Annotated in this window: 54 protein-coding genes (1 of these 54 cut by a window edge); 35 read left to right on the forward strand and 19 right to left on the reverse strand. The window is 67.5% G+C overall.

The window, feature by feature from the left end:
• The 6 genes from F3J15_RS20590 to F3J15_RS20625 form a co-directional block, all read left to right on the forward strand.
• Window positions 1–141: PP0621 family protein (locus F3J15_RS20590; RefSeq protein WP_275692403.1), on the forward strand; the 141-nt coding region annotated here is incomplete at its 5' end.
• Entirely contained in the window at window positions 138–728 is a 591-nt protein-coding gene (gene ampD / locus F3J15_RS20595) for a 1,6-anhydro-N-acetylmuramyl-L-alanine amidase AmpD (protein WP_089483400.1), read from the forward strand. The genes F3J15_RS20590 and ampD, both read left to right, overlap by 4 nt.
• 451 nt (window positions 729–1,179) lie before the next feature.
• Window positions 1,180–4,173, forward strand: coding sequence for a ribonucleoside-diphosphate reductase subunit alpha (locus F3J15_RS20605; protein ID WP_166893711.1), 2,994 nt, complete (start codon window positions 1,180–1,182; stop codon window positions 4,171–4,173).
• 365 nt (window positions 4,174–4,538) lie between these two features.
• Window positions 4,539–5,750, forward strand: a complete 1,212-nt coding sequence (locus tag F3J15_RS20615; RefSeq protein WP_039353057.1) for a ribonucleotide-diphosphate reductase subunit beta — start codon at window positions 4,539–4,541, stop codon at window positions 5,748–5,750.
• Between the two features lie 82 nt (window positions 5,751–5,832).
• The gene (locus tag F3J15_RS20620; RefSeq protein ID WP_166893713.1) at window positions 5,833–6,159 is read left to right on the forward strand and encodes a hypothetical protein; all 327 of its coding nucleotides are present in this window, start codon (window positions 5,833–5,835) and stop codon (window positions 6,157–6,159) included.
• Between the two features lie 28 nt (window positions 6,160–6,187).
• Window positions 6,188–6,883: a histone H1-like DNA-binding protein gene (locus F3J15_RS20625; RefSeq protein ID WP_166893715.1), complete on the forward strand. Its 696-nt coding sequence runs from the start codon at window positions 6,188–6,190 to the stop codon at window positions 6,881–6,883.
• A gap of 289 nt (window positions 6,884–7,172) precedes the next feature.
• Here F3J15_RS20625 and F3J15_RS20630 read toward each other — a convergent pair whose 3' ends face one another.
• The 10 genes from F3J15_RS20630 to F3J15_RS20675 form a co-directional block, all read right to left on the reverse strand.
• Entirely contained in the window at window positions 7,173–7,646 is a 474-nt protein-coding gene (locus F3J15_RS20630) for a glycine zipper 2TM domain-containing protein (RefSeq protein WP_021161893.1), read from the reverse strand.
• Window positions 7,647–7,665: 19 nt separating this feature from the next.
• Window positions 7,666–8,604 carry a carbohydrate kinase family protein gene (locus F3J15_RS20635; RefSeq protein WP_166893717.1) on the reverse strand — a complete coding sequence of 313 codons (939 nt, stop codon included), beginning with the start codon at window positions 8,602–8,604 and terminating at the stop codon, window positions 7,666–7,668.
• An 85-nt stretch (window positions 8,605–8,689) separates the two neighbouring features.
• Window positions 8,690–9,193, reverse strand: a complete 504-nt coding sequence (tpx, locus tag F3J15_RS20640) for a thiol peroxidase (RefSeq protein WP_069247080.1) — start codon at window positions 9,191–9,193, stop codon at window positions 8,690–8,692.
• A gap of 73 nt (window positions 9,194–9,266) precedes the next feature.
• Window positions 9,267–10,610: a DUF3426 domain-containing protein gene (locus F3J15_RS20645; protein ID WP_166893719.1), complete on the reverse strand. Its 1,344-nt coding sequence runs from the start codon at window positions 10,608–10,610 to the stop codon at window positions 9,267–9,269.
• Between the two features lie 45 nt (window positions 10,611–10,655).
• Window positions 10,656–11,558 (reverse strand): 50S ribosomal protein L11 methyltransferase, encoded by a 903-nt coding sequence (prmA, locus tag F3J15_RS20650; RefSeq protein WP_166893721.1) that lies wholly within the window; start codon window positions 11,556–11,558, stop codon window positions 10,656–10,658.
• A 2-nt stretch (window positions 11,559–11,560) separates the two neighbouring features.
• On the reverse strand, window positions 11,561–12,928 hold the full coding sequence (accC, locus tag F3J15_RS20655) for an acetyl-CoA carboxylase biotin carboxylase subunit (RefSeq protein WP_034182676.1): 1,368 nt from the start codon (window positions 12,926–12,928) through the stop codon (window positions 11,561–11,563).
• An 84-nt stretch (window positions 12,929–13,012) separates the two neighbouring features.
• On the reverse strand, window positions 13,013–13,486 hold the full coding sequence (accB, locus tag F3J15_RS20660; RefSeq protein ID WP_039353042.1) for an acetyl-CoA carboxylase biotin carboxyl carrier protein: 474 nt from the start codon (window positions 13,484–13,486) through the stop codon (window positions 13,013–13,015).
• Between the two features lie 66 nt (window positions 13,487–13,552).
• Entirely contained in the window at window positions 13,553–14,005 is a 453-nt protein-coding gene (gene aroQ / locus F3J15_RS20665) for a type II 3-dehydroquinate dehydratase (RefSeq protein ID WP_011350880.1), read from the reverse strand.
• 194 nt (window positions 14,006–14,199) lie between these two features.
• Complete coding sequence (locus F3J15_RS20670; protein ID WP_166893723.1) at window positions 14,200–14,751, reverse strand: TlpA disulfide reductase family protein; 552 nt, start codon at window positions 14,749–14,751, stop codon at window positions 14,200–14,202.
• A 7-nt stretch (window positions 14,752–14,758) separates the two neighbouring features.
• Complete coding sequence (locus F3J15_RS20675; RefSeq protein WP_069247084.1) at window positions 14,759–15,403, reverse strand: UDP-N-acetylmuramate--alanine ligase; 645 nt, start codon at window positions 15,401–15,403, stop codon at window positions 14,759–14,761.
• A gap of 246 nt (window positions 15,404–15,649) precedes the next feature.
• Here F3J15_RS20675 and mpl point away from each other — a divergent pair, with 246 nt between their 5' ends.
• The 18 genes from mpl to F3J15_RS20765 all read left to right on the forward strand — a co-directional run bounded on the left by mpl (window position 15,650) and on the right by F3J15_RS20765 (window position 35,532).
• A complete protein-coding gene (mpl, locus tag F3J15_RS20680) occupies window positions 15,650–17,035 on the forward strand; it encodes a UDP-N-acetylmuramate:L-alanyl-gamma-D-glutamyl-meso-diaminopimelate ligase (RefSeq protein ID WP_166893725.1) in 1,386 nt (461 codons plus the stop codon).
• Window positions 17,032–17,601 carry a YqiA/YcfP family alpha/beta fold hydrolase gene (locus F3J15_RS20685; RefSeq protein WP_071333903.1) on the forward strand — a complete coding sequence of 190 codons (570 nt, stop codon included), beginning with the start codon at window positions 17,032–17,034 and terminating at the stop codon, window positions 17,599–17,601. Before mpl ends, F3J15_RS20685 begins: the two co-directional genes overlap by 4 nt.
• A gap of 80 nt (window positions 17,602–17,681) precedes the next feature.
• A complete protein-coding gene (locus F3J15_RS20690) occupies window positions 17,682–19,769 on the forward strand; it encodes an RNB domain-containing ribonuclease (protein WP_069247087.1) in 2,088 nt (695 codons plus the stop codon).
• Complete coding sequence (aroE, locus tag F3J15_RS20695) at window positions 19,766–20,632, forward strand: shikimate dehydrogenase (protein ID WP_089483406.1); 867 nt, start codon at window positions 19,766–19,768, stop codon at window positions 20,630–20,632. The genes F3J15_RS20690 and aroE overlap by 4 nt, the downstream gene beginning before the upstream one ends.
• A 14-nt stretch (window positions 20,633–20,646) precedes the next feature.
• Window positions 20,647–21,384: a monofunctional biosynthetic peptidoglycan transglycosylase gene (gene mtgA / locus F3J15_RS20700; protein WP_166893727.1), complete on the forward strand. Its 738-nt coding sequence runs from the start codon at window positions 20,647–20,649 to the stop codon at window positions 21,382–21,384.
• A 437-nt stretch (window positions 21,385–21,821) separates the two neighbouring features.
• Window positions 21,822–23,432 carry a peptidase S10 gene (locus F3J15_RS20705; protein ID WP_166893729.1) on the forward strand — a complete coding sequence of 537 codons (1,611 nt, stop codon included), beginning with the start codon at window positions 21,822–21,824 and terminating at the stop codon, window positions 23,430–23,432.
• An 80-nt stretch (window positions 23,433–23,512) separates the two neighbouring features.
• Window positions 23,513–23,914, forward strand: a complete 402-nt coding sequence (locus F3J15_RS20710; RefSeq protein ID WP_166893731.1) for an EF-hand domain-containing protein — start codon at window positions 23,513–23,515, stop codon at window positions 23,912–23,914.
• 348 nt (window positions 23,915–24,262) lie between these two features.
• Complete coding sequence (locus F3J15_RS20715; RefSeq protein WP_166893733.1) at window positions 24,263–25,162, forward strand: IclR family transcriptional regulator; 900 nt, start codon at window positions 24,263–24,265, stop codon at window positions 25,160–25,162.
• On the forward strand, window positions 25,159–26,184 hold the full coding sequence (locus F3J15_RS20720) for a 2-dehydro-3-deoxygalactonokinase (RefSeq protein WP_166893735.1): 1,026 nt from the start codon (window positions 25,159–25,161) through the stop codon (window positions 26,182–26,184). The genes F3J15_RS20715 and F3J15_RS20720 overlap by 4 nt, the downstream gene beginning before the upstream one ends.
• A gap of 22 nt (window positions 26,185–26,206) precedes the next feature.
• A complete protein-coding gene (locus F3J15_RS20725) occupies window positions 26,207–26,884 on the forward strand; it encodes a 2-dehydro-3-deoxy-6-phosphogalactonate aldolase (RefSeq protein WP_089444920.1) in 678 nt (225 codons plus the stop codon).
• A complete protein-coding gene (locus F3J15_RS20730) occupies window positions 26,884–27,663 on the forward strand; it encodes an SDR family oxidoreductase (protein ID WP_166893775.1) in 780 nt (259 codons plus the stop codon). Before F3J15_RS20725 ends, F3J15_RS20730 begins: the two co-directional genes overlap by 1 nt.
• A 102-nt stretch (window positions 27,664–27,765) precedes the next feature.
• Window positions 27,766–28,761 carry an arabinose ABC transporter substrate-binding protein gene (locus F3J15_RS20735; RefSeq protein ID WP_166893738.1) on the forward strand — a complete coding sequence of 332 codons (996 nt, stop codon included), beginning with the start codon at window positions 27,766–27,768 and terminating at the stop codon, window positions 28,759–28,761.
• A 69-nt stretch (window positions 28,762–28,830) separates the two neighbouring features.
• The gene (gene araG / locus F3J15_RS20740) at window positions 28,831–30,342 is read left to right on the forward strand and encodes an L-arabinose ABC transporter ATP-binding protein AraG (RefSeq protein WP_166893740.1); all 1,512 of its coding nucleotides are present in this window, start codon (window positions 28,831–28,833) and stop codon (window positions 30,340–30,342) included.
• Window positions 30,343–30,420: 78 nt separating this feature from the next.
• On the forward strand, window positions 30,421–31,437 hold the full coding sequence (araH, locus tag F3J15_RS20745) for an L-arabinose ABC transporter permease AraH (RefSeq protein WP_043191339.1): 1,017 nt from the start codon (window positions 30,421–30,423) through the stop codon (window positions 31,435–31,437).
• 29 nt (window positions 31,438–31,466) lie between these two features.
• Window positions 31,467–32,273 (forward strand): SDR family oxidoreductase, encoded by an 807-nt coding sequence (locus tag F3J15_RS20750; protein WP_166893742.1) that lies wholly within the window; start codon window positions 31,467–31,469, stop codon window positions 32,271–32,273.
• Between the two features lie 49 nt (window positions 32,274–32,322).
• Complete coding sequence (locus tag F3J15_RS20755; RefSeq protein ID WP_166893744.1) at window positions 32,323–33,384, forward strand: aldose 1-epimerase; 1,062 nt, start codon at window positions 32,323–32,325, stop codon at window positions 33,382–33,384.
• Window positions 33,385–33,423: 39 nt separating this feature from the next.
• A complete protein-coding gene (pyrF, locus tag F3J15_RS20760) occupies window positions 33,424–34,251 on the forward strand; it encodes an orotidine-5'-phosphate decarboxylase (protein ID WP_166893746.1) in 828 nt (275 codons plus the stop codon).
• Window positions 34,252–34,473: 222 nt separating this feature from the next.
• Window positions 34,474–35,532, forward strand: coding sequence for a haloacid dehalogenase-like hydrolase (locus F3J15_RS20765; RefSeq protein ID WP_166893748.1), 1,059 nt, complete (start codon window positions 34,474–34,476; stop codon window positions 35,530–35,532).
• A 38-nt stretch (window positions 35,533–35,570) separates the two neighbouring features.
• Here F3J15_RS20765 and F3J15_RS20770 read toward each other — a convergent pair whose 3' ends face one another.
• The 3 genes from F3J15_RS20770 to thiL are packed head-to-tail and all read right to left on the reverse strand — an operon-like array spanning window position 35,571 to window position 37,642.
• The gene (locus F3J15_RS20770) at window positions 35,571–36,071 is read right to left on the reverse strand and encodes a CinA family protein (RefSeq protein ID WP_166893750.1); all 501 of its coding nucleotides are present in this window, start codon (window positions 36,069–36,071) and stop codon (window positions 35,571–35,573) included.
• Window positions 36,072–36,102: 31 nt separating this feature from the next.
• Window positions 36,103–36,654, reverse strand: coding sequence for a phosphatidylglycerophosphatase A (locus tag F3J15_RS20775; protein ID WP_166893752.1), 552 nt, complete (start codon window positions 36,652–36,654; stop codon window positions 36,103–36,105).
• A complete protein-coding gene (thiL, locus tag F3J15_RS20780; protein ID WP_166893754.1) occupies window positions 36,644–37,642 on the reverse strand; it encodes a thiamine-phosphate kinase in 999 nt (332 codons plus the stop codon). The genes F3J15_RS20775 and thiL overlap by 11 nt, the downstream gene beginning before the upstream one ends.
• Window positions 37,643–37,777: 135 nt before the next feature.
• On the opposite strand from thiL, the gene F3J15_RS20785 reads away from it, so the two are divergent.
• The 4 genes from F3J15_RS20785 (at window position 37,778) to F3J15_RS20800 (ending at window position 42,440) form a co-directional block, all read left to right on the forward strand.
• Window positions 37,778–40,120, forward strand: a complete 2,343-nt coding sequence (locus F3J15_RS20785; protein WP_269466151.1) for an NADP-dependent malic enzyme — start codon at window positions 37,778–37,780, stop codon at window positions 40,118–40,120.
• A 377-nt stretch (window positions 40,121–40,497) separates the two neighbouring features.
• The gene (locus tag F3J15_RS20790; RefSeq protein WP_031398890.1) at window positions 40,498–40,929 is read left to right on the forward strand and encodes a ribonuclease; all 432 of its coding nucleotides are present in this window, start codon (window positions 40,498–40,500) and stop codon (window positions 40,927–40,929) included.
• A gap of 16 nt (window positions 40,930–40,945) precedes the next feature.
• The gene (locus F3J15_RS20795; protein WP_069247103.1) at window positions 40,946–41,509 is read left to right on the forward strand and encodes a barstar family protein; all 564 of its coding nucleotides are present in this window, start codon (window positions 40,946–40,948) and stop codon (window positions 41,507–41,509) included.
• A gap of 223 nt (window positions 41,510–41,732) precedes the next feature.
• Window positions 41,733–42,440 (forward strand): hypothetical protein, encoded by a 708-nt coding sequence (locus tag F3J15_RS20800; RefSeq protein WP_166893756.1) that lies wholly within the window; start codon window positions 41,733–41,735, stop codon window positions 42,438–42,440.
• Window positions 42,441–42,566: 126 nt separating this feature from the next.
• Here F3J15_RS20800 and F3J15_RS20805 read toward each other — a convergent pair whose 3' ends face one another.
• The 3 genes from F3J15_RS20805 to speE all read right to left on the reverse strand — a co-directional run bounded on the left by F3J15_RS20805 (window position 42,567) and on the right by speE (window position 44,788).
• Window positions 42,567–43,334: a 16S rRNA (uracil(1498)-N(3))-methyltransferase gene (locus tag F3J15_RS20805; RefSeq protein WP_089483416.1), complete on the reverse strand. Its 768-nt coding sequence runs from the start codon at window positions 43,332–43,334 to the stop codon at window positions 42,567–42,569.
• Between the two features lie 17 nt (window positions 43,335–43,351).
• Window positions 43,352–43,768, reverse strand: a complete 417-nt coding sequence (locus F3J15_RS20810; protein WP_069247106.1) for a VOC family protein — start codon at window positions 43,766–43,768, stop codon at window positions 43,352–43,354.
• A 162-nt stretch (window positions 43,769–43,930) separates the two neighbouring features.
• The gene (gene speE / locus F3J15_RS20815) at window positions 43,931–44,788 is read right to left on the reverse strand and encodes a polyamine aminopropyltransferase (protein ID WP_069247107.1); all 858 of its coding nucleotides are present in this window, start codon (window positions 44,786–44,788) and stop codon (window positions 43,931–43,933) included.
• 216 nt (window positions 44,789–45,004) lie between these two features.
• On the opposite strand from speE, the gene tkt reads away from it, so the two are divergent.
• Together tkt and gap are read left to right on the forward strand one after the other, a co-directional pair.
• Entirely contained in the window at window positions 45,005–47,077 is a 2,073-nt protein-coding gene (tkt, locus tag F3J15_RS20820) for a transketolase (protein WP_089483417.1), read from the forward strand.
• Between the two features lie 89 nt (window positions 47,078–47,166).
• Window positions 47,167–48,177 carry a type I glyceraldehyde-3-phosphate dehydrogenase gene (gap, locus tag F3J15_RS20825; RefSeq protein ID WP_059500962.1) on the forward strand — a complete coding sequence of 337 codons (1,011 nt, stop codon included), beginning with the start codon at window positions 47,167–47,169 and terminating at the stop codon, window positions 48,175–48,177.
• 76 nt (window positions 48,178–48,253) lie between these two features.
• On the opposite strand, the gene F3J15_RS20830 is transcribed toward gap, so the two are convergent.
• Complete coding sequence (locus tag F3J15_RS20830; RefSeq protein ID WP_166893758.1) at window positions 48,254–49,156, reverse strand: LysR substrate-binding domain-containing protein; 903 nt, start codon at window positions 49,154–49,156, stop codon at window positions 48,254–48,256.
• A 150-nt stretch (window positions 49,157–49,306) separates the two neighbouring features.
• Between F3J15_RS20830 and F3J15_RS20835 the strand changes: the two genes are divergently transcribed.
• From F3J15_RS20835 to F3J15_RS20850, 4 genes are all read left to right on the forward strand, one after another.
• On the forward strand, window positions 49,307–50,080 hold the full coding sequence (locus F3J15_RS20835; protein WP_060194647.1) for an SDR family NAD(P)-dependent oxidoreductase: 774 nt from the start codon (window positions 49,307–49,309) through the stop codon (window positions 50,078–50,080).
• A 165-nt stretch (window positions 50,081–50,245) separates the two neighbouring features.
• Complete coding sequence (locus F3J15_RS20840) at window positions 50,246–51,694, forward strand: MFS transporter (RefSeq protein WP_166893760.1); 1,449 nt, start codon at window positions 50,246–50,248, stop codon at window positions 51,692–51,694.
• Between the two features lie 69 nt (window positions 51,695–51,763).
• Entirely contained in the window at window positions 51,764–52,720 is a 957-nt protein-coding gene (locus F3J15_RS20845; protein WP_089483420.1) for a 2-hydroxyacid dehydrogenase, read from the forward strand.
• A gap of 10 nt (window positions 52,721–52,730) precedes the next feature.
• Complete coding sequence (locus F3J15_RS20850; protein WP_166893762.1) at window positions 52,731–53,789, forward strand: L-idonate 5-dehydrogenase; 1,059 nt, start codon at window positions 52,731–52,733, stop codon at window positions 53,787–53,789.
• Between the two features lie 102 nt (window positions 53,790–53,891).
• Here F3J15_RS20850 and F3J15_RS20855 read toward each other — a convergent pair whose 3' ends face one another.
• Window positions 53,892–55,091, reverse strand: a complete 1,200-nt coding sequence (locus tag F3J15_RS20855) for an MFS transporter (RefSeq protein ID WP_166893764.1) — start codon at window positions 55,089–55,091, stop codon at window positions 53,892–53,894.
• A gap of 313 nt (window positions 55,092–55,404) precedes the next feature.
• Between F3J15_RS20855 and cynR the strand changes: the two genes are divergently transcribed.
• On the forward strand, window positions 55,405–56,265 hold the full coding sequence (gene cynR, locus F3J15_RS20860) for a transcriptional regulator CynR (protein ID WP_166893766.1): 861 nt from the start codon (window positions 55,405–55,407) through the stop codon (window positions 56,263–56,265).
• Between the two features lie 45 nt (window positions 56,266–56,310).
• Here the strand turns inward: cynR and F3J15_RS20865 are convergent, their stop codons facing one another.
• A protein-coding gene (locus tag F3J15_RS20865) for an FCD domain-containing protein (RefSeq protein WP_166893768.1) crosses the window boundary here: on the reverse strand, window positions 56,311–56,944 show its 3' portion. It continues 89 nt past the right edge of the window; 634 of the gene's 723 nt are visible here — the last part of the coding sequence; its start codon lies off the right edge, out of view; it ends in the stop codon at window positions 56,311–56,313.

Consider the following 56,944-nt stretch of genomic DNA (forward strand, 5'->3'; position numbering starts at 1 on the left):
CCCGAGCCGATGGTGCGCTGCGCAGAGTGCGGCGTGCATGCGCCGAAGGGCGACGCCGTCACCGCGGGCGGTGAATACTTCTGCAGTGCCGAGCACGCGCAGCGCCACGCCGCACGGTCGAGCGGTCGCGACGCACGATGAGCGACGCGCGGTTGCTGTCGGTCGATGCGAACGGCTGGGTGCGCGAAGCGCGCCATGCGCCGTCGCCGAACTTCGAGGTGCGGCCCGCAGGCGCGGTGCCGACGCTCGTGGTCGTCCACAACATCAGCCTGCCTCCCGGCGAATTCGGCGGTGACGCGATCGAGGCGCTGTTCCTGAATCGTCTCGACTGCGATGCGCACCCCTATTACCAGAGCCACCTGCGCGACGTGCGCGTGTCCGCGCACTTCCTGATCCGCCGCAGCGGCGAACTCGTGCAGTTCGTGTCGTGCGACGAGCGTGCATGGCACGCGGGCTCCTCTGAATTCTTCGGCCGGCCGCGCTGCAACGACTTCTCGATCGGCATCGAGCTCGAAGGCGCGGACGACGTGCCGTTCGACGACGCGCAGTACGCCATGCTCGCCGCGCTCTCCCGCACGCTCGCGGCACGCTACCCGGTCGACGCATTCGCGGGGCACTCGGACGTCGCGCCGGGCCGGAAGACCGACCCGGGCCCGCATTTCGATTGGCAACGCTTCGCGAGCGATGCCGGTTTTTCCGCCGAATACTTTCCTTTCCGTCAGCACTGATCGCGGGGTTTTTTGAGCGGAGAAAGTTTTTTCTCCGACCAATGCCTTGCCGTGTCTGCACGTGAGCGATGTCAAGACCTCTATCGCAAATTCTCCGTTTTGATGTCCTCCGAATGTCCACTATACTTGGTGGCAGTTGAGCAGTTCCGCACTAGATATAGTGTGTGTCGCAGGGGAAACCCGAGCGGCACCGGCCGGCGGGCAACGCCGGCGGACAGGGTTCTCAGGGCGGCGCGTCAGGCCGGGCGGTCCGGGCGTCGCGATCAGCGCAGCGAACATCGACGGGGCAGGGTACACATGACGAAGCACACGACCGGATCGGTTGTCGCGCATCGACCGAACCGGCTTCCCCGGCGCATCGCTCGCCTCTTACCGCTCGCGCACCGCGTTGCGCAGCGTTCGTTTTAATCCGCGGTTCTCTCCGCACCATCCAACACCAGGAGCTTTGCACATGCAAACCACCGACAACGCGACGTCCCAGTACGAGAGCGCCTCGAGCCGTCCGCTCGGCGGGACCGAACAGGGCGCGAAGGCGCTCGCGCCGCAGGCCACGTTCGCCGACTACAAGGTGATCCGCCGCAACGGCAGCGTCGTATCGTTCGAACCCTCGAAGATCGCGATCGCGGTGACCAAGGCTTTCCTGGCCGTCAATGGCGGGCAGGGCGCGGCATCGGCGCGCGTACGCGAGCAGGTCGAGCAACTGACGCACAACGTCGTGCGCGCGCTCGTGCGCAGCCGCCCGAACGGCGGTACGTTCCATATCGAAGATATCCAGGACCAGGTCGAACTCGCGCTGATGCGCGGCGGCGAGCACAACGTCGCGCGTGCGTACGTGCTGTATCGCGAGAAGCGCCACCTCGAGCGCCAGCATGCGGGCGAGGAAGCAGCGGCAGCAGGCGGCGAGGCGAGCACCGGCATCAACGTCATCGACAACGGCGTCACGCGCCCGCTCGACCTGAACGCGCTGCGCGCGCTGATCGCGTCGGCATGCGACGGCCTCGGCGCTGCGGTTAACCCTGACCCGATCGTCGCGGAGACGGTGAAGAACCTGTACGACGGCGTGCCGATGAGCCAGGTCTACGACTCGGCGATCCTGGCTGCGCGCACGATGATCGAGAAGGATCCGGCGTACAGCCAGGTCACGGCCCGCATCCTGCTGCACACGATCCGCCGCGAGATCCTCGGCGAGGAAGTGGTGCAGGCCGAGATGTCGACCCGTTACGCGGAATACTTCCCGCAGTTCCTGAAGCGCGGCGTCGACGCCGGCCTGCTCGACGACAAGCTGCTGCAGTTCGACCTGAAGCGCCTCGGCGAAGCGCTCGACGCGAACCGCGACCTGCAGTTCGGCTACCTCGGCCTGCAGACGCTGTACGACCGCTACTTCCTGCACGTCGAGGGCACCCGCATCGAAATGCCGCAGGCATTCTTCATGCGCGTCGCGATGGGCCTGTCGCTGAACGAGATCGACCGCGAAACGCGCGCGATCGAGTTCTACAACGTGCTGTCCAGCTTCGACTTCATGAGCTCGACGCCGACGCTGTTCAACTCGGGCACGCACCGTTCGCAGCTGTCGTCGTGCTACCTGACGACCGTCGCGGACGATCTCGACGGCATCTATGAAGCGCTGAAGGAAAACGCGCTGCTGTCGAAGTTCGCCGGCGGCCTGGGCAACGACTGGACGCGCGTGCGTGCACTCGGCTCGCATATCAAGGGCACGAACGGCAAGTCGCAAGGCGTGGTCCCGTTCCTGAAGGTGGTCAACGACACGGCCGTCGCGGTCAACCAGGGCGGCAAGCGCAAGGGCGCGGTCTGCGCGTACCTCGAATCGTGGCACCTCGACATCGAGGAGTTCCTGGAGCTGCGCAAGAACACCGGTGACGACCGCCGCCGTACGCACGACATGAACACGGCGAACTGGATTCCCGACCTGTTCATGAAGCGCGTGATGGAAGGCGGCGACTGGACGCTGTTCTCGCCGTCGACCTGCCCGGACCTGCACGACAAGTTCGGCGCCGATTTCGAGAAGGCTTACACGGCTTACGAAGACAAGGTCGCCCGCGGCGAGATCAAGCTGTTCAAGAAGATCCCGGCGGCGCAGCTCTGGCGCAAGATGCTCGGCATGCTGTTCGAGACGGGCCACCCGTGGATCACGTTCAAGGATCCGTGCAACGTGCGCTCGCCGCAGCAGCACGTCGGCGTCGTCCACTCGTCGAACCTGTGCACGGAAATCACGCTGAACACGAGCGACACCGAAATCGCGGTGTGCAACCTCGGCTCGGTGAACCTCGTCGCCCACCTGGTGAAGCAGGCCGACGGCAGCTACGCGCTCGACCACGAGAAGCTGAAGCGCACGATCAGCGTTGCGATGCGCATGCTCGACAACGTGATCGACATCAACTACTACGCGGTGGCGAAGGCGCGTAACTCGAACCTGAAGCATCGCCCGGTCGGCATGGGCATCATGGGCTTCCAGGACTGCCTGCACCTGCTGCGCACGCCGTACGCGTCGGAAGCGGCGGTCGAGTTCGCCGACCGTTCGATGGAAGCGGTCTGCTACTACGCGTACCACGCGTCGACCGAGCTGGCCGAAGAGCGCGGCCGCTACTCGAGCTACCGCGGCTCGCTGTGGGATCGCGGCATCCTCCCGCAGGACACGCTGAAGCTGCTCGCCGAAGCGCGCGGCGGCTACGTCGAGGTCGACACCTCCGAATCGCTCGATTGGACGTCGCTGCGTTCGCGGATCGCCACGCACGGCATGCGCAACTCGAACTGCGTCGCGATCGCGCCGACGGCGACGATCTCGAACATCATCGGCGTGTCGGCCTGTATCGAGCCGACCTTCCAGAACCTGTACGTGAAGTCGAACCTGTCGGGCGAATTCACGGTGGTGAACGAGTACCTGGTGCGCGACCTGAAGGAACGCGGCCTGTGGGACGAAGTGATGGTCGCCGACCTGAAGTACTTCGACGGCATGCTGTCGCGCATCGACCGCATCCCGGCCGACCTCCGCGCGATCTACGCGACCGCGTTCGAAGTCGACCCGACGTGGCTGGTCGAAGCGGCATCGCGTCGCCAGAAGTGGATCGACCAGGCGCAGTCGCTGAACATCTACATGGGCGGCGCATCGGGCAAGAAGCTCGACGAGGTCTACAAGCTCGCATGGCTGCGCGGCCTGAAGACGACCTACTACCTCCGCACGATGGCGGCGACGCACGTCGAGAAGTCGACGGTCGCACACGGTGCGCTGAACGCCGTGCCGACGGGCGGCGGTTCGAGCAGCGGCGGCGCGCAAGGCGCGGCTGGCGGCTTCGGTGCGGCAGGCGGCGATGCGTCGTCGGGTGCGGTCAACGCGGCACCGGCACTCGCACCGGTCGAGGCGGATGGTCCGGTGTGCACGATGCGTCCGGGCGATCCCGGCTTCGACGAATGCGAAGCGTGCCAGTAACGCAGTGCGCCTGACCTGAGAAGAAGGTCAGCGCGGCGCACACGACGACCGATCGAGGTTGAAGTGTGCGCCGCTCTCAACTAAAAAAATGATAAGGAATCTGTAACGCGGCACCTGCGTTGCAGGCAGTGACAAGCGATCGAAACATCCCCGACGACGTCGCGTTTCGATCAGCGTTCGATGCGTCGAGCGCACCTCGCGATACACGCGCGACACACATCGCGCGCTGCATGAACGACGATGCGTTGCTCAAAGTGTTGTATCGAGGTCGCAACGCGAATCGAAAAAAGGATTTTTCGTGAGCGAACCCTTTTATCGCTCAGGAAAAGATGGTACAAACCGTTCTAAATTGATGGTGAGAATTTATGCTCAACTGGGATGAAGAGAAGACTGCCGTAACTCCCGCGAGCGGAGCGCAGCAAAACGCGATGCGCACCTCCGCAGGAACGGCTGTCGGACTGCAGGCTGCAACGCCTGCCGCCCATCAGGTCCGCGACATTTTCGAAGGCGATCTTGCGGTGCCCCCGCAAGCATCGGCTGTTCCCGCCGGCGGTTCGGAAGCGCGGGTCAATGTCGCCGACAAGCGCATCATCAACGGCCAGACTGACGTCAATCAGCTGGTGCCGTTCAAGTACAAGTGGGCGTGGGAAAAGTATCTGGCCGGTTGCGCGAACCACTGGATGCCGCAGGAAATCAACATGTCCCGCGACATCGCTCTGTGGAAGGACCCGAACGGTCTGACCGAGGACGAGCGCCGCATCGTGAAGCGCAACCTCGGCTTCTTCGTGACGGCCGATTCGCTCGCGGCGAACAACATCGTGCTCGGCACGTACCGCCACATCACGGCGCCCGAGTGCCGGCAGTTCCTGCTGCGCCAGGCGTTCGAAGAGGCGATCCACACGCACGCGTACCAATACATTGTCGAATCGCTCGGTCTCGACGAAGGCGAGATCTTCAACGCGTACCACGAGGTCACGTCGATCCGCGCGAAGGACGAATTCCTGATCCCGTTCATCCACACGCTGACGGATCCGGCCTTCAAGACCGGCACGCTCGAAGCGGATCAGAAGCTGCTGAAGTCGCTGATCGTGTTCGCCTGCATCATGGAAGGCCTGTTCTTCTATGTCGGGTTTACGCAGATCCTCGCGCTCGGCCGCCAGAACAAGATGACGGGTGCTGCAGAGCAATATCAGTACATCCTGCGCGACGAGTCGATGCACTGCAACTTCGGCATCGACCTGATCAACCAGATCAAGCTCGAGAATCCGCATCTCTGGACCGCCGAATTCCGCGCCGAGATCCGCGAGCTGTTCAAGCAGGCTGTCGAACTCGAATACCGCTACGCCGAGGACACGATGCCGCGCGGCGTGCTGGGTTTGAACGCGTCGATGTTCAAGAGCTATCTGCGCTTCATCAGCAACCGTCGTTGCCAGCAGATCGGCCTCGATCCGCTGTACCCGAACGAGGAAAACCCGTTCCCGTGGATGAGCGAGATGATCGACCTGAAGAAGGAACGCAACTTCTTCGAGACGCGTGTGATCGAGTATCAGACGGGCGGCGCGCTGTCCTGGGAATAACCCGCAGCAGCGAACCCGTCACATGATGGAACAGCCGGCGGCCTCTCGGCCCCGGCTCAAGGTTTAGGAGCAAGAACGCCTGATGCAAAGCATGCCCGGTGCCTTAACGGCACGACGACACGACAGGCACTTTGCGAACCCTTCAGTGGGATGGGCAAACTTCCCTCCGGAAAAAGCGGACGGCCGTGTGGTGGTCCGCTTGATCAAGCGATTAGGGGTAGCGGCGCGAGGTGCGCCGGCTACCGACTTGATTTGGCGCGCGAGGCCGGGTGGCCACGCGCGCCATACCGTATTCATTAGCGTAAGCGCGTGGTATCCGCGTACGCCGATGAATAGCCCGCTTCGAAGCGCACGTCCTGAACAGCGTCCGCGGGAAGCGGGTTTTGACGAAGGGTGTAGTTTGAACTGACTCTCATCTGAACCTGAAGGAGAACAACATGGCACTTGCCAAGAAGAAACCGGCTGCAAAGAAGGCCGCAGTGAAGAAGGTCGCTGCGAAGAAGGCTGCTGCTCCGGCGAAGAAGGCCGTTGCAGTGAAGAAGGTTGCTGCGAAGAAGGTCGCGGTGAAGAAGGTTGCCGCGAAGAAGGCAGCACCGGCGAAGAAGGCCGCAGTGAAGAAGGTTGCTGCGAAGAAGGTCGCAACGAAGAAGGTTGCAGCCAAGAAGGTCGCGGTGAAGAAGGTTGCCGCGAAGAAGGCAGCACCGGCGAAGAAGGCCGCAGCGAAGAAGGTTGCCGCCAAGAAAGTCGCAGTGAAGAAGGTTGCTGCGAAGAAGGCCGCACCGGCTAAGAAGGCTGCTGCGAAGAAGGCCGCGCCGGCGAAGAAGGCTGCTGCGAAGAAGGCTGCGCCTGCGAAGAAGGCCGCTGCGAAGAAGGCTGCGCCTGCTGCGAAGAAGGCTGCCCCTGCGAAGAAGGCCGCTGCTCCGGCGAAGAAGGCTGCCGCTGCTGCTCCGGCTTCCGCTCCGGCGAAGAAGGCCGCGGCTCCGAAGAAGGCTGCTGCGCCGAAGAAGGCCGTCGTGAAGAAGGCTGCGCCGGCAACGACCGCGTCGACCGCATCGGTTGCGCCGGCATCGGGCGTGAAGACCGCGCTCAACCCGGCAGCGGCATGGCCGTTCCCGACCGGCAGCCGTCCGTAATCGAGGCTGACCTGCACCACCCGGACACTCACGTGGTGTCCGTGGGTTGAGTAGCGCTACTCAATCAGTCCCGCCATCTGGCTCAGGTGGCGGGATTTTTTTCGTCCGTCCTTGCCCGATGCGCCGGGTGCCCGCACACCGGACGCCCGCATACCGGACGCCCGTATGCCGGACGCCCGTACGCCGGACGCCCGTACGCCGGCTGCGGCGAGTACGGACGAAAAAAAACGCATGTGCAGCTTCGCACATGCGTTCGACCGCGGCTTGCGCCGCGTGCTGAGGTACCCTGTTAGTGCGTGACGCGCGTGACGCCGCCGCTCGACAGCAGTCGCACGCGTTCGCCGGCGCGGAACGCTTCGCCGCTTGCAGCCTGCGTGATCGAGCGCAGGTCGCCGTTGTCGAGGCGCACGGTGATTTCGACACCGTTCGCCGTGCTGAGGTTTTCGCCGACCGCGTTGCCCGCGACCGCGCCGACGAGGCCGCCGGCGATCGCGGTCAGGATCGACCCCTTGCCGCCGCCGATCGCGCTGCCTGCCACCGCGCCGAGTGCGCCGCCGCCGAGCGTGCCGATCGCGCTGCCGCCGCCGTCGGACTGGATGCGCACCGCGCGGACGCTTTCGACCGTGCCCATGCGGACCGTCTGTTCGCGCTGCGCCTGGCCGACGCTATAGACATCCGCCGAACCGGGTGCGGTGAAGCAACCGGTGAGCGTCAGCGAGGCCGTCAGCATGGCCGCGAGCGTGAGGGTCTTTTTCGTCAACATCTTTGCTCTCCCACAATATTCATGTGAGACTGTAACCGAATGCAGTCTCGAAGCGCGCGTCGATTTCGGCGCGCGTCAGTACGTAAGTCTGGGGCCCCTGGTGGGCGATCTTGATCGAGCCCATCAGGCTCGCGAGGCGGCCCGTGGTTGCCCAGTCGAGGCCATGCTCGATGCCGTACAGCAAGCCACCCCGGAAGGCATCGCCGCAGCCGGTCGGATCGGAGATCCGCTCGGCCGGCACGACAGGAATCTGCTCCGTGCCCTGCTTGTGGCGGATGGTCGCGCCGTGCTCGCCACGCGTAATGACGAGGGCGTCGACCCGGCTGGCGATTTCATCTTCGGACCATCCCGTCTTGTCGCTCACCAGCTTGGCCTCGTAGTCGTTGACCGCCACATAGGTCGCAAGTTCAATGCTGCGGCGCAGCGTCGCACCGTCGAACAGCGGCAGGCCCTGGCCCGGATCGAACACGAACGGCACGCCGGCCTTGGCGAGCTCTTCCACGTGCTGCACCATCCCGTCGAAGCCGTCGGGGCCGACGATCGCGAGCTTGATGCCGGGCGCGTCGCCCGCATGGTTCAGGTGCGACTGCATCATCGCGCCCGGGTGGAACGCCGTGATCTGGTTGTTGTCGAGATCGGTCGTGATCATCGCCTGCGCCGTATACGTGTCGGGCAGCACGCGAACGTGGTCGCGGCGCAGGCCGAGCTGGTCGAGGCGGTCGAGGTACGGCTGCGCGTCGAGTGCGCCGATCGTCCCCATGATGCGCGCATCGCCGCCGAGCAGGTGCAGCGCGTACGCGATGTTGCCCGCGCAGCCGCCGAATTCGCGGCGCATCGTCGGCACCAGGAAGCTCAGGTTGATGAGGTGCACCTGATCGGGCAGGATGTGCTCGCGGAACCGACCCTCGAAAGTCATGATGGAATCGTAGGCGATCGAGCCGCAAATCAACGTAGCCAAGGTGTGCGTTCCTGTAGAAATGAGGGACCCTGCGCGACAACGCCGCGCGAAAGGCGCGGCGCGGCAGGGGAAACCGGAAGAAAGCTTACTTCAGTGCGGCGAGCGCTGCATCGTAGTTCGGCTCGTCCTTGATTTCGCCGACGAGTTCCGCGTGGATCACCTTGTCCTGCTCGTCGAGCACGACGACCGCACGTGCGGTCAGGCCGTTCAGCGGGCCGCTCGTCACGTCGACGCCGTACGCGTTCGCGAATGCACGGCCGGTGCGGAACGTCGAAGCCGTCACGACGTTCTCGAGGCCTTCAGTCGTGCAGAAGCGCGTAGCAGCGAACGGCAGGTCGGCGGACACGACGACGACGACCGTGTTGTCGAGCGACGATGCGGCTTCGTTGAACTTGCGGGTCGACGTCGCGCAGGTCGGCGTGTCGAGGCTCGGGACGATGTTCAGCACCTTGCGCTTGCCGGCGAAGCTGGCGAGCGACAGGTCGGCGAGGTCCTTGCCGACCAGCTTGAAATCGGCGCCTTGTGCGCCGACGGCCGGGAACGTGCCGGCGAGATCGATCGGGTTGCCACCCAGCGTAACTTTGCTCATGTTCGTGCTCCGAAATAGCGCGCCGCTCGGGCGCGCGGGTTGAGACGGGCGCGCAGGCGCGCGCCGCGGCGCGTCACGGATAGAAAATCTGGACGCGGAAATTCGAGGCGGGCGTGCCGTTCGTTTCGACGCGGACGACCATCGTCTGCGTCGTGCCGGGCGGCAGCCCGGCGTCGATCGGCGTGCCCGGGCGCACGTAGTCGCGCGGCGCGAGCACGCGGCGCACGGTCACGTGGTTGGTGTCGTCGAGCAGCGTCAGCTCGAGCGACGGGTAGGCGAGTGCGACGCGGTAGCGGTTCGTCAGCGGCACCTTCAGTTCGAGCTCGCGCGGGCCGTCGAGCTGGCGCAGGTCGGTTGCGTCGAGCCGCAGGCCGTCGATCGCGCGCGGCGGCGCGACCGTGCAGCCGAGCGGCGCGCAGGCCTGCCGGAACCAGCCCTGCGTGACGGGCCAGTAGATCATCAGCGTTTCGCGCTGCCACCATGCGAGTTGCCCGACGAGCAGCACGGCGAGCACGGCAGCGATGAGGCCGCCGAAAAACCCGCCGAGCATGCTGCGCCGCTGCGGTGCGCGCGTCTCGCGCGTGACGGCGAAGTGCGGACGATCGTCGTCGGTCAGCGCAGCGGGGAACGGTGCGGCCGACGCCTGGGTCGTTGCGGCGGGCGTCTCGTCGTGCCGGGTAGTGCGGGAGTCAGGCTCGGGCCCGGCTTCGGTGACGGCTGGCGCAGGCGCGAACGCAAAGCGCGGTTCGCGCGGCGCGCGTTCGTCGTCCGGCACGGCGAAGTGCGCGGTGCCGACGGGTTCGGCGGCGTCGCGAGCGGTCTCTGCGTCCGACGGAAGGTGGGCGACGAAGCGCGGCTCACGCGGGTCGCGTTCGACGGGCGCGGCCGAGGGTTCGGTATCCTGCGGCGTTTGCGTTTGCGTCTGCAGCGATTCGGCCGGTTGTTCGACGGCAGTGGAGATATCCAGCTCGGTCGGGGAGGGCGCGACCGGTGCGGGCGTACCCGACAGGTGAACGACGCCGGCTTCGGTGGACGGAAGGGCGAGCGGGATCAGCGGCTCGGTGCGCACGGTCTGCACGCTGTGCTGCAGCGACGGGTCGACGCCGGCATCGAGCCACGGCGCCCACATGTCCCAGCCTTCCGGCTTGTAATCGGTGTCGGAAGGTGACCCGGCCGGCGCTTCGGCAGCGAACAGCCGAGGCGGGGCCGGAAGAGGCGCATCACCGCGATCCGGTGCGGCAGCCGGTTCGGTCAGGGCCGGTTCGGGCTGCTGCGCGTGCTCGGGAACGAGCGACTCGGATGCGTTGAAGACTTCGTGGCAATGCCCGCAGCGCACGAGCCCTTGATGCAGCGAGAGCTGTTCCTGCTGCAGCCGGAAGACGGTTTCGCAATGAGGGCAGCGCGTCGCAAGAAGCATGTCGAGCCGGGCGGCCTGCTGGCCAGAGTGAAGGACAGCGCTATTCTAATGGCTTTCGCGTCGGGTTCCGGCGAGGCATACCCAACCTTCGTGCTCACGCCAGACCGAGATGTCGACGTAGCGTGCGTAGACGGCCGCCACTTCGTCCGCCTGGCGCGCGAGCACGCCCGACAGCGCGATGCGCCCGCCCGGCTTGACCTTCGATGCGAGCATCGACGCCATCAGCTTCAGCGGATTCGACAGGATGTTCGCGACAACGATGTCGAATTCACCGTCCGGGCATGCATCGGGCAGCCCGTATGTGACTTCCGCACGGTTGCGTTCGCTGTTCTGCCGCGCGGATTCGACTGCCTGCGGATCGATGTCGATGCCGATCACGGGGTTCGCCCCGCATTTCTTCGCGAGGATCGCGAGAATGCCGGAGCCGCAGCCGTAGTCGAGCACCGACTGGCCGGGCTGCACCGACTGCTCGAGCCATTCCATGCACAGGCGGGTGGTCGGGTGGCTGCCGGTGCCGAATGCGAGGCCCGGATCGAGTTCGAGGATGAGCGCGTCGGGGTCGGGCGTATCGTGCCACGACGGCACGACCCAGATCCGCTCGCCGATCGGGATCGGCTCGAACTGCGATTGCGTGAGACGCACCCAGTCCTGCTCTTCGACCTCGCGCACGGTGAATGCCGGCGTCTCGGCGACGCCGATCTCGTTCGCGGCCGCCGCAAGCAGCACGGCCGGCTCATGGTCGGCCGCGAGCAGCGCGACCACGCGCGAGTGCTGCCACGCGGTGCGGTCGGGCACGAGGCCCGGCTCGCCGAAGAGCGGCTGTTCGTCGGGCGTGTCGGCGTCGGCATCTTCGACCGACACCGACAGCGCGCCGAGTTCGAGCAGCGCGTCGGACAGCGCCTCCGCATGCTCACGGGCCAGTTCGACGACGAGTTCGCGATAGCTCATGCTTACGCTTCTTCCGGTGCGACCTGCTGCTTCTGGGCGAGCCGGTTTTCGAGGTAGTGGATGCTGGTGCCGCCTTCGACGAACTTCGAATCGATCATCAGCTCGCGGTGCAGCGGGATGTTGGTCTGGATGCCTTCGACGACCATTTCCGACAGCGCGATGCGCATCCGGCTGATTGCCTGCTCGCGCGTCGCGCCGTAGGTGATCAGCTTGCCGATCATCGAATCATAGTTCGGCGGCACGAAATAGCCATTGTAGGCGTGTGAATCGACGCGCACGCCGGGGCCGCCCGGCGTATGCCACGACGTGATCCGGCCCGGCGACGGCGTGAACTTGAACGGATCTTCCGCGTTGATCCGGCATTCGATCGCATGTCCGCGGAACTGGATGTCGCGCTGGCGCAGCGCGAGCTTCTCGCCGGCCGCGATGCGGATCTGTTCCTGCACGATGTCGACGCCCGTGATCAGCTCCGATACCGGGTGCTCGACCTGCACGCGCGTGTTCATCTCGATGAAGTAGAACTCGCCGTTTTCGTACAGGAATTCGAACGTGCCCGCACCGAGATAACCCATCTTCTTGCACGCGTCCGCGCAGCGGTCGCCGATGCGGTCGATCAGGCGGCGCGGAATGCCGGGTGCCGGCGCTTCCTCGATCACCTTCTGGTGGCGGCGCTGCATCGAGCAATCGCGCTCGCCGAGCCAGATCGCGTTCTTGAACGCGTCGGACAGCACCTGGATTTCGATGTGGCGCGGGTTCTCGAGGAACTTCTCCATGTACACCTGCGGGTTGCCGAACGCACGGCCGGCTTCCTCGCGGGTCATGTTGACCGCGTTGACGAGCGCGGCCTCGGTGTGCACGACGCGCATCCCGCGCCCGCCACCGCCGCCTGCCGCCTTGATGATGACCGGATAGCCGATCGCGCGCGCAATCTTGACGATCTCCTTCGGATCGTCCGGCAACGCGCCTTCCGAGCCCGGCACGCACGGCACGCCGGTCTTGATCATCGTCTGCTTCGCGGTGACCTTGTCACCCATCATGCGGATCGTTTCCGGGCGCGGGCCGATGAACGTGAAGCCCGACTGCTCGACGCGTTCCGCGAAGTCGGCGTTCTCCGACAGGAAGCCGTAGCCGGGGTGGATCGCCTCGGCATCGGTGACTTCCGCGGCGCTGATCAGCGCCGGCATGTTCAGGTAGCTCAGGTTCGACGGGGCCGGGCCGATACAGACGGCTTCGTCCGCGAGGCGCACGTACTTGGCTTCCTTGTCGGCTTCCGAGTAGACGACCACCGTCTTGACGCCGAGCTCGCGGCACGCACGCTGGATGCGCAGCGCGATTTCACCGCGGTTGGCAATGAGGATTTTTTCAAACATAGCGAGTATTCGTCTCTTCGAGGGGCGCGCGAACGGCGCCTGGCGGGCATCGGCGGCGCGCGGCCCGCAGGCCGCGCGGCGGACTTAGCCGATCACGAAAAGCGGCTGGCCGTATTCGACGGCCTGGCCGTTCTCGACGAGGATTTCCTTGATCACGCCGGCCTTGTCCGACTCGATCTCGTTGAGCAGCTTCATCGCTTCGATGATGCAGATCGTCTGGCCTTCCTTGACCGTGTCGCCCACCTGGACGAACGGGTCCGCGCCCGGCGACGGTGCGCGATAGAACGTGCCGACCATCGGCGACGTCACGACGTGGCCCTGCGGCACAGCCGGAGCGGCGGCGGCGCCTGCGGCCGGCGCGGCAGCGCCTTCGGTCGGCAGCGCGGCCGACGGCGCGGGCGCGCTGACTTGCGGGGCATACCCAGCCGTCGGCTGCACGTAGACCGGCGGCGCGTTCTTGACGATGCGCACCTTGCCTTCGCCTTCCGTCACTTCCAGCTCGGAGATGCCGGATTCGGAAACGAGGTCGATCAGAGTTTTCAGCTTACGAAGATCCATCGGGAATTCCCCTTTCAATACGTGAAAGCGCCGGTTAGGGGCCGGCGCTGAATCTAGATCGCGAAATCAGCCGCGCGACGTGCCTTGCAGCTTGTCCAGCGCGTACTCGAGCGCGTACAGATAACCTTTCCAGCCGAGCCCGCAGATCACGCCTTCGGCCTGGTCGGAAAAGTAGGAGTGGTGCCTGAACGCTTCGCGGCGATGCACGTTCGACAAGTGAACCTCGACGAACGGGATGCCAACGCCGGCGATCGCGTCCCGGATCGCGACACTCGTGTGCGTGTACGCGGCCGGATTGATCAGGATGAAATCGGTCTGTTCCTCCCGCGCGGCCTGGATGCGGTCGACCAGCGCACCTTCATGATTGCTCTGGAACGACGACAGTTCGGCGCCGGCTTCCCGGGCGCGCGCGGCAAGCGCCTGATCGATCTGTGCGAGCGTGACGCGGCCGTACACCTCCGGTTCCCGGGTGCCGAGAAGGTTCAGGTTGGGGCCGTGCAGCACCAGCAATCGTGTCATGGTCGCTTCTATTTCTGCGGAATTGCGCGAACTTTAGCGCTATTTAGAGAAATTTGTCTAGTTTTGCCGAACGACCGAGCGCACGCGACCTGCAAGAATTACCGGCACGCATCCAAAGTATCGGCGAATTCACGCGAAGTTGCGGCGATCGACGGGCAAATCGCCGCCAACGTGCGGGTCGCCGTTCGGACAGCTTACAGCGCGTCGAGCGTCTTTTTCAGCTCGGCCGGTTCGATTTGTCCTAATTTTGTCTCGCGAATCTTGCCGGTTTCGTCGATGACGACTGTAAACGGCAGCGCGCCGGCGGTATTCCCGAAATTACGGGCCAGATCGGCGCCCGCATATCCGCTGACGAATACCGGATAGTCGACCTTCACCTTCTGCAGAAAGTTCTTCACGTTCTGTTCGGAATCGACGCCGATCCCGATGAAACGGATGCCCTTCTGCTTGTATTGGTGCGACAGCGCGACGAGCTCCGGCATCTCCTCGACGCACGGGCCGCACCATGACGCCCAGAAATTGACGACGACTTTCTGGCCCTTGAATGCGGACAAGGTGGCCGGCTTGCCGTCGGTGCCCGTCAGCGACGCGGCCCACAACTGCTCGACCGGGCTGCCGTGGGCGGCGGGCGCGGCGACGGCGACACCGTCGTCGGCGGTGCCGCGGAACCAATGGCCGGCGGCGAGCCCGCCGGCAACGGCGGCGGCCGCGACCACCGCGAGCGCCAACATGCGTTTCATCATCATCGTTGAATCATTCCGGTTCGGAAGGGGCCTTGCCTGCTTCGACGAGCGCGCGCAGCGCGGCGGCATCCGCACGGGCGACCCGGCCGCGCGCGTCGGCCTTGACCGCGCCGCGCAGGTCGTCGCTCGCATAGAGCGCGAGGTGGATGCCGATCGCATCGACGTCGCGCCGCGGGCGCCACAGGAAACTGAGCGTCTCGACGTCGGCGCGACCCGCGAAGTGCCGCGTCTCGGATACGTCGTACTGGACGTTCTGGTTCAGCAGGTAGATCGCGACGTCCTTCGGGTTGTCGGTGAATGCCTGCAAATGGATATCCGAATGCGCGTTCGCGGTGCCGTTCAGCACGGCACCCGTCACATAAGGATGGAACTCGGCGAGCCGGCGCATCCAGTCGAGCGCGATTTCGCGCAGGCGGCGCAGTTCGTCCGGCTGCGTGTCGCTCTGGAACAGGGCGAGGTACTCGCGCAGTTCTTCCTCGATCTGGTCGTTATCCGGCAGCCATTCGCCGGCAACGCGCGTATCGCCCAGCAACTGGCGCGCGGCCTTGCGTTTTGCGCCGGCATAGTCCAGGCCGTCCTCCGCGATCAGGCGCGCGGCGGACTGGGCGATTTCCTCGCGGACGCGCCGCGGGTCGAGAAGGGTTTTACGAGACATGATCCGGCAATCATACTCGATCGCTGCAGGGCCCGAGCACGGGTGCGGCGGCCTGCCGCCCGGCGTGCGGGCGCCGTTCGCGCGCAGCGTTCGGGCCGCCGGGCACGGCAGGCCGTCAGTTACAATAGCGTTCTTTGTGTCGCGGCAAAAGCTGTTGGCCGGGCGCCGGCCGCACGGCCTGTCCGCCGCGCCGCACACGCATCCTTTCCGAATCGACGGCGCCCGGCGGCGCGAAAGCATTCATCTATGCACATCCACATTCTTGGCATCTGCGGCACCTTCATGGGCGGTCTCGCCGTACTCGCGCGCGAGGCGGGCCACACGGTGACGGGTTGCGACGCGGGCGTCTATCCGCCGATGAGCACGCAGCTCGAGGCGCAGGGCATCACGCTGATCGAGGGCTACGGCGCCGAGCAGATCGACCTGAAACCGGACCTGTTCGTGATCGGCAACGTCGTCACGCGCGGCAATCCGCTGATGGAGGCGATCCTGGATCGCGGCCTGCCGTATGTGTCGGGCCCGCAGTGGCTCGGCGAGCACGTGCTGGCCGGCAAATGGGTGCTCGCAGTTGCGGGTACGCACGGCAAGACGACCACGTCGTCGATGCTCGCGTGGCTGCTGGAAGACGCGGGCCTGAACCCGGGCTTCCTGATCGGCGGCGTGCCGCTGAACTTCGGCGTGTCGGCGCGGCTCACCGATTCGAGCTTCTTCGTGATCGAGGCCGACGAATACGATACGGCGTTCTTCGACAAGCGCTCGAAGTTCGTCCACTACCGGCCGCGCACCGCGGTGCTGAACAATCTCGAATTCGATCACGCCGACATCTTCCCGGATCTCGGCGCGATCGAGACGCAATTCCACCATCTCGTGCGGACGGTGCCCGGGGTCGGCCGGATCGTCACGAACGGCCGCTCGGACGCGCTCGAGCGCGTGCTGGCGCGCGGCTGCTGGAGCGAGGTCGAGCGCTTCGGCGTCGACGGCGGCTGGCAGGCGCTGCCGGCCGAGGACGGCGTGCCGGTCGACGAGCGCTTCGCGGTGTATTCGCACGCGGAACGCGTCGGCGAAGTCGCGTGGCAGGTGCAGGGCGATCACAACCGGATGAACGCGCTCGCGGCGATCGCGGCCGCGCGCCACGTCGGCGTGCCGCCCGCGCAGGCGGCCGAATCCCTCGCGTCGTTCCGCAACGTGAAGCGCCGGATGGAAGTGCGCGGCAGCGTGGACGGCGTGACCGTCTACGACGATTTCGCGCACCATCCGACCGCGATCGATACCACGATCGCCGGCCTTCGTGCGCGCATCGGCCGTCAGCATGCCCGCATCCTCGCGGTGCTCGAGCCGCGCTCGAACACGATGAAGCTCGGCGTGATGAAGTCGCAATTGCCGGCGAGCCTGGCCGACGCCGATCTCGTGTTCGGCTACGGGGCGCCGACCGGGCGCGATGCGCTCGGCTGGAACCTGGCCGAGGCGCTGGCGCCGCTCGGCGAGAAGGCGCACGCATTCGACGATCTGCACCTGCTGGTGAAGTCCGTCGTCGCAGCCGCCCGCCCGGGCGACCACGTGCTCGTGATGAGCAACGGCGGATTCGGCGGCGTGCACCAGAAGCTGCTCGACGCGCTCGGGAGCCGCACGTGATCCTGTACCTGCACGGCTTCCGGTCGTCGCCGGAATCGCAGAAGTCGCGGCTGCTCGCCGCGCGCATGGCCGAACTCGGCCGTACCGACGAGTGGCGGTGCCCGTCGCTGTCGGTGTCGCCGCTTGAGGCGATCGCCGTCGCGGAAGCCGAAGTCGCGGGCGCACGCGACGTCACCGTGATCGGCAGCTCGCTCGGCGGCTATTACGCCACGTGGCTGGCCGAAAAGCATGGCTGGAAGGCCGTGCTGCTGAATCCGGCCATCGTGCCGCAGCGCGATCTCGAGCAGCATCTCGGCGAACAGCCGCTGTACCACGGCGGCGGCACGATCGTCGTCGAGCGCCGTCACCTGCAGGAGCTCGATGCGCTGCGCGTGCCGGCGATCACGCGTGCCGAACGCTACTATTTGTTCGCGGCGACCGGTGACGAGGTGCTTGATTACCGCGAGATGCTCGCGCATTACCCGGGCGCGAAGACGCGCGTGATCGAAGGCAGCGATCACGGGATCAGCGAATTTGCCGACTATGTCGACGACGTTCTCGCCTTTTGCGACGGAAAGACGTCTTAAACCGGCCATGTGCCGATCGAATTCCCATCATCATGCGGCGCCGCCGACGCGGCGGCCGGCAGTCTGAACGAGAGTACTGAGTGAACGTTTTCTTCGAGGAATCGGGCAGTTTCAAGGCGGGCAGCGTGCTGTCGCGCCAGGGCGACGCGTTTCAGGTCGAGTTGCCCGGCGGGCGGCGGGCGAAGGTGCGCGCGAAAGACGTGCTGATCGAATTCGACAAGCCGGCCGCGAGCGAACTGATGCAGGAGGCCGACACGGCCGCGCAGCAGATCGATCTGGATTTCCTGTGGGAATGCGCGCCGGCCGACGAGTTCGCGTACACGGCGCTGGCCGCGGAATACTTCGGCGCGTCGTACGGTCCGGTCGAGCGCGCGGCGCTGGTGTTGCGACTGCACGGCTCGCCCGTCTACTTCCGCCGCAAGGGGCGCGGCCAGTACCAGCGCGCGCCGGAAGAGCAGCTCAAGATGGCGCTCGCGTCGCTCGAGCGCAAGCGCCAGCAGGCGCTCGTCCAGGCGCAGTATGAAGAGGAGCTGAAGGCCGGCAAGTTGCCGGACGCGTTCGCGGGCAAGGTGCTCGGGCTGCTGACGCGGCCGGACAAGAACGCGATCGAATACAAGGCGATGGAAGCGGCCGCCGGTGCGCGCGGCGTGTCGCCGGCGCGGCTGATGCTCGACTGCGGCGGCATCGCGTCGCCGCGTGCGCTGCACGAGGCGCGCTTCCTCGCGGAATTCTTCCCGCACGGCACGGGCTTTCCGGCCGTCACGGTCGGCCCGCTGCCGGACGACCTGCCGCGCGCAAACGTCCAGGCGTTCTCGATCGACGACATCACGACGACCGAAATCGACGACGCGTTCTCGGTCGAGCACCTGGCCGACGGCCGCGTGCGGATCGGCGTGCACATCGCGGCACCGGCGCTCGGCATCGTGCGCGGCGACCCGGTCGATGCGATCGCGCGCACGCGCCTGTCGACCGTCTACATGCCGGGCGACAAGATCACGATGCTGCCGGACGACGTCGTCGACGTGTTCACGTTGAAAGAGGGGGATTACCGTCCGGCGCTGTCGCTGTACATCATCGTCAATCGCGAAACCCAGGAGATCGTCGCGAACGAGACGCGCGCCGAGCTCGTGTTCGTGAAGAACAACCTGCGGCACAATCACCTCGACGAGCTCGTCAATGAAGAGACGCTCGCGGCCGGCACCGGCGACTATCCGCACAAGGACGACATCGCCGTGCTGTGGCCGCTCGCGCAGGCGCTGTTCGAGAAGCGCCAGGTCGCGCGCGCGGGCTACGGCCTGAAGCGCGAGGTGCAGCGCAACACCGACTACAACTTCTACGTCGACGGCGAGCACGTGTCGATCACGCCGCGCCGTCGCGGGTCGCCGCTCGACCTGATCGTGTCGGAGCTCGCGATCCTCGCGAACTCGACCTGGGGCGCCTTCCTGCACGACCACACGGTGCCGGGCATCTACCGCTCGCAGCGCGGCTTCGGTGCGCCGGGCCCGAAGCGCACGCGGATGCAGACGACGGCCGCGCCGCACGAAGGCCTCGGCGTCGCGCAGTACGCGTGGAGCACGTCGCCGCTGCGCCGCTACGTCGACCTCGTGAACCAGTGGCAACTGCTCGCGTGCGTGCAGCATGGCGTCACCGCGAAGCTCGCCGCACCGTTCAAGCCGAAGGACGCGGATCTCTACGCGGTCGTGCAGGGCTTCGACGACACCTACACGGCCTACGCCGACTACCAGCGCCGGATGGAGTATTTCTGGTGCCTGCGCTGGCTCGCGCAGGAACAGAAGAAGCAGGTCGTCGCGAGCGTCGTGAAGGGCGACCTGGTGCGCCTCGAGGAAATTCCGCTGCTGCTGCACGTGCCGGGGCTCGGCGTGCATGCGCGCGGTACGCGCGTGCTGCTCGACGTGATGTCGCTCGACGAGCTGACGATCGAGGCGTCGGTGCGGTTGCTGAACGTGCTCGACGCGCCGACCGTGACGAGCGGCGACGCGGCCGAGGAAGAGGATGACGCCGAAGGCGGCGACGACACGCTGATCGACGCCGAAGACGCGACGGCCGAAACCGAAGCCGAAGCGCTGGCGGAGGCGGATGGCGCGGCGGCCGGTGAAGGCGGCGAAGCCGCGAACGGCAACGCCGGCGAAGAGGGGCGCACATCATGACCGCGGGTGCGTCGATGAGCGGCGCCGACCGCTATGTCGTATTCGGCAACCCGGTGGCGCACAGCAAGTCGCCGTTCATCCACGCGCAGTTCGCCGCGCAAACGGGGGAGTCGATCGAATACACGCACCGGCTCGCGCCGCTCGACGGTTTCGACGCGGCCGTGCGGGCCTTCGTCGCCGAGGGCGGTCGCGGCGCGAACGTGACGGTGCCGTTCAAGCTCGAAGCGCATGCGCTCGCCGACACGTTGTCGCCGCGCGCGGCGGCGGCGGGTGCCGTGAATACGCTGCGCATCGACGCCGACGGCCGCATCCATGGCGACAACACCGACGGTGTCGGCCTCGTGCGCGACATCGAAGCGAATCTCGGCGTGTCGCTGGCGGGCGCACGCATCCTGCTGCTCGGCGCGGGTGGCGCGGCGCGCGGTGTCGTGCTGCCGCTGCTCGATCGCGCGCCGCTGTCGATCGGAATCGTGAACCGCACCGCGAGCAAGGCCGAAGCGCTCGTCGGCCAGTTCATGCAGGCCGCGCACGATGCGGGCTGCACGCTCGCGGGCGGCGGCCCGGACGTCGTGCGCGCGGAGCCGTACGACGTGGTGATCAACGCGACGGCTGGCAGCCTCGATGCCGCGCTGCCGGAGTGCGATGCCGCTGCATTCGGCACGGGCACGCTCGCGTACGACATGATGTATGGCGCGCAGCCGACGGTATTCATGCAGCATGCGGCGTCGCTCGGCGCGCGCACCGCCGACGGGCTCGGCATGCTCGTCGAGCAGGCGGCCGAATCGTTCTTCATCTGGCGCGGCGTGCGGCCGGACGGCGCACCGGTGCTGGCCGCGCTGCGCCAGGCGCTCGCGGCGAGCTGAGCGGAGCGCGGCACGTGGTGGCGGTGAGCGGCACGCAGCACACGCGGACGGTAAGCCCGACCCGCTGGATCGTCTATGCGGGATCGGTGTTCGCGCTCGCGTGGCTCGCGACGCAACTGTTCTATCTCGCTCAGATCGCGCTGTGGTCGTTCGTGAACCCGGGCTCGACCGCGTTCATGCGTACCGACGCGTGGTGGCTGTCGCGCGACAAGCCGCCCGCGCAGATCCAGCATCAATGGGTGCCGTACGACCAGATCTCGCGCAACCTGAAGCGCGCGCTGATCGCGTCGGAAGATTCGACTTTCGCGACCAACAACGGCTACGACGTCGACGCGATCCTGCAGGCGTGGGAGAAGAACAAGGCGCGCGGCCGGATCGTCGCGGGCGGCTCGACGATCACGCAGCAGCTCGCGCGCAACCTGTTCCTGTCGCGCGAGAAGAGCTACATCCGCAAGGGGCAGGAGCTCATCATCACGTGGATGCTCGAAGCGGTGCTCGACAAGGAGCGGATCTTCGAGATCTACCTGAATTCCGTCGAGTGGGGGCGCGGCGTGTACGGCGCCGAAGCGGCCGCCCGCTATTACTACAGGATTCCCGCGAGCCGGCTCGGCGCGTGGCAATCGGCGCGTCTCGCGGTGATGCTGCCGAAGCCGCGCTGGTTCGACGCGCATCGCGGCTCGGCGTACCAGGCGCAGCGTGCGGCGGTCATCGCCCGACGGATGGGGGCGGCCGAGCTGCCGCAATCGGAGTGAACGGCGCGCTCGCGCCGTCGCATTGACCGTTTCGTCGCCCGGGCGCCCGTCAGGCGACGTTTGTGCGCTGCAGCGCATTCATGTCGCGATCATTTCGGGCCACATCCTTTAGACGAATCCGTCTATTTCGTTTTGCTGAGCAATACCGGCCGCCGTGTGATTTTGTTCGCCGATATGGCACGAAATTCGGAGATTTTTAGTCTCCGCGGATAAACGCGAAAGCCCGTGAAAGGCGCGCGAAATGCAATGTTTCGCGAACCGAAGCATTCCTGAAAGGTGTGCGCCGCACCGGCCGCCCGCCAAATATTTCAAAATTTTTCAAAGCTGACGGGCTCGCGTATATTGGCCAGCGCCTCGGCTTATCGGCCGCAATCGAGGCGGGGGGTGGCTTATCCGGCTGCTCGACACAAAAAACATCCGAGAGAAGGAAAGCAACGATGCCAGCAAGCAAAGCGAAGCTGTTGTTGGGAGTGGTGTTTTCTTCGCTGATTCTGACGGCCTGCAACGACGACGTGACATCGTCCGCTGCTGCCAGCGCCAACAGCTCAGCCGATCCCGCCGGTCAGGCGGACAGGGCGTACAACGATCCGAACAGTTATTCGTCGAGCGCGACCGCGTCGCTCGACGCCTCCGCCGCGGTTGAAAAGGCCGCCGTCACGCATCACCAGATCACCCTCAACGGCAAGACGATCCGCTACACGGCCACGGCCGGCCACCTCGTCGCGCGCAATCCGCAGACCGGCGCGCCCGAAGCATCGTTCTTCTATGTCGCCTATACGGCCGACAACCAGCCCGCGGCGAAGCGGCCCGTCACGTTCCTGTACAACGGCGGCCCCGGCTCGGCATCGGTGTGGCTGCACCTCGGCTCGTTCGGCCCGCGTCGGATCCAGACGGGCGACCCGAACGCGAATACGTCGACGTTCCCGTTCGTCGACAACCAGGAAAGCCTGCTCGACACGACCGACCTCGTGTTCGTCGATGCGATCGGCACCGGCTTCTCCGAAGCGATCGCGCCGAACACGAACCAGACGTTCTGGGGCGTCGACCAGGACGGCGGCGCATTCCGCGATTTCGTGACGCGCTACATCACCGTGAACCAGCGCAACGACTCGCCGAAATACCTGTTCGGCGAATCGTACGGCACGCCGCGCACCGACGTGCTCGCGAACCTGCTCGAGACGGCCGGCGTGAAGCTCGACGGCATCGTGCTGCAGTCGTCGATCCTGAACTACAACGTGAACTGCGACATGGCGAGCGACTACATCGGCAACTCGAACAACGGGTCGAGCCCGGTGAGTTGCGCGGGTTTCGTGCCGTCGTACGGCACGGTCGGCGCGTACTACCAGCTCGACAACCCGAACCCGTCGAGCCTGCCGCAGTATGCGGACCAGATGCGCCTGCTGACGGCCGGCAGCTACGCGCCTGCCGTGAACGCGTATCTGGCGAGCCATACGCCGCCGCCGCCGACCCTCGTCACGACGATGGTGAATTCGACCGGCGTGAAGCAGTCGCTGTGGAATGCGAACTTCAACGTGGTCCCGACCTTCTTCGACAACAGCTTCCAGCTGTCGCTGATCCCGGGCACGCTGATCGGCCGCTACGACGCGCGCGTAAACGTGCCGGTGTCGAGCCCGCTGGCGGCCGACGGCGATCCGTCGAGCTCGTTCATCACGAAGCCGTTCACCGACACGATCGGCAAGTATCTGCCGAACGAGTTGAAGTACACCGCGCAGTCGGCCTACTCGGTGAGCAGCAATGCGATCAATACGTGGGACTGGACGCACGATGGCCTCGCGATGCCGGACACGATCCCCGATCTCGCCGCGGCGCTGTCGCTGAATCCGCAGTTGAAGGTGTTGTCGCTGAACGGGTATCACGACATCGCGACGCCGTTCTACCAGACCGAGCTCGACCTCGCGCGGCTCGGGACGCAACCGAACCTGACGATCAAGGACTATCAGGGCGGACACATGGTCTATCTCGACGATACGTCGCGTCCGCAGGAGAAAGCCGACCTCGTGACCTTCTACAACGCGGCCGCGCACTGATGCTGCGCCACGCAGGCGACGCGCGCCCGCGGGGGCGCCGCGCCTGCCGTCGACGACCTCATTCCAGACTGGAGCCTGATATGAAGAATCGTTTCATCGTCGTTGCCGCGGCGCTCGCCTGTTTCGGCGCCGCAGCATCCGTATCCGCGTTCGCGCAGGCGAGCGATGCCGCCGCACCGGCGCGTGCGCGCCAGGCGCAGCTCGGCGATCCGTACGTACCGCCGGCCGCGCGCAAGCCGACCGCCGGCACGCAGACGACGGGCGCCGCGCTGCATGCGCAGGTGGTGCGCAAGCTCGCGCGGCAGTTCAGCGCGGCCGACGCGCAGAACACGGGTTCGATCACCGAATCGCAGGCACGCGCGGCCGGCCTCGGCTATGTCGCGAACCACTTCCGGCAGATCGACTCGGGCGGCAACGGCCGCGTGTCGTTCGCGGACGTCCAGCGCTACATGCAGGCACGCAGCACGAGCAGCCAGCAGTAAGCGCGGCGCGCGGTGAGTAAACGGGGGCGGAACCTGCTGCACGGCGGGTTCCGCCCCCGTGCACATGAAGCCGCCGTTACGTCGAAGACACGGCGGATTCACGCCGAATTCTCATTATCTGGGCAACGCATTCAAATATTGGAGACGAGTGCGTGCGCTCCTACAATCCGAAGCACATCACAGCTTCGGACCCACGCATCGCGCGGCGCCCGACGCACACGGAGACACCTTCCATGAAGTTCGCCGGGCGCTTTATTCGGTGCATCGACCGCCGCCTCGTCGCGACGCCGGACGCCATTCCGGCATCGTGCGAACGGCTTCACCGGTTCCGTTGAAGAAGCCCGCCCCATGAACAAGATGCCCGACACCCTTGCCCTAGACGCCCGGCGTGCGACGCCGGACGATGCGTCGCTGACCGACAGCATCGGCGCGACCAGCACGCCGCTCGATCTCGCCGCGCAGCAGGCCGGCACGCAGACGCTGCTGCGCGGTCTTGCGATCCTTGAGGCGATCGCGAACGGCGCGCGCGACATGCGCGCGATCGGCGCCGCGCTCGGCACGACGCGCAGCACCACGCACCGGCTCGTCAGCAGCCTCGTGCAGGCGCGCTACCTGCGCCAGGTGCAGGGCGGCTACCTGCTCGGCCCGAAGCTGATCGAGCTCGGCACGATCGCGCTCGAGCAGATGCCGCTCACCGCGGTGGCGCGCCCGCACCTCGAAGCGCTCGCGGAAGCGACGCTCGACACGATCCATCTCGGCGTGCGCGATGGCGACGACGTGCTGTACATCGACAAGATTCCCGGCACGCGCGGCCTCGAGATGCGCTCGCGCGTCGGCCACCGGATGCCGCTCGCGTCGACCGGCATCGGCAAGGCGATGATGCTCGACACCGATCCCGACACGTGGCGCTCGCTGTTCGAGGCCGCCCGGCGGGCGCTTGCCGGCGTCAACTTCAAGCCGGACAACCGGCCCGAGACGAGCGCGTTCCTGCAGCGCATGGCGCATTACGCGGCCGGCGGCTATACGTTCGATCTCGAGGAGAACGAGGCGTCGATCCGCTGCGTGGCGGCGCCGATCCGCGACGCATCGGGCGCGATCGTCGCGGCCGTGTCGGTCGCGAGCACGATTCCGTACATGTCGCACGACCGGATGGACGAACTGATTCCGCTCGTGCAGCGCGAAGCGCGAGCCATTTCCGCGGAACTGGGCTGGAGCCCGCCGCAGGTTACCCGCAGGATCAAACGATGACGACTTCGACCCGGCCCGTTCCGGATGCCAGTACCGCCACCCCGTCGCTGATCGCGCTCGACTGGGGCACGACGTCGCTGCGCGCCTATCTGTACGACGCGCACGGCGCGCTCATCGACACGCGCAGCCGTGCGGCGGGCGTGATGCATGTGCCGGGCGGCGGCGCGCGCGCGTTCGACGCAGTGTTCGAGGAAGCGTGCGGCGACTGGCTCGACCGCACGCCGGGCCTGCCGGTGCTCGCCGCCGGGATGGTCGGCAGTGCGCAAGGCTGGCGCGAGGCGCCGTACGTCGCGGTGCCGGCCGGCGCCGACGCGCTCGTCGCGGGCCTCATCACGGTGACGACGGCGCGCGGCACGACGATCTCGATCGTGCCGGGCGTCATCGCCACGGGCGAACTGCCCGACGTGATGCGCGGTGAAGAAACGCAGATATTCGGTGCGCTCGCGAGCGATCCCACGCTTGGCGCCGATCGTTCAGGGGTACTGATCGGCTTGCCGGGCACCCATGCGAAATGGGCGTGGGTGAGGGACGGGCTGATCGAGCGCTTCCAGACCTTCATGACGGGCGAGCTGTTCGCGGTGCTGCGCGACCACACGATCCTCGGCCGCACGATGCGTGCGGGCGCGTCGCCCGATCGCGCGGCGTTCGTGCGCGGCGTCTCGGTCGCGCGCGGCGCGCAGCACACGGGGCTGCTCGCGACGATCTTCAGCACGCGCACGCTCGGCCTGACCGACCGGCTCGCGCCCGATGCGCAGGGCGACTACCTGTCCGGGCTGCTGATCGGCCATGAGCTCAACGCGCTCGACGCGATGCTCGCGGAGCGCGGCATCGCGCTCGCGGACCAGCCGCTGCTGCTGATCGGCGACGACAGCCTGTGCGCGCGCTACGCCGATGCGCTCCAGGAATTCGGCCACCCGCATGCCCGTGTCGTCGCGCATGCGACCGACCGCGGTCTGTGGCGGATCGCGTCGCGCGCCGGGCTCGTGCGTGCGGATGGCGAGCCCGTCTGCGCCGACCAATGAACTGTTTGCAGAGGATTCCTCGATGCCGTCCGACCTGACCTTGCCCGCACCCTACGCGCCCCACGCCGCGCTGATGCGTGCGTTCGACGCGTGCCCGCTGATCGCGATCATGCGCGGGATCACGCCCGCCGAAGCGGCCGACCACGGCCACGCGCTCTATGAAGCCGGCTTCCGGATCGTCGAGGTGCCGCTCAACTCGCCCGATCCGTTCGACAGCATCGCCGCGCTGCGGCGTGTGCTGCCCGACGACGCGATCGTCGGCGCGGGGACCGTGCTGCGTGCCGAGTACGTCGACCGCGTGCAGGACGCGGGCGGCGCGCTGATCGTGATGCCGCACAGCGACGCGGCCGTGATCCGCCGCGCCCGCGAGCGCGGCCTCGCGAGCGCGCCGGGCGTGGCGACGCCGACCGAAGCGTTCGCGGCGCTCACGAACGGCGCCGACGTGCTGAAGATGTTCCCGGCCGAGCAGCTCGGCGTGCCTGTCGTGAAGGCGTGGCGCGCGGTGATCGACCGCGCGGTGCCGCTGATTCCGGTCGGCGGCATCTCGCCCGACAACATGGCGCCGTTCCTGAATGCCGGCGCGAACGGTTTCGGGCTCGGCTCGGCGCTGTACCGCCCCGGCCAGTCGGCCGACGCGACCGCGGCGAACGCGCGTGCGTTCCAGGCCGGCTTGCGCGCGGCGCGCGGCGGAGCCGCATGATGGGCCGCCTCGCGGACAAGGTCGCGATGGTGACGGGCGCGGGCCGGGGCATCGGCGCCGCGATCGCCCGCGCGTTCGTTCGCGAGGGGGCGGCGGTCGCGCTCGTCGATCTCGACTTCCCGCAGGCGCAGCGCACGGCCGCCGCGATTGCGCACGAGATCGCCGGTGCGCGCGTGCTGCCGCTGCAGGCGGATGTCGCGCGGCAGGAGGCGGTGCGTGCTGCACTGGCGCAGACCGAGGCGGCGTTCGGCCCGCTCGACGTACTTGTGAACAACGCGGGCATCAACGTGTTCGCCGATCCGCTGACGATGACCGACGACGACTGGCGCCGCTGCTTCGCGGTCGATCTCGACGGCGTGTGGCACGGCTGCCGCGCGGCGCTGGAGGGGATGGTCGAACGCGGTCGCGGCAGCATCGTGAACATCGCGTCGACGCACGCGTTCAGGATCATTCCGGGCTGCTTTCCGTACCCGGTCGCGAAGCATGGCGTGCTGGGCCTCACGCGTGCGCTCGGCATCGAATACGCGGCGCGCAACGTTCGCGTGAACGCGATCGCGCCGGGCTACATCGAGACGCAGCTCACGCGCGACTGGTGGGACGCGCAACCCGACCCTGCTGCCGCGCGCGCCGAAACGCTCGCGCTGCAGCCGATGAAGCGGATCGGCCGGCCGGAGGAGGTCGCGATGACGGCCGTGTTCCTGGCGTCCGACGAGGCGCCGTTCATCAATGCCGCGTGCATCACCGTCGATGGCGGACGCGCGGCGCTGTATCACGACTGACGCAACGATTCGAAAGACCGCACGTGCGACGGCCGCGCGCACGCTGCGTCGAAACCAACAAGCGGCTGCATCCTGTTCGATGAAGACAAGGAGACACTGGAGATGAAACGCAGAACGTTCGTAACGCTGGCGGCCGCGGCCGCGGTGGTGATCGGGAGCCCCGTCGTGCACGCGGCCGATCCGGTCAAGATCGGCTTCCTCGTGAAGCAGCCGGAAGAGCCGTGGTTCCAGGACGAGTGGAAGTTCGCCGAAATCGCGGCGAAGCAGAAGGGCTTCACGCTCGTGAAGATCGGCGCGCCGTCCGGTGAAAAGGTGATGAGCGCGATCGACAACCTGTCCGCGCAGAAGGCGCAGGGCTTCATCATCTGCACGCCGGACGTGAAGCTCGGGCCGGGCATCGTCGCGAAGGCGAAGTCGCACAACCTGAAGATGATGACGGTGGACGACCGCCTCGTCGACGGCGCGGGCAAGCCGATCGAGGCGGTCCCGCACATGGGGATCTCCGCCTACAACATCGGCAAGCAGGTCGGCGACGGCATCGCGGCCGAGATCAGGAAGCGCGGCTGGGACATGAAGGACGTCGGTGCGATCGACATCACCTACGAGCAGCTGCCGACCGCGCATGACCGCACCAGCGGCGCGACCGACGCGCTGGTGGCCGCCGGCTTCCCGAAGGCGAACGTGATCGCGGCGCCGCAGGCGAAGACCGACACCGAGAACGCCTTCAACGCGGCGAACATCGCGCTCACGAAGAACCCGCAGTTCAAGCACTGGGTGGCATACGGCCTGAACGACGAAGCGGTGCTCGGCGCGGTGCGCGCGGCGGAAGGGCGCGGCTTCAAGGCGGACAACATGATCGGCATCGGCATCGGCGGCTCCGACTCGGCGCTGAACGAGTTCAAGAAGCCGCAGCCGACGGGCTTCTACGGCACCGTGATCATCAGCCCGAAGCGCCACGGCGAGGAAACCTCGGACCTGATGTACACGTGGATCACGCAGGGCAAGGCACCGCCGGCGCTGACGCTGACGACCGGCATGCTCGCGACGCGCGACAACGTGTCGAAGGTGCGCGACGAGATGGGGCTCGCGTCGAAGTAAGCGGCTTGCCGGCTGCGGCGGCAACGCGGCAGCCGGCGATCGATGGATCTGCAAGAGTAGGGAGACGACGTGTCAGCGGCACTGCGTTTTGACAATATCGGCAAGGTCTTTCCCGGCGTGCGCGCACTCGACGGCATCTCGTTCGACGTGCATGCGGGCGAGGTGCATGGCCTGATGGGCGAGAACGGCGCGGGCAAGTCGACGCTGCTGAAGATTCTCGGCGGCGAATACCAGCCCGATGCGGGCAGCGTGCTGGTCGACGGCCAGCCCGTGCAGTTCGCGAGTGCGGCCGCGTCGATCGCGGCCGGCATCGCGGTGATTCACCAGGAACTGCAGTACGTGCCCGACCTGACGGTCGCGGAAAACCTGCTGCTCGGCCGCCTGCCGAATGCGTTCGGCTGGGTGAGGAAGCGCGAGGCGAAGCGCTTCGTGCGCGAGCGGCTCGCCGCGATGGGCGTCGATCTCGATCCCGATGCGCGGCTCGGGCGGCTGTCGATCGCGCAGCGACAGATGGTCGAGATCTGCAAGGCGCTGATGCGCAATGCGCGCGTGATCGCGCTCGACGAACCGACCAGCTCGCTGTCGCATCGCGAGACCGAAGTGCTGTTCAAGCTGGTCGACGACCTGCGTGCGCAGGGCCGCGCGCTGATCTACATCTCGCACCGGATGGACGAGATCTACCGGCTGTGCGACGCCTGCACGATCTTCCGCGACGGGCGCAAGATCGCATCGCACGAATCACTCGCCGACGTGCCGCGCGAACGGCTCGTCGCCGAGATGGTCGGGCGCGAGATTTCGGATATCTATCATTACGCGCCGCGTGCGCTCGGCGACGTGCGCTTCGCGGCCGAAGGCATCGACGGCCCGGCACTGCGCGAACCCGCGAGCTTCTCGGTGCGCGCGGGCGAGATCGTCGGCTTCTTCGGGCTCGTCGGCGCGGGCCGCAGCGAGCTGATGCGGCTCGTGTACGGCGCGGATCACCGGCGCGCGGGCGCGCTGACACTCGACGGCGCGCGCATCGACGTGAAGCGCACCGGCGATGCGATCCGCCACGGCATCGTGCTGTGCCCCGAGGACCGCAAGGAAGAGGGGATCATCGCGATCGCGTCGGTCGCGGAGAACATCAACATCAGCTGCCGCCGCCATTCGCTGCGCGCGGGGCTCTTCATCAACCGCAAGGCCGAAAGCGAAACGGCCGACCGTTTCATCCAGCGGCTGAAGATCAAGACGCCGAACCGGCGCCAGAAGATCCGCTTCCTGTCGGGCGGCAACCAGCAGAAGGCGATCCTGTCGCGCTGGCTCGCGGAGCCCGACCTGAAGGTCGTGATCCTCGACGAGCCGACGCGCGGGATCGACGTCGGCGCGAAGCACGAGATCTACGACGTGATCTACCGGCTCGCGGAACGCGGCTGCGCGATCGTGATGGTGTCGTCGGAGCTGCCGGAAGTGCTCGGCGTGTCCGACCGCATCGTGGTGATGCGCGAAGGGCGGATCGCGGGCGAGCTGCCGCGCGAGCGGGCGAACGAGCATGCGGTGCTGAACCTCGCGCTGCCGCAGACGAGCGTGGTCGAGGCGGCCTGACGCCGCCGGACACGCCCGGGACATTCGAATCGAACACGCGCGGCGCGGGCCGCGCGATGCAGGAGCAGGAGACACATCATGCAAGTCAACGAAAACCTTGGCAGCGCCGCCGTGAAGCCGTCGGCCGACGCGCTGGTGCCGCAGCAGAGCGACCGCCAGAAGTGGTGGCAGCATCTGACCGAATACAGCCTGATCGCGATCTTCGCGGTGATGTTCATCACGATGTCGCTGACCGTCGATCACTTCTTCTCGATCGACAACATGCTCGGCCTCGCGCTGTCGATCTCGCAGATCGGCATGGTCGCGTGCACGATGATGTTCTGTCTCGCGTCGCGCGACTTCGACCTGTCGATCGGCTCGACCGTCGCGTTCTCCGGCGTGCTGTGCGCGATGGTGCTGAACGCGACCGACAACACGTTCGTCGCGATCGTCGCGGCGGTCGCGGCCGGCGCCGCGATCGGCTTCGTGAACGGCGCGGTGATCGCGTACTTGCGCATCAACGCGCTGATCACGACGCTCGCGACGATGGAGATCGTGCGCGGGCTCGGCTTCATCGTGTCGAAGGGGCAGGCGGTCGGCGTGTCGTCGGACACCTTCATCGCGCTCGGCGGGCTGTCGCTGTTCGGCGTGTCGCTGCCGATCTGGGTCACGCTGCTGTGCTTCATCGCGTTCGGCGTGCTGCTGAACCAGACGGTCTATGGGCGCAACACGCTCGCGATCGGCGGCAACCCGGAAGCCTCGCGGCTCGCGGGGATCAACGTCGAACGCACGCGCGTGTACATCTTCCTGATCCAGGGCGCGGTGACGGCGCTCGCGGGCGTGATCCTCGCGTCGCGCATCACGTCGGGCCAGCCGAACGCCGCGCAGGGCTTCGAGCTGAACGTGATCTCCGCGTGCGTGCTCGGCGGCGTGTCGCTGATGGGCGGCCGCGCGACGATCTCGGGCGTCGTGATCGGCGTGCTGATCATGGGCACCGTCGAGAACGTGATGAACCTGCTGAACATCGACGCGTTCTACCAGTACCTCGTGCGCGGCGCGATCCTGCTCGCGGCCGTGCTGCTCGACCAGCTGAAGAACCGCGGCGTCCGCGACTGACCCGATCCGCTCTTACGGAGAAGAACCGCATGACCATCGACACTTCCGCGCACGATCCGCACCCCGCGAGCCCTGCGCGCTATGCACGCTACCCGAGCCTCGAGGATCGCGCGGTGCTGATCACGGGCGGCGCGACCGGTATCGGCGCGGCGTTCGTCGAACACTTCGCCGAGCAGGGCGCGCGCGTCGCGTTCGTCGACCTCGACGCGGCGGCCGGCGCCGCGCTCGCGGAAAGCCTCGCGCACGTACGCCATGCGCCGCTGTTCCTCCAGTGCGACCTGACCGACATCGACGCGCTGCGCCATGCGATCGACGCGATCCGCGCGCGCATCGGCGCGATCGCGGTGCTCGTGAACAACGCGGCGAACGACACGCGCCACGCGATCGGCGACGTGACGCCCGAATCGTTCGACGCGGGCATCGCGGTGAACCTGCGTCACCAGTTCTTCGCCGCGCAGGCGGTGATCGACGACATGAAGCGGCAGGGCGGCGGCGCGATCGTCAATCTCGGCTCGATCAGCTGGATGCTGAAGAACGGCGGCTATCCCGTCTACGTGATGGCGAAGGCGGCCGTGCAGGGGCTGACGCGCGGCCTCGCGCGCGACCTCGGCCCGTTCGGCATCCGCGTGAATTCGCTGGTGCCCGGCTGGGTGATGACCGACAAGCAGCGCCGGCTGTGGCTCGACGACGCGGGCCGCGCGGCGATCAAGGCCGGCCAGTGCCTCGATGCCGAACTGCTGCCCGCCGATCTCGCGCGGATGGCGCTGTTCCTCGCGGCCGACGACAGCCGGATGATCACCGCGCAGGACGTGATCGTCGACGGCGGCTGGGCCTGACCGTTCGCACGACCCGCATCGTTTCTTCGACGAAGGAAAGGAGTTCACCATGACCGCCACGTCCTCGAGCGCATCGTCGTCCACCAGCCAGTCGCGCCGCGCGCGCCTGGCCGCCGCCGCGCAGCCGGTCAGCCCCGGCCCGCAGACGGCTGCCTTCGCGCAGGGTGTCGGCGCCGCGCATGCGGCGGCCGTCACGCTGTCGAACGCGCTGCTGCGGCTCGACGTGCTGCCGCATCTCGGCGGCGGTATCGCGCGCTTCGACTGGCGCGGCGACAACGGCGCGCTGATGCCGGTGTTCCGCCGTTGTGAACACCCGGAAGCGGCGACCGATCCGAACGAACTCGCGTGCTATCCGCTGCTGCCTTACTCGAACCGGATCGGCGACGGGCGCTTCGAATGCGACGGGCGCAAGGTCGCGGTGCCGCGCAATCGCAGCGACGAGCCGCTGCCGATCCACGGCGACGGCTGGCTCGCGCGGTGGCAGGTGGACGATGCGACCGGCACGTCGCTGCAACTGTCGCTCGACCGCACCGCCGGCGCGCCGTATGCGTTCCGCGCGATCCAGTCGTTCGAGCTCGACGACGCGACGCTGTCGATCGCGCTGACGATCGAGAACGCGGGGCGTGCGCGGCTGCCGTTCGGGCTCGGCGTGCATCCGTTCCTCGTGCGCGATACCGCGACCGAACTGGCCGCGGCTGCCGGCGGGCTGTGGCTGTCGGGCGCGGATTTCCTGCCGGTGCGGCACGTGAGCGTGCCGCCGGCCTGGCAGTTCGGCGTCGCGTATCCGCTGCCGGCCACGCTCGTCAATCATGCGTTCACCGGCTGGGGCGGCCACGCGACGGTGAGCTGGCCGCGCCGCGGGCTGTCGCTGACGGTGGCGGCCGACGCCGACGCGTACGTGCTCTATACGCCGCCCGGCGAGGATTTCTTCTGCTTCGAGCCGGTCGATCATCCGATCAACGCGGTGAACCTGCCGGGCGGCGCGACCGCGCACGGGATGACGCTGCTCGCGCCCGGCGAGCGGCTCACGCGGCGTTTCGCGTTCACCGTCGAGCGCGTCGATGCGCGCGGCAATGCGGCTTCGCGCGAGGCGCGCCGGCGACGCGGGTAAAATACGCGGTCTACCAACGGTTTGCCGCGAGTACCCGCCATGTCTTCCCCGCTTACTTTCATCGAATCGCTGCGCGCCGCGTGGCAGCGCACTAACTCGCTGCTGTGCGTCGGCCTCGATCCCGAGCCGTCGCGCTTTCCCGCGCAGTTCGACGGCCAACCCGACGCGATCTTCGAATTCTGCCGGCAGATCGTCGACGCCACCGCGGAATTCGCGAGTGCGTTCAAGCCGCAGATTGCCTACTTCGCCGCGCATCGTGCGGAAGACCAGCTCGAGCGGCTGATCGCGCACATCCACCTCCAGCATCCGGGCCTGCCGGTGATCCTCGACGCGAAGCGCGGCGACATCGGCAGCACGGCCGAGCAGTACGCGCGCGAAGCGTTCGAGCGCTATCGCGCGGACGCCGTCACGGTGAACCCGTACATGGGCTACGACTCGGTCGAGCCGTACTTCGAGCACGAAGGCAAGGGCGTGATCGTGCTGTGCCGCACGTCGAACCCGGGCGGCTCGGACCTGCAGTTCCTCGACACGAACGGCCGGCCGCTGTACCAGGTCGTCGCCGACCTCGCGGCGAACAAGTGGAACGCGAAGAACGGCCAGCTCGGCCTCGTGGTCGGCGCGACGTTCCCGAAGGAAATCGAGATCGTGCGCGGGATCGTCGGCGACATGCCGCTGCTGATTCCCGGCATCGGCGCGCAGGGCGGCGACGTGCAGGCGACCGTCAACGCGGGCCGCACGGCCGACGGCACCGGCATGATGATCAACTCGTCGCGCGCGATCCTGTACGCGAGCAAGGGCGAGGATTTTGCCGAAGCCGCGGCGCTCGCCGCGCAGAAGACCCGCGACACGATCAACGCGCATCGTTGATCGGTTGCACCGGCAGCCCGCACCGGGCAGCCGGTTCCGGCGGGCTCCCACGCGCGAGCCCGCCGTTTCCCCTCGGTTTTCCCGTTCCTCCGCCCGCCTGGCTGCACTGGCGCACGCGGACAACTTCCCGTCGCTTCCGTATCGCATGTCGCCACTTTAATCGCGCGATGCTCCCGCTTGTCATCGATCCGTAACGAAAATGTCAAGAAAGGGAGTGACGCCATGCCCAAGCTGTCCCGCCGTCTTCTGAGCGCATTCGCTGCATCGCTGTGCATGACGTTCGCCCATGCGGCGGATCTCTCGCACTGGCCGGCCGACAGCGCGAAGGCGCTGAACGCGATGATCGCCGCGCACGCGCACCGCGGCGACTACGCGGTGTTCGACGCCGACAACACGACCTACCGCTACGACCTCGAGGAGTCGCTGCTGCCGTACCTCGAGAGTCGCGGCGTGCTGACGCGCGACACGCTCGACCCGTCGCTGAAGCTGATCCCGTTCAAGGATTCCGCCGACTACCAGGAATCGCTGACGAGCTATTACTACCGGCTGTGCGAGATCGACGACCTGGTCTGCTACCCGTGGATCGCGCAGGCGTTCGCCGGCCAGTCGCTGGCCGACCTGAAGCGCCACGTCGACGCGATGCTCGCCGATGGCAAGCCGATTCCGATCCGCTACTGGCAGGGCGACAAGGTGGTCGACGGCACGGTGAACCCGCCGCGTTTCTTCCGCGGGATGCAGGAGCTGTACAACGCGCTGCGCGAGAACGGGATCGAGGTCTACGTGATGACGGCCGCGCACGAGGAGCTCGCGCGGCTCGTGCTGTCCGACCCGAAGTACGGCTACAACGTGAAGCCGCAGAACGTGATCGGCGTGACGACGCTGCTGCGCAACCCGGCGACCGGCGCGTTGACCACGTCGAGATTGCAGATCAAGGCCGGCAAGTACGACGAGGCCGCGAACCGCAGCCTGGTGATCACGCCGTTCCTGATGAACCCGATGACGTGGTACGAAGGCAAGCTCGGCTCGATCGTCGGCTGGATCGACCAGTGGAAGAAGCCGGTGCTCGTCGCGGGCGACACGCCGACGTCCGACGGCTACATGCTGCTGAACGCGACCGACGTTGCGCGTGGCGGCGTGCGCGTGTGGGTGAACAAGAAGGACAAGCAGATGGCGCAGATCCGCGCGTGGTCGGATGAATCGGCCGCGCAGCAGAAGTCGCTCGGCCTGCCGGTGACGGCGGACAAGAACTGGATCGTCGTGAAGCCCGACGCGATCCAGTAAGCGGGCAGGCGGGGGCGCGGCGTGCGCCCCCGGCCCGATCAGCCCTCGCGCTCGTCGAGCAGCTTCAGCAGCCCGCGCAGTGCATGCGCGGCCGCCTGCGTGCGGATCTGTTCGCGATCGCCCTTGAACACGAGCGTCTCGACGTCGGTATGCAGCCGGTTGCTCCAGCCGAACGACACGGTGCCGACCGGCTTCTTCTCGCTGCCGCCTGCGGGGCCCGCGATGCCGGTGACGGACAGCGCGACCTGCGCACGGCTGTTGCGTAGCGCGCCTTCGGCCATCGCGCGCGCGACGGGCCCGCTGACGGCACCGTGCTTGTCGATCAGGTCGGGCGGCACGCCGATCATCTCGATCTTGGCCTGGTTCGAGTATGTGACGAAGCCGCGCTCGAACCACTGGCTGCTGCCGGAGATGTCGGTGATCGCCGCGGCGATCATGCCGCCGGTACAGGATTCGGCGGTGGCGAGCGTCAGGTGCTCGTCACGCAGCTTGTTGCCTGCGCGGATCGCAAGCTGGTGGACGACGGAATCGGTTGGCATGCGCGTCGGGAAACGGGAGTCGGAAAATCGGTCAGCCGACGACGGAGCGCCACAGGGCGATCACGAGCAGCGTCATGAACGCGGCGACCAGGTCGTCGACCATGATGCCGAGCCCGCCTTTCAGGCGGCGCTCGACATAGCGGATCGGCGGCGGCTTGAGCATGTCGAAGAAGCGGAACGCGACGAACGCCCACAGCTGGCCGACGAAGGTCGCGGGCGTGACGAACAGCATCACGAGCCAGATCGCGACGATCTCGTCCCAGACGACGGCGCCCGGATCGGCCGAACCCATCTTCCTCGCGGTGAAATCGGTGAGCCACGTGCCCGCCACGAAGCCGACCGCGATCAGCGCCCACCATTCGGGCACCGTCAGGTAGCGGTTGAGCACGACGAACGTGAGCCAGCCGAACAGCGAGCCGAACGTGCCGGACATGATCGGCGCGAGCCCGCTGCCGAAGCCGAGCGACACGATGTGCGCCGGGTGCGACAGCATGAAGCGTGCGGTCGCGCGCCGCGGCGCGTTGCCGCCGGATGCGGCGCCGGGCTCGGCCGCGGTGTGCGCGGGCGTCGGGTCAGTCTGCATGGAAGTGGTCGAAGCCGTGCAACGTGAGAGCGAGAGGCGCGCCGGCGGCGTCGCGCCACGCGATCGCGGGCGGGTCCGACGGCACGGACAACGCGCGTATTGTACCGATTCGGGTGACCGCCACGCCGGCCGTTACGCCCGCCGCTTCGACCGCCGCGCGGGCCGCCGCTGGCGCGGTAAAGCACAGTTCGTAGTCGTCGCCGCCGGCCAGCGTGCAGCGGCGCTGCACGTCGGGCGGCAGCGTCGCGAGCGCGGCCGAGCGCGGCACCGCGTCGGCATCGATCTCGGCTCGCACGTTTGAGCGGGCCAGGATGTGCTGCAGGTCGCCGGCGAGGCCGTCCGAGAGGTCGAGCGCCGCGTGCGCGACGCCCGCGAGCGCGAGGCCGAGCGCGATGCGCGGTTCGGGGTACTCGAGCGCGCGCCGGAATGCGGCTGCTTCGTTTGCGCCGGCCGCCCATTCGCCGCGCGCGACGCCGAGGCCGGCGCGCGCATCGCCGAGCGTGCCGGACACCCAGACGTCGTCGCCGTCGCGTGCGGCATCGCGGCGCAGTGCCGCGTCGGGCGCGACTTCACCGAATACGGTCACGCACAGGTTCAGCGGGCCGCTCGTCGTGTCGCCGCCGATCAGCTCGCAGCCGTAGCGCTCGGCGAGCGCGAACAGCCCGTTGCTGAACGCTTCCAGCCACGCCGCGTCGGCACGCGGCAGCGCGCATGCGAGCGTGAACGCGCGCGGCTCGGCGCCCATCGCCGCGAGGTCGGACAGGTTGACCGCGAGCGTCTTGTGGCCGAGCGCGTCGGGCGCGACGTCGGGGAAGAAGTGGCGGCCTTCCACCAGCATGTCCGTCGAAATGGCCAGCAATTTCCCGGATCGGGGCGTGATCAACGCGCAGTCGTCGCCGATGCCGAGCGTCGACGCACGGGCGCCCTGCGCGGCGCGGCGCGTGAAGAAGCGTTCGATCAGCGAAAACTCGGAGAGGGCGGCTGGCACGGCGGATGGATCCGAAACGATGGAAGGAACGGCATTGTACGAGGCGAGCGGCGGCGTTCCTGCACCGTTCAGTACAATTTTGTCGCGGCTGTTGCACCCGAATCGCCGGTCTGGCGGCCGATGATTGGCGCTACAATGCCGTCGAAGAGTTATTCTAATCCGCCCGCCAAGAGACACATGTCTACCCAAGCCTCCTCCAAAGCCAAACTCCGCGAAGCCGCGCTCGACTATCACGAATTCCCGACCCCCGGGAAAATCGCGATCGCCCCGACCAAGCAGATGATCAACCAGCGCGACCTCGCGCTCGCGTACTCGCCGGGTGTGGCGTACGCGTGCGAGGAGATCGTCGAGAATCCGCTCAACGCGGCGCGCTTCACCGCGCGCAGCAACCTGGTCGGCGTCGTCACGAACGGTACGGCGGTGCTCGGTCTCGGCAACATCGGCCCGCTCGCGTCGAAGCCGGTGATGGAAGGCAAGGCGGTGCTGTTCAAGAAGTTCGCGGGCATCGACGTGTTCGACATCGAGCTGAACGAATCGGATCCGCACAAGCTCGTCGACGTGATCGCCGCGCTGGAGCCGACCTTTGGCGGGATCAACCTGGAAGACATCAAGGCGCCGGACTGCTTCATCGTCGAGCGCGAAGCGCGCAAGCGGATGAAGATTCCGGTGTTCCACGACGACCAGCACGGCACCGCGATCGTGGTGGCCGCGGCCGTCACGAACGGGCTGAAGGTCGTCAACAAGGACATCAAGAAGGTCAAGCTCGTCGCGTCCGGCGCGGGTGCGGCCGCGCTCGCGTGTCTCGACCTGCTGGTCGACATCGGCCTGCCGATCGAGAACATCATCGTGACCGACCTGGCGGGCGTGGTCTACAAGGGCCGCACCGAGCTGATGGATCCGGACAAGGAGCGTTTCGCCCGCGAAACGGAAGCCCGGACGCTGGCCGAAGTGATCGACGGCGCGGACATCTTCCTCGGCCTGTCGGCCGCCGGCGTGCTGAAGCAGGAGATGGTGAAGGGCATGGCCGAGCGCCCGCTGATCCTCGCGCTCGCGAACCCGACGCCGGAAATCCTGCCGGAACTCGCGCTCGAAGTGCGCCCGGACGCCGTGCTGGCCACGGGCCGCACCGATTACCCGAACCAGGTCAACAACGTCCTGTGCTTCCCGTTCATCTTCCGCGGCGCACTCGACGTCGGCGCGACGACGATCACGCGTGAAATGGAGATCGCGGCCGTCAACGCGATCGCCGAGCTCGCGCAGCACGAGCAGAGCGACATCGTCGCGACCGCGTACGGCATCCAGGATCTGTCGTTCGGGCCCGAATACCTGATTCCGAAGCCGTTCGATCCGCGCCTGATCGTGAAGATCGCGCCGGCCGTCGCGCAGGCCGCGATGGACGGCGGCGTTGCGACGCGCCCGATCGAGGACATGGACGCGTACAAGCAGCACCTGCAGCAGTTCGTGTACCACAGCGGCACGACGATGAAGCCGATCTTCCAGATCGCGCGCGCCGCGCCGGAAGAGAAGAAGCGCGTCGTGTTCGCGGAAGGCGAAGAAGAGCGCGTGTTGCGCGCCGTTCAGATCATCGTCGACGAAAAACTCGCGAAGCCGATCCTGATCGGCCGCCCGTCGGTGATCGAGCACCGTATCCAGCGCTACGGCCTGCGCCTGACGCCGGGCACCGATTTCACGGTCGTCAACACCGAGCACGACGAGCGCTACCGCGACTTCTGGCAGACGTACTACAAGATGATGGCGCGCAAGGGCATCAGCGAGCAGCTCGCGCGCGTCGAGATGCGCCGCCGCACGACGCTGATCGGCTCGATGCTGGTGAAGAAGGGTGAAGCGGACGGGATGATCTGCGGCACGATCAGCACCACGCACCGCCACCTGCACTTCATCGACCAGGTGATCGGCAAGCGCCCGGGCTGCAGCGTGTACGCGGCGATGAACGGCCTCGTGCTGCCGGGCCGCCAGATTTTCCTCGTCGACACGCACGTGAACGTCGATCCGACCCCGGAAGAGCTGGCCGAGATCACGATCATGGCGGCGGAAGAAGTGCGCCGCTTCGGCATCGAGCCGAAGGTCGCGCTGGTGTCGCACTCGAATTTCGGCACGAGCAACGCACCTTCGGCGAAGAAGATGCGCGATACGCTCGCGATCCTGCAGGATCGCGCGCCGGAGCTGAAGGTGGACGGCGAGATGCACGGCGACGTCGCACTCGACGCGGCGCTGCGCAAGGAAATCCTGCCGGAATCGACGCTGGAAGGCGAAGCGAACCTGCTGATCCTGCCGAACATCGACGCCGCCAACATCGCGTACAACCTGCTGAAGACGGCCGCGGGCAACAACATCGCGATCGGGCCGATCCTGCTGGGCGCAGCGCAGCCGGTGCACGTGCTGACCGAATCGGCGACCGTTCGCCGCATCGTCAACATGGCGGCGCTGCTGGTCGCCGACGTGAACGCCACGCGCTGAGCCAAAAACGAACGCGCCAGGCCGGTCGAATCGGCGTGGCGCGTCGCGCGAAATTGTAAACAAAAGCAAAAAGAGGCGTGCCCGCAATGGGCACGCCGCGGGCAGGGCGCAAACGCGCTTCCCTCAAGCAACAGCAGCATCTCTCTCCACTCAGCGTAGCGAGCACGGCAAGAGGCAGAGTCTTGCCATGCAGAGATGCCGTCCGCATTTTATCTCATGTAAGATAAATGTAGTGTGATTTCGGTAAAAAATGCGCAATTTCGGGTATCACTGGTCTTTCGATTCCCAAACGGACATTGATTCGCGCGGCCAATAACGCTACGCTAACGCCTTTGTTGGTCGTCAACTACTTGATTTAACAGCGGGAACCCTGGTTCATGGCACGCAAGTGGCTCCGCAACGGCGCGCTCGCGTCCGTCTTCGCGATGTTCGCGATGGGTATCGTCGGCACGCCGACGGGCAGTCTGGTTTCCGCCGCTTACGCACGGGAGGCCGTTCCGGCCGACGTGGCGGCGAGCGGGCTCGATACGATTCCGACCGCCCGTCTTCCGCGCGAGGCCGTGACCACGCTGGGCCTGATCGGCGCCGGCGGTCCGTATCCATACGAGAAAGACGGCGTCGTGTTTGGCAACCGCGAGCGGATCCTGCCAAAAGCGAAGCGCGGCTACTACCATGAGTACACGGTGCCGACGCCGCGTGCCCGCAATCGCGGTGCCCGCCGGATCGTCTGTGGCGGGCCATTGCGCCGGATCGACAACTGTTATTACACGGGCGACCACTACAACAGTTTTAAACGTATTGTTGAATGACTTCGGGACGAATGGCATGAGCGACTCCATCTACGCGCACGAAACGGCGGCGGCGGAACTGTTCGCGGCCGGCGACGGCAATCTGTTTCAGCGCGTGATCCAACTGCACGCGGCGGCGCAGGCTGGCAGCACGCCGGAGCAACAGGAAGCCGAGCCCGGGCTTTCATCGAACGAGGAGCCTATGAGCCTTTTCACGACCGTGCGACCCAATCTCGTGCAGTCGATCCGCGCGTTCCGCGTGCAGGATCTCGCCGACGAAGCCGGCCGGCTCGGCCAGCATTTCCTGTATGCGTTTTGCGGCGCCGCGCAGTCGAAGCAGGAAGTGATGGAAACGATCGCGACGTCGTTCCTGTTCCCGAAACATTTCGGGAAGAACTACGACGCGCTGTACGACTGCCTGACCGACCTCGTCGCGAAGGCCGGCGCGCAGCCCGGGTTCGTGATCGTCCTCGAAGGGCTGCCGATCGCGCAGAAATTCGACAAGGAAGGCCGCGAGACGCTGCTCGACGTGTTCCGCGAGGCGGCCGAATTCTGGGCCGAGCGCAAGGTCGCGTTCCGCGTGTTCTACTCGTTCGCGTAAGTGCACGTCGGCCAGCGGCCGATTCGGCGATTCACCCTTCAGAAGCCCGCCTCGAGCGGGCTTTTTTGCGCCTGTGCGACGCGTACGGGCCGGACCGGCGCGTGGCCTGCTGACATTGTCCTTTCATCCGGCACCTTTTTTCGGGACAATCTCGATCGGCCCGGTCGCGGCAGCCGCCGCATCGGGCGCACAAAACAAACCATCGAGAGAGGGCTGTCTTCCCATGAATATTTCCCGTTCCGCACGCGCCGTCGTGCTGCCCTTGCTGGTCGCGGCGGGCGCCGCGCATGCGGCGCCGCTGACGCCCGAGCAGACCGTCGACCTTTACATCGGCGCATTCGTCAACGGCGATGTGTCGAAAGCCCGCGAGTTCAACGATGCGGTGCGCGCGAGTTACAGCGGCAAGGACGCGCTCAACCTCGACGTTCTGTCGAAGATGGGCCAATCAATGCGCCAGGACATGGCCGACGGGATGCTGGAGCCGATGCCGCCGAAGGTGAGTGCTGCGCTGCGCCCATCCGTCGAAGGAGCGGTCGCAGCGTATCTGCGTGCGCTCAATCGCTCGGAGTGCAAGGCAACCGGGTCGTCGCAGCGACCGAACTCGGCTGTCGAGGGCAAAACGATCGCGACGGTCGAGTTTGGGTGCCGCGTCCCGGATGCAAGGCCCGGCGGAGAGGCGTTGGCGGAAAAGCTTGGTGACGGTCGTCGGCTGAAGAACGACGCTGCACGCATTCTCGCGTTTCAGAAGATTTACTCCGGCATGGCGCAGGTTCTGGACGCGGCACCGGTTGCCTACCCCGTGACGGGCAAGATCGACCTTTACAGCCTGGACCGTGGCGGCTGGACGACCGGTCGCCCTCAGGATGTGTTGACGCCCGTGCTTGATGCGTTATCGGAAGCGATGCCGCATGGCTCGTCGAGCGACAAGTAAGTTGCGATAGACCGCCGCATCGCAACGGGCCGCATTCCCGCGGCGATGCCGGCCGCTTGTCGCGCAGCGGCCGGGTGGCGTGCGGTCAAGGCGTGTCGCGCCGTCTTGCGCAGGCACGACAACCCATCACCATCCCCCCCAGCGCGCCGCAAGCGCCGCGAGCACGGCCGCGCCGGCCGTCTCGGTGCGCAGCACGCGGGGCCCGAGCGACAGCGCGGTGAACCCGCGTGCGCGTGCCGCATTTTCTTCGTCGGGCGACAGCCCGCCTTCCGGTCCGATCAGCAGCGTGACCGTTGCAGCGGGCGGCGCGTCGGGCAGCGACGCGAACGGGATGCTCGCGCGCGGCGACAGCAGCAGCCGCAGCTCGCCGTCGGCCGGTGCGGCCGGCAGCGCATCGAGCCATGCGTTGAAGCTGGTAACCGGCGCGACGTCGGGCACGCGGTTGCGCCCGCATTGCTCGCACGACGCGCGCACGACGCCGCGCCAGTGCGCGACGCGCTTGTCCGCCCGTTCGCCGGCGAGCTTCACGACGCCGCGCGCGGTCGACAGCGGCACGACCGCCGTCACGCCGAGCTCGACGGCCTTCTCGATCACCCAGTCCATCTTGTCGCCGCCGGCGATCCCTTGCGCGAGCGTCACGCGATAGGGCGGCTCGGCTTCGGCCGGTTCGAACGTGTCGATCTGCGCGAGCGCGCTGCGCTTGTCGATCTCGACGAGCCGCGCGCGGTACTGGCCGCCGGTGCCGTCGAACAGCGCGAGCACGTCGCCGGGCTGCAGGCGCAGCACCTGTGCGTGGCGCGCGACCTCGGCCGGCAATGCGAGCGTGGCGTCGGCGCGCAGTGCCGCGTCGACGAAAAAGCGCGGCACGGCCGCGGTGGTGGTGGCTTCGTTCATGCGTGTAACGGTTGGGGTCATGCGTCGAGGCGGCGCCCGAGCGCCCATCGGTAGCCGTCGAGATCCTCGATCTGCGCGAACCGGTCGCCCCAGAACTGATCCTGCGGCGCGCTCAGCGATTTCGCGCCCGCGTCGAGCGCGCGCTGCCAGGTGGCGTCGACGTCATCGACGTATAGATAGAACGATTGCGGCGCGGTGGCGTTCGCACTCTTAGGTGTGAGCGCGGGCGAGCCGAACGCGCCTTCGGGCGCGAACATCACGATCAGTTGGCCGCGATAGGCCATCTCGACGTGCATGATCGCGCCGTCCTCGTCGTGCACGTCGCGTACCGTGAAGCCGAATGCGGCCTTGAAGAACTCGATGGCCGCGCGCGCGTTGCGTACGGCCAGGTAGGGCGTCAACCAAGGCACGTTGGCCGGACGTGGATCGGTCATGAAAATCTCCTGTGGGGGCGCTTGGGCACGTGTTCTGATTCCATGCCCGGGCGTTCGTTCAGGGGGCGGCGCGGCGTCCAGGATGTTCCGCCCCGGTGCCATGCATCGCGAAGCCTGCCAGGACGCGATGGAAAAACGGAAGCGAGGCGGCCGCGCGGACGTTCAGCGGCGAACGCCCAGTGTATCGCGCAGCGCGCACGGCAGGGCAAAGAGGGACGCATGCAGTCGCGCGTCGTAGTAGCGCAATCCCTGCACGTGGCGTGCGGCGAGGCGTTCGTCGACGTCGTGCGCGAACAGCGCGGCCGCATCGAGCGTATCGCTCGCGATCGCCATCAGCCATTGGGACCCGTATAGCGGCACATGCGCGGACAGCGGATCGACGACCGCGAAGCTCGCGCGCAGGTCGTCGAGCAGCGCGGCGATGCGCGCCGCGTGGAACTCCGGCGAGCCGAGGTGCATCGAGATCGCGCCGCACGGCGTGAGGATCCGCTTGAGTTGCGCGTAGAACTCGCGCGTATAGAGGCCGGCCGCCGGCGAATCGGGCGGCGTGAGGTCGAACACGACGAGATCGAAATGCTCGATGGTCGACGTGACGAAATGCGCGGCGTCGCCGATCACGACCTCGACGCGCGGGTCGTCGAGTGCGCCCTGGTGCACGTCGTCGAGATAGCGGCGCGCCATGCCGACCACTTCGTCGTCGAGCTCGGCGACGACGATCCGCTCGATGCATGCGTGCTTGAGCAACTGGCGCGCGGCGCCGCCGTCGCCGCCGCCGAGCACGAGCGCCTTCTTCGGGCACGGATGCGCGAGTGCGGCCGGGTGCGTCATGCACTCGTGATACACGTATTCGTCGCCGACCGACGTCATCGGCCGGCCGTCCAGCGTAAACAGGCGGCCGAGCTGCGGCGTTTCCCAGACTTCGATGCGCTGGTGCGGCGATGCGACGTGCGCGAGCCGGCGTGCGTTCGGGAATCCGTAGGCGGCGTTGGGCGTGGGATGGAAGAGAAGGGTCGTGCTCACGGGCGGGCGGCTCGGGGCGGGCAGTTCTGACGTCTGAATTATAGGAGGCGCGCGGTTGTGCGGAAAAGCGTGCCGGAACACCGCGCATCGACAAGGGAAATGTCAGCCCATCTGTTAAAATGACGAGCTTTGCAGCCCCGTCCGTAGGCTCCGTCCGCTTCGCGTCCGTCAGGCGCCGCACCGCGCGCCGGGAACGATTGACGCTCGAGCTTCCGGATGCCGCCGTGCCCCCGTTTCCTCGACTCGTTCTCCGGACTCGACATGACGACTTCGTCTCCCGCCTCCACCACCCTGATGGCCAACGCGATCCGTGCGCTCGCAATGGACGCCGTCCAGCAAGCGAACTCCGGCCACCCCGGCATGCCGATGGGCATGGCCGAAATCGGCGTCGCGCTCTGGTCGCGCCATCTGAAGCACAACCCGACGAACCCGCACTGGGCAGACCGTGACCGCTTCGTGCTGTCGAACGGCCATGGCTCGATGCTGCTGTACTCGCTGCTGCACCTGACCGGCTACGACCTGCCGATCGAAGAGCTGAAGAACTTCCGCCAGCTGCACTCGAAGACGCCGGGCCACCCGGAATACGGCATCACGCCGGGCGTCGAGACGACCACCGGCCCGCTCGGCCAGGGTCTCGCGAACGCGGTCGGCATGGCGCTCGGCGAAGCGCTGATGGCCGACGAGTTCAACCGTGACGGCGCGAAGATCGTCGATCACCACACGTACGTGTTCCTCGGCGACGGCTGCCTGATGGAAGGTATCTCGCACGAAGCCTGCTCGCTCGCCGGCACGCTGAAGCTGAACAAGCTGATCGCGCTGTACGACGACAACGGCATCTCGATCGACGGCGACGTCGTGAACTGGTTCCACGACGACACCCCGAAGCGCTTCGAAGCGTACGGCTGGAACGTGATCCCGCACGTGAACGGCCACGACGTCGACGCGGTCGACGCAGCCATCGCGAAGGCGAAGCTGTCGGACAAGCCGACGCTGATCTGCTGCAAGACGGTGATCGGCCAGGGCGCGGCGACCAAGGCCGGCGGCCACGACGTGCACGGCGCGGCGCTCGGCGCGGAAGAAATCGCGAAGACGCGCGCGGCACTCGGCTGGACCTGGGAGCCGTTCGTGATTCCGCAGGAAGTCTACGCGGCATGGGATGCGAAGGAAGCCGGCAAGCGCGCGGAAACCGAATGGGATGCGACGTTCGCGCAATATCGCGCCAAGTTCCCGGCAGAAGCCGCTGAATTCGAGCGCCGGATGGCCAACCAGCTGCCGGCCGACTGGGCGCAGAAGGCTGCAGCGATCATCGCCGGCGCGAACGAGCGCGCCGAGACGGTGGCGACCCGCAAGGCGTCGCAGCAGGCGATCGAAGGCCTGGCTGCCGTACTGCCCGAACTGCTCGGCGGCTCGGCCGACCTGACCGGCTCGAACCTGACCAACTGGAAGGCATCGAAGGCCGTCCGTGCGAATCCGGAAGGCCCGGGCGTCCAGCTGGGCAACCACATCAACTACGGCGTGCGCGAATTCGGCATGAGCGCCGCGATCAACGGCCTCGCGCTGCACGGCGGCCACAAGCCGTTCGGCGGCACGTTCCTGACGTTCTCCGACTACAGCCGCAACGCGCTGCGCGTGGCCGCGCTGATGAAGGTGCCGTCGATCTTCGTGTTCACGCACGACTCGATCGGCCTCGGCGAAGACGGCCCGACGCATCAGTCGATCGAGCACGTGTCGAGCCTGCGCCTGATCCCGAACCACGACGTATGGCGTCCGGCCGACACGGTCGAGACGGCCGTCGCATGGACCCACGCGGTCGCCGCCGACCGTCCGTCGAGCCTGATCTTCAGCCGCCAGAACCTGGCGTTCAACCCGCGTACCGATGCGCAGATCGCGAACATCGAGAAGGGCGGCTACGTGCTGAAGGACTGGGACGACGAGATCGTCGCGCGCAAGATCATCCTGATCGCGACGGGCTCGGAAGTCGAACTCGCGATGAAGGCCGTCGAGCCGCTCGCGCAGCAAGGCATCGCGGCACGTGTCGTGTCGATGCCGTCGACCAACGTGTTCGACCGCCAGGACGCCGAATACCGTGAGCGCGTGCTGCCGCACGGCGTGCGCCGCGTCGCGATCGAAGCGGGCGTGACGGCCTTCTGGCACAAGTACGTCGGCCTCGAAGGCGGCGTCGTCGGGATCGACACGTTCGGCGAATCGGCGCCGGCCGGCGTGCTGTTCAAGTACTTCGGCTTCACCGTCGAGCACGTCGTCGAGACCGCCAAGGCCGTGCTGGCCTAAAGAGACATACGCGATGCGCGCCACCCCTCGCGCGCGTCGCACCGTGAAGCTGCACGAAACGAATTTTTTCAGCCATCAGGAGATAGACCATGACGATTCGCGTCGCAATCAACGGCTACGGCCGCATCGGCCGCAACACGCTGCGCGCGTTCTACGAGAACGGCAAGAAGCACGACATCGAGATCGTGGCGATCAACGATCTGGGCGATGCGAAGACCAACGCGCACCTGACCCAGTACGACACCGCGCACGGCAAGTTCCCGGGTGAAGTGTCGGTCGACGGCGACTACCTCGTCGTGAACGGCGACAAGATCCGCGTGCTGGCGAACCGCAACCCGGCCGAACTGCCGTGGGGCGAGCTGGGCGTCGACGTCGTGATGGAATGCACGGGCTTCTTCACGACGAAGGAAAAGGCCAGCGCGCACCTGAAGGGCGGCGCGAAGAAGGTGATCATCTCGGCACCGGGCGGCAAGGATGTCGACGCCACGATCGTCTACGGCGTGAACCACGACGTGCTGAAGGCCGAGCACACCGTCATCTCGAACGCATCGTGCACGACGAACTGCCTCGCGCCGCTCGTCAAGCCGCTGAACGACAAGATCGGCCTCGAAACCGGCCTGATGACGACAATCCACGCGTACACGAACGACCAGGTGCTGACGGACGTCTACCACGAAGACCTGCGCCGCGCGCGTTCGGCCACGCACAGCCAGATCCCGACGAAGACGGGCGCTGCTTCGGCCGTCGGCCTCGTGCTGCCGGAACTGAACGGCAAGCTCGACGGTTACGCGATCCGCGTCCCGACGATCAACGTGTCGATCGTCGACCTGTCGTTCATCGCGAAGCGCGACACGACGGTCGAGGAAGTCAACGCGATCATGAAGGAAGCATCGGAAGGCGCGCTGAAGGGCATCCTCGGCTACAACGACGCACCGCTGGTGTCGATCGACTTCAACCACAACCCGGCTTCGTCGACGTTCGACGCCACGCTGACCAAGGTGTCGGGCCGCCTCGTCAAGGTGTCGAGCTGGTACGACAACGAGTGGGGTTTCTCGAACCGCATGCTGGATACGGCTGTCGCATTCGCGAACGCGAAGTAATCCCGCACGTTGCGCGGCCGCCGCACGGCGGCCGGCGCGGCGAACGAGCCCGGCCCGGTTTTCCGGCCGGGCTTTTTTATTGCCCGCCGCTATTGCTCGATATTGCCGTCACTTGCTCGAGCGCCGCGACGAACGCGCGCTTCAGCGGGCTGTCGAGGTCGGTCCACGCGAGGCCGATGCCGGTGCGGTGTCCGGCCAGGTCGAGCGGCCGCGCGAGCACGTTCGGCGGCAGCGCGCTGGCGGCTTCCGCCGGAATCAGCCCGATGCCCATCCCCGCCGCGACGAGCGCGAGCATCGTCGTGAATTCCCCGAACTCCTGCGCGATCTCGAGCGTCGTGCCCGCGCGGCTCAGCGCGAGCAGCATGTCGTCGTGAAAGCCCGGCGCGTAGCGGCGCGCGAGCACGAACGCGGGCTGGCCGCGCAGCGCGGCCGGCGAGATCGCATCGTGCGCGGCGAGCGGATGGTCGAGCGGCAGCGCGACGACGAAGCCTTCCTCCAGCACCACGCGCGTGTCGATACCCGCATACGCGGCCGGCAGCCGGATCATCCCGAAATCGATCCGCCGGTCGCGCAGCGCGGCGATCTGGTCGGGCGTCGGCAGGTCCTTCAGTTCGAGCGTGATCAGCGGATAGCGCTCGCGCATCGTGCGCAGCACGGCCGGCAGCAGCACGGGCAGCACCGACGACACGAACGCGATCCGCAGCGTGCCGATCTCGCCGCGGCTCGACAGCCGCGCCATCTGCTCCGCGCGCGCGGCCTGCTGCAACGTGGCCCGCGCCTCGGGCAGGAACACGCGCCCCGTATCGCTCAGTTCGACCTTGTGCCGGTCGCGCTCGAACAGGCGCGCGCCGAGTTCTTCCTCGAGCGCCTTGATCTGCATGCTCAGCGCGGGCTGCACGATGAACAGGCGCTGCGCGGCGCGCCCGAAATGCAGCTCTTCCGCGAGCGTGACGAAGGCGCGCAATTGCTTGAGTTCCATGGGCGGCGGGCAGGCGAGGGCGGTGATCAAGTTTCATGATAACCGGATCAAAAAAGACCATTGGTGCGGCCCCGGCCGGCAGCCGAAGATACCGTCAACGCGAGACCGGCCGCAATGGGCCGCCGGCTCGACTGGCACGAGGAGACACGCATGACCCACGCGCTTGAACGGTTCCGCCTCGACGGCCGCCGCGCACTGATTACCGGTTCCGGACGCGGGATCGGGCTGACGCTCGCCCGCGGGCTGGCCGAAGCGGGGGCGGCGATCGTCATCAACGATCGCAATGAGGAGAAGGCCGCGACGCTCGTGCGGCATCTGCGCGAGGAAGGCTTCACGGCCGACTACGCGGTATTCGACGTCGCCGAGCACGCGCAGGTGCGCGCGGCGATCGACGATTTCGAGGCGCGCGTCGGCGCGATCGACATCCTCGTGAACAACGCGGGCATCCAGCGCCGCGCACCACTCGACGCGTTCGAACCCGACGATTGGCATGCGCTGATGCGCGTGAACCTCGACGGCGTGTTCAACGTCGCGCAGGCCGTCGCGCGGCACATGATCGCGCGCGGCCGCGGCAAGATCATCAACATCTGCTCGGTGCAGAGCGAGCTCGCACGGCCGACGATCGCGCCGTATGCGGCGACCAAGGGCGCGGTGCGGATGCTGACGAAAGGGATGTGCGCCGACTGGGCGCGCCACGGCATCCAGGCGAACGGCCTCGCGCCCGGCTATTTCGAAACCGAACTCAACCGCGCGCTGGTCGATGACGCGGCGTTCTCGGACTGGCTGTGCAAGCGTACGCCGGCTGGCCGCTGGGGGCGCGTCGACGAGCTGTGCGGCGCGGCGATCTTCCTCGCGTCGGCCGCATCCGATTTCGTGAACGGCCAGACGCTGTTCGTCGATGGCGGCTTGACCAGCGCCGTCTGAGCGGCGGCGCGCCCGCGGCGCCCGCGGCGTGCGCGGCGTGCCGTTGCGCCGGCTGTGGCCGGCATCCGAATTCCCAGAAGAGCCCGCCGCACGAGCGGGCCGATGTCCCGGTCGCGCGATGCGCCGCCGGGTTCCGGAACGGAAGGCAGGAGACAGGAGACAACGATGGATCGCATTTCCCCGCCGCCCGCGCGGCACGATGCAGGGTCCGGTGCGCCGGGCGGGACCGTCGAGCGCCGCGGCGTCGACACGAAGCAGCTCAACCGCGCGGCATGGACCTGTTCGCTCGGCAGCGCGCTCGAATACTACGATTTCGCGTTGTACACGCTCGCATCGGCGCTGGTGTTCGGGCCGCTGTTCTTTCCCGCGCAGACCGCCGAGATGCGGCTGATCGCGAGCTTCGGCACCTACTTCGTCGGCTTCGCGGTGCGCCCGCTCGGCGGCGTCGTGTTCGGCGTGCTCGGCGACCGGATCGGCCGCAAGTTCGTGCTGACCGCGACGGTGCTGCTGATGGGGATCGCGAGCACGCTGATCGGTGTGCTGCCGACCTTCGCGACGGCCGGCTACTGGGCGCCCGCGCTTCTGATCCTGCTGCGCATCCTGCAAGGCCTCGGTGCCGGTGCGGAGCAGGCGGGCGCTGCGGTGCTGATGACCGAATACGCGCCGCCGGGCAAGCGCGGCTTCTATGCGTCGCTGCCGTTTCTCGGCATCCAGCTCGGCACGGTGCTCGCGGCGGCCGTCTATTTCCTGCTGCTCGCGAACATCGACCGCGTCACCGACGGCTGGGGCTGGCGCGTGCCGTTCCTGTTCAGCGCGGTGATCGTCGCGGTCGGGATCTACATGCGCGTGCGGCTGCACGAGTCGCCGACCTTCGTGCGGCTCGAGAAGCGTGCGCAGGTCCTGGCGAATCCGCTGAAGAGCGCCGTGCAGCATTCGAAGCGCTCGCTGCTGATCGGCATCGGCCTGCGGATGGCCGAGAACGGCGGCTCGTCGATCTATCAGGCGCTCGCGGTCAGCTATCTCGCCGGCGCGATCGGGATGAAGGGGCCGATCGGCGCGCTCGCGCTGGTGTGCGCGGCGACCGTCGGCGCGTGCACGGTGCCGCTGGCCGGCTGGCTCAGTGACCGTTTCGGCCGGGTGCGCGTGTATCGCACGTTCGCGTGGCTGCAGCTCGCGCTCGCGTTCCCGGTGTGGTGGATCTTCAGCCATGGCAACGTGGTCGCGAGCGTGATCGCGATCTCGGTCGCGCAGGGCTTCGCGAACTGGGGGATGCTCGGCGCGCAGGCCGCGCTGCTGCCCGAACTGTTCGGCGCGCGCCATCGCTACATGGGCGTGTCGTTCTCGCGTGAAGTGTCGGCGGTGCTCGCGGGCGGGATCGCGCCGCTCGTCGGCGCGACGATCATCGCGACCGTGATCGCGCTGCACGGCGGCGACCATGCGGCCGGCGTGCGCGCGTGGGTGCCGATCGCCGCGTACCTGGTGCTGCTGACGCTGATCACGCTGTTCACGACGTCGCGGATGCCGGAAACCTTGAACCGCGATCTCGACGATCCGCGCGACGCGGCGCAGGCGACGCCGGCACCGGGCGCCGATCCGCTCGCGCGGCACGCATGAACGGGCCGGGCGGCTGACGCGGCCCGGCACGCTTTCGCATTCCACTTATCTCGACAGGAGCAAGCGCAGATGGCGCACGAATCGACCCAGCGGCCCGAACTGCTGATGACGGGCCCTTACCAGCCGTGGGACGACGCATGGCTGTCGGCAGGCTATGACGTCCACCGGCTGTGGGAGGCCACTGACCGCGCGGCGTTCCTCGCCGAACACGGCGCCGGCGTGCGCGCGATCGCGACGCGCGGCGATCTCGGTGCGAATGCCGCGCTGATCGCCGCGCTGCCGAAGCTCGAGATCATCTCCTGCTACGGCGTCGGCACCGATGCGATCGATCTCGCCGCCGCGCGCGAGCGCGGCATTCGCGTGACCAACACGCCCGACGTGCTGACCGGCGACGTGGCCGATCTCGGCGTCGGGCTCGCGCTCGCGATGATGCGCCGCATCGGCGCAGGCGACGCATACGTGCGCTCCGGCGCATGGCGCGATGGCGACATGCCGCTCGTCACACGGCTTTACGGCAAGCGCGTCGGCGTGGTCGGCTTCGGCCGGATCGGCACGACGATCGCGCGCCGGCTGTCGGGCTTCGACGTCGAGCTCGGCTACTTCGACGTCGCACCGCGCGCGGACAGTCCGCACCGCTTCTTCGGCGACCTCGCCGAGCTGGCCGGCTGGTGCGACCTGCTGATCGTCACGCTCGCGGGCGGGCCGACGACGCGCCACCTCGTCGACGCCGCCGTGCTCGACGCGCTGGGGCCGCAAGGCTATCTGGTGAACGTGTCGCGTGGCACGACCGTCGACGAACCGGCGCTGCTCGACGCGCTCGAGCGCAACGCGATCGCCGGCGCGGCGCTCGACGTGTTCTGGAACGAGCCGCGCATCGACCCGCGCTTCCTCGCGTTGCCGAACGTGCTGCTGCAGCCGCACCATGCGAGCGGCACGATCGAGACGCGCCAGGCGATGGGCTGGCTCGTGCGCGACAACCTTGCCGCGCACTTCGCCGGCGAGCCGCTGGTCACGCCGGTCGTCTGAGGAGGCTGTCATGCGTATGCGTTGCATGTGTGTCGTGATCCACGGGCCGAACGACCTGCGGGTCGAAGAGCAGGACGCGGGCGAGATCGGCCCGGGCCAGGTGCGCGTCGATGTCGCGATGGGCGGCATCTGCGGCTCCGATCTCCATTATTTCCGGCACGGCGGCTTCGGCGCGATCCGGCTGCAGCAGCCGATGGTGCTCGGCCACGAGGTGGCCGGCACGGTCGCGGAAGTCGCGCCGGACGTGACGTCGGTGAAGGTCGGCGATCGCGTCGCGGTCAATCCGAGCCGGCCGTGCGGCGCGTGCCGCTATTGCCTCGAAGGGCTGCCGAACCAGTGTCTCGACATGCGCTTCTACGGCAGCGCGATGCGGATGCCGCACGTGCAGGGCGCATTCCGCAACGCGCTCGTGTGCGACGCGGTGCAGTGCGTGAAGGTCGCCGATCACGTGCCGCTGTCGCTCGCGGCGCTTGCCGAACCGTTCGCGGTCGGCCTGCATGCGGTGTCGCGCGCGGGCTCGCTGATCGGCAAGCGCGTGCTGGTGTCGGGTTGCGGGCCGATCGGCGTGCTGGCGGTGGCGGCGGCGCGTGTGCACGGTGCGGCGGAGATCGTCGCGACCGACGTCGTCGAGGAGCCGCTGGCAGTGGCGAGCGCGCTCGGCGCCGACCGCACGATCAACGCGGTGGTCGATGCCGGCTGGGTCGAGCGCTACGGCGCCGACAAGGGCACGTTCGACGTGATGATCGAGTGTTCGGGCAATGCGCGCGCGCTGCGTGACGGGCTGGACGTGATGCGTCCACGTGGGGTCGTCGTGCAGCTCGGGCTCGGCGGCGATGTCAGCCTGCCGCAGAACGTCGTGGTCGCGAAGGAGTTGTCGATCTGCGGGTCGTTCCGTTTTCATGCGGAATTCGCGCTCGCGGTACAGCTGATCAACGCGGGGCGCGTCGACCTGCGTCCGGCCGTCACGCGCGTGTTCCCGATGCGCGATGCGAACCTCGCGTTCGAACTGGCCGGCGACCGGCAGCGCGCGATGAAGGTGCTGATCGACTTCGCGGACGAGGCGGCGTGACGATCAAGCGCTAGCGCGCGACGGACGCTATCGGCGTCGTCAACAGAAGGCACGCCCGCGGTTCGCGGGACGTGCCTTTTTTCATGGTGGCGAGGAAACGACTTACTGCGTGACCTGCCGCACGCCGACGCGCTGCGATGCGAGCCACAGCGCGATCAGCACGCCGGCAAGCGCAGCGCCCGCGACACACACGCCGCGCCAGCCGTCGATGCCGTACGCGACGCTCGCCGCGAACGACCCGAACGCGCCGCCGATGAAGTAGCTCGTCAGGTAGATCGTCGTCACGCGGCTGCGCGCGTTGCCGGCCAGCGCATAGATCACGCTCTGGTTCGAGATGTGCATGCCCTGCACGCCGATGTCGAGCAGCAGGATGCCCGCGATCAGCGCCGCGAGCGAGTGCGCGCCGGCGGCTATCAGCGCGAACGACGCGAGCACGGCCGCCGCGAACAGCCCCGTCGCTGCATTGCCGTGGCCGCGATCGACGAGCCGGCCGGCCGACGTCGCCGCGAGCGCACCCACCGCGCCGACGATGCCGAACAGGCCGATCTGCCCTTCGGAATAGCTGTACGGCGGCTGGCTCAGCAGGAACGTGAGGCCCGTCCACAGCAGGCTGAAGCACGCGAACACGAGCGCGCCGTAGGTCGAGCGCAGCGCGATCAGCGGTTGCGCGCGCACCAGCGCGACGAGCGACTTCATCAGCGCCGCATAGTCGAGGCGCGCATCGCGACGATCCTTCGGCAGCTTAACGGCGAGCACGGCGGTCAGCGCCGCCACCATCACCGCCGCGATGCCGTACACCGCACGCCAGCCGAACCCGTCGGCGATCGCACCGGCCGCGACGCGCGCAAGCAGGATGCCGAGCAGCAGCCCGCTCATCACGGTGCCGACCGCGCGGCCGCGCGAGCGCGCATCGGCGAGTGACGCGGCGAACGGCACGAGCAGCTGCGTCGAACAGGTGACGAAGCCGACCGCGACGTTCGCGACGACGAACATCGTGAAGTTCGTGCTGAACGTGACCGCGACCAGCGCGACGACGTTGAGCATCAGCAGCCGCACGATCAGCGTATGACGGTTGACCGCGTCGCCGAGCGGGACGATCAGCAGCAGGCTCGCCGCGTAACCGAGCTGCGTCAGCGTGACGAGATAGCCGAGCTCGGTCGGTGCGCGCCCGAAGCTGCGCGCGATCGCGGCGAGCAGCGGCTGCGCGTAATAGATGTTGCCGATGACGATGGCGCACGCGCAGGCGAACAGCAGCGTCATGCCGCGGGTCAGGGGAGGATGGGTGTCGTGATGCGGTTCCATGGTCGCGAAAAACAGCGGCGCCGGCCGGCGGCATGGAGCCGTCGGATGCGCGGGGTGGACGGAAATCGGGGCCGGCGTCGACGGATCGGCGGTGAGCCGATGCGCGCCGGGCGGATCGCGGCCGGGCCCGGATCGGGCCGGCGGCGGATCGTCGTGCGGCGGGCGGACGCAGGGCGGGCCCGGGCGAGCCGCTCCGGTGCGGCGACAGCGGTCATGCACGGGAACGGATGTGCGTATGATGCGGGAATCGAACCATAGCGTCCAAGACTGGATCGTTATGCTCTCCATTGGTAGAACCAATACCTCTGCCGCCATGCTCCTCCGCCACATCCGCTATTTCCTGGCCGTCGCCGAGCAGCGCAGTTTCACGCGCGCGGCCGACGCGCTGCACGTCTCGCAGCCGACGCTGTCGCAGCAGGTGCGCCAGCTCGAGGACACGCTCGGCGTGCAGTTGTTCGACCGCTCGGGCCGCACGGTGCAGCTCACCGAGTTCGGCGAAGTCTATGCGCGCCATGCGCGCGCCGCGCTGCACGACGTCGCCGATCTCGGCAGCGGGTCGCTGCGGCTCGCGATGATGCCGACCTTCGCGGCCTACCTGAGCGGCTCGCTGATCGACGCGTTCCATGCCGACCATCCGAACGTCGCGCTGACGATCGACGCGATGCCGCAGGAGCGCATCGAGGCGCTGCTCGCCGACGACCGGCTCGACGCGGGCTTCGCGTTCATGCCGCCGCGCGCGCCGGACATCGACGCGCTGCCGCTGTGGGACGAGCCGCTCGCGCTCGTGACGGGCCGCACGCATCGTCTCGCACGGCGCCGCCGCGCGCTGACGCCGGCCGAGCTCGGCGGCGAGCCGCTGGTGCTGCTGAGCCGCGCGTTCGCGACGCGCGAGCGCATCGACCGGTATTTCATCGAGCACGGCGCGCAGCCGAAGATCGCGATCGAGACGAATACGATCAGCGCGGTGCTGGCGCTCGTGCGGTGCGGCCGGCTCGCGACGGTGCTGCCCGACGCGGTCGCGCGAGAGAGCGCCGACCTGTGCGCGCTGGAGATCGATCCGCCGCTGCCCGCGCGCACGGCCGCGCTGCTGACACGCAAGGGCGCGTACCGCAGCGTCGCGGCGCGTACGTTCATCGCGCGTGCGCTCGCGTATCGGGACCCGTCGGGAGCTTGACCGGTACGACCGGGCGGCGCGCGCAACGGGCGGCCGCCTGGGCCGTCATATGCGGGGTGTCGGGAAGAAGATGCCCGCGCGCTGCGCGGCGTTCGCGATGTGTGTTTCGATCGCAATGCCGGCGGCGCCCGCATCACGCGCGATCAGCGCGTCGACGATCGCGCGGTGCTCCTGCCACGTCGACAGCAGCAGCTCGCGCCGGTAGAACGGCATGCGCTGGCTTTCCTTCATGATGTCCGCGCTGCTGCGCAGCACCGATTCGATCGCCGCGTTGCCGGCGAGATGGATGATCCGCATGTGGAAGTCGAAGTCGAGCTGCGACGCCTCGTCGAGCGCGCTTTCGGTGAGCGCGACGTGCAGGTCGGCGAGGTTGTCCTCGAACCACGCGATGTCGTCGTCGCTGACGACGTGCGCGGCCATCCGCGCGGCGAAGCCTTCGAGCGCATAGCGCATCTGGTACGTGTCGGGCGGCGACGACTGCTCGGCGAAGCGCCATGCGTGCGCGGCCGTGGCCTGCGCGCTTTCGACATACACGCCCTTGCCGGCGCGGATGCGCAGCATCCCGAGCGCCTCGAGCGTCGACAGCGCCTCGCGCAGCGACGCGCGGCTGATCTCCAGCTCCTCGGAGAGCTGGCGCTGGGCCGGCAGCAGGCTGCCGACCGGATAAACGCCTGCCTCG

The sequence above is a fragment of the Burkholderia sp. Ap-955 genome, assembly GCF_011753045.1.
Lineage (GTDB): Bacteria > Pseudomonadota > Gammaproteobacteria > Burkholderiales > Burkholderiaceae > Burkholderia > Burkholderia lata_D.

Bases quoted from the DNA above. Each gene is read 5' to 3' on its own strand.
- ampD (WP_089483400.1), top strand. From the start codon at position 138: ATGAGCGACGCGCGGTTGCTGTCGGTCGATGCGAACGGCTGGGTGCGC.
- F3J15_RS20605 (WP_166893711.1), top strand. From the start codon at position 1,180: ATGCAAACCACCGACAACGCGACGTCCCAGTACGAGAGCGCCTCGAGC.
- F3J15_RS20615 (WP_039353057.1), top strand. From the start codon at position 4,539: ATGCTCAACTGGGATGAAGAGAAGACTGCCGTAACTCCCGCGAGCGGA.
- F3J15_RS20620 (WP_166893713.1), top strand. From the start codon at position 5,833: ATGCAAAGCATGCCCGGTGCCTTAACGGCACGACGACACGACAGGCAC.
- F3J15_RS20625 (WP_166893715.1), top strand. From the start codon at position 6,188: ATGGCACTTGCCAAGAAGAAACCGGCTGCAAAGAAGGCCGCAGTGAAG.
- F3J15_RS20630 (WP_021161893.1), bottom strand. From the start codon at position 7,646: ATGTTGACGAAAAAGACCCTCACGCTCGCGGCCATGCTGACGGCCTCG.
- tpx (WP_069247080.1), bottom strand. From the start codon at position 9,193: ATGAGCAAAGTTACGCTGGGTGGCAACCCGATCGATCTCGCCGGCACG.
- F3J15_RS20645 (WP_166893719.1), bottom strand. From the start codon at position 10,610: ATGCTTCTTGCGACGCGCTGCCCTCATTGCGAAACCGTCTTCCGGCTG.
- prmA (WP_166893721.1), bottom strand. From the start codon at position 11,558: ATGAGCTATCGCGAACTCGTCGTCGAACTGGCCCGTGAGCATGCGGAG.
- accC (WP_034182676.1), bottom strand. From the start codon at position 12,928: ATGTTTGAAAAAATCCTCATTGCCAACCGCGGTGAAATCGCGCTGCGC.
- accB (WP_039353042.1), bottom strand. From the start codon at position 13,486: ATGGATCTTCGTAAGCTGAAAACTCTGATCGACCTCGTTTCCGAATCC.
- aroQ (WP_011350880.1), bottom strand. From the start codon at position 14,005: ATGACACGATTGCTGGTGCTGCACGGCCCCAACCTGAACCTTCTCGGC.
- F3J15_RS20670 (WP_166893723.1), bottom strand. From the start codon at position 14,751: ATGATGATGAAACGCATGTTGGCGCTCGCGGTGGTCGCGGCCGCCGCC.
- F3J15_RS20675 (WP_069247084.1), bottom strand. From the start codon at position 15,403: ATGTCTCGTAAAACCCTTCTCGACCCGCGGCGCGTCCGCGAGGAAATC.
- mpl (WP_166893725.1), top strand. From the start codon at position 15,650: ATGCACATCCACATTCTTGGCATCTGCGGCACCTTCATGGGCGGTCTC.
- aroE (WP_089483406.1), top strand. From the start codon at position 19,766: ATGACCGCGGGTGCGTCGATGAGCGGCGCCGACCGCTATGTCGTATTC.
- F3J15_RS20705 (WP_166893729.1), top strand. From the start codon at position 21,822: ATGCCAGCAAGCAAAGCGAAGCTGTTGTTGGGAGTGGTGTTTTCTTCG.
- F3J15_RS20710 (WP_166893731.1), top strand. From the start codon at position 23,513: ATGAAGAATCGTTTCATCGTCGTTGCCGCGGCGCTCGCCTGTTTCGGC.
- F3J15_RS20715 (WP_166893733.1), top strand. From the start codon at position 24,263: ATGAACAAGATGCCCGACACCCTTGCCCTAGACGCCCGGCGTGCGACG.
- F3J15_RS20720 (WP_166893735.1), top strand. From the start codon at position 25,159: ATGACGACTTCGACCCGGCCCGTTCCGGATGCCAGTACCGCCACCCCG.
- F3J15_RS20725 (WP_089444920.1), top strand. From the start codon at position 26,207: ATGCCGTCCGACCTGACCTTGCCCGCACCCTACGCGCCCCACGCCGCG.
- F3J15_RS20730 (WP_166893775.1), top strand. From the start codon at position 26,884: ATGGGCCGCCTCGCGGACAAGGTCGCGATGGTGACGGGCGCGGGCCGG.
- F3J15_RS20735 (WP_166893738.1), top strand. From the start codon at position 27,766: ATGAAACGCAGAACGTTCGTAACGCTGGCGGCCGCGGCCGCGGTGGTG.
- araH (WP_043191339.1), top strand. From the start codon at position 30,421: ATGCAAGTCAACGAAAACCTTGGCAGCGCCGCCGTGAAGCCGTCGGCC.
- F3J15_RS20750 (WP_166893742.1), top strand. From the start codon at position 31,467: ATGACCATCGACACTTCCGCGCACGATCCGCACCCCGCGAGCCCTGCG.
- F3J15_RS20755 (WP_166893744.1), top strand. From the start codon at position 32,323: ATGACCGCCACGTCCTCGAGCGCATCGTCGTCCACCAGCCAGTCGCGC.
- pyrF (WP_166893746.1), top strand. From the start codon at position 33,424: ATGTCTTCCCCGCTTACTTTCATCGAATCGCTGCGCGCCGCGTGGCAG.
- F3J15_RS20765 (WP_166893748.1), top strand. From the start codon at position 34,474: ATGCCCAAGCTGTCCCGCCGTCTTCTGAGCGCATTCGCTGCATCGCTG.
- F3J15_RS20770 (WP_166893750.1), bottom strand. From the start codon at position 36,071: ATGCCAACCGATTCCGTCGTCCACCAGCTTGCGATCCGCGCAGGCAAC.
- F3J15_RS20775 (WP_166893752.1), bottom strand. From the start codon at position 36,654: ATGCAGACTGACCCGACGCCCGCGCACACCGCGGCCGAGCCCGGCGCC.
- F3J15_RS20785 (WP_269466151.1), top strand. From the start codon at position 37,778: ATGCCGTCGAAGAGTTATTCTAATCCGCCCGCCAAGAGACACATGTCT.
- F3J15_RS20790 (WP_031398890.1), top strand. From the start codon at position 40,498: ATGGCACGCAAGTGGCTCCGCAACGGCGCGCTCGCGTCCGTCTTCGCG.
- F3J15_RS20795 (WP_069247103.1), top strand. From the start codon at position 40,946: ATGAGCGACTCCATCTACGCGCACGAAACGGCGGCGGCGGAACTGTTC.
- F3J15_RS20800 (WP_166893756.1), top strand. From the start codon at position 41,733: ATGAATATTTCCCGTTCCGCACGCGCCGTCGTGCTGCCCTTGCTGGTC.
- F3J15_RS20805 (WP_089483416.1), bottom strand. From the start codon at position 43,334: ATGAACGAAGCCACCACCACCGCGGCCGTGCCGCGCTTTTTCGTCGAC.
- F3J15_RS20810 (WP_069247106.1), bottom strand. From the start codon at position 43,768: ATGACCGATCCACGTCCGGCCAACGTGCCTTGGTTGACGCCCTACCTG.
- tkt (WP_089483417.1), top strand. From the start codon at position 45,005: ATGCCGCCGTGCCCCCGTTTCCTCGACTCGTTCTCCGGACTCGACATG.
- gap (WP_059500962.1), top strand. From the start codon at position 47,167: ATGACGATTCGCGTCGCAATCAACGGCTACGGCCGCATCGGCCGCAAC.
- F3J15_RS20830 (WP_166893758.1), bottom strand. From the start codon at position 49,156: ATGGAACTCAAGCAATTGCGCGCCTTCGTCACGCTCGCGGAAGAGCTG.
- F3J15_RS20835 (WP_060194647.1), top strand. From the start codon at position 49,307: ATGACCCACGCGCTTGAACGGTTCCGCCTCGACGGCCGCCGCGCACTG.
- F3J15_RS20840 (WP_166893760.1), top strand. From the start codon at position 50,246: ATGGATCGCATTTCCCCGCCGCCCGCGCGGCACGATGCAGGGTCCGGT.
- F3J15_RS20845 (WP_089483420.1), top strand. From the start codon at position 51,764: ATGGCGCACGAATCGACCCAGCGGCCCGAACTGCTGATGACGGGCCCT.
- F3J15_RS20850 (WP_166893762.1), top strand. From the start codon at position 52,731: ATGCGTATGCGTTGCATGTGTGTCGTGATCCACGGGCCGAACGACCTG.
- F3J15_RS20855 (WP_166893764.1), bottom strand. From the start codon at position 55,091: ATGGAACCGCATCACGACACCCATCCTCCCCTGACCCGCGGCATGACG.
- cynR (WP_166893766.1), top strand. From the start codon at position 55,405: ATGCTCCTCCGCCACATCCGCTATTTCCTGGCCGTCGCCGAGCAGCGC.